Here is a 57671-nt window from a genome sequence, read left to right on the forward strand (position 1 = left end):
TGGCTTTTCATAAAATTCGCGCTTTCTAAACTCTTGTAAAGTTCCTGTTTTAGAAACTGAGCGTTTGAAGCGACGAAGAGCATCTTCAAGCGATTCGTTTTTACGAACAACTGTTTTTGACATCTCTCTTTCCCTCCCTCCGAACACACTACACTTACATGTTCAAGTCAAGAAATGGTTTGTACCATTTTCTTAAGGAACGGATATGATCCGTTACTCCTTTACTTCACCACTTTGGTCATGGCTTTGCCCTTGAAATATTACTACAAGGGGACAGAAAGTGTATGTCTTTCTTGGATGAACCCTTTACAAATAGTAAAGAAATCCATGTACTTTGCCATTATAATATATGATGCGTAATAGGTCAACAATTTATCATAATTCCCTTATATAAATAGGCATGTCTCATGTTTTTCTCCATACATTTGTATTAATCACGGTCCTATACAGGGGGAGTTCAATGATTTTACACGGCCTTGCCTTCATATTTTTTATTTCATGTTTTTTATTCGGAATGACCTGGCTTCGGACAGGGCTTTTTAATATTGCGAACGTCAAAATTAAAAAATGGTTACACTATTTAACAAACACCCCTGTGAAAGGGCTGTTGACCGGTTCGGTCGTCACGGCACTTATCCACAGCAGTTCAGCCGTCATGGTCCTTACCGTTGGGCTCGCTTCTTCAGGCTTGATCCCATTCCGCCAAACGATCGGCATCATGCTCGGATCCAATATCGGAACGACATTCACGCTTGAAATGTTCACACTCGATATGAAAATCATGATCATCCCATCCATGATTCTCGGTTGCGTTCTGTATTTTTTTCCTTCGCATACAGCAAAAAGTACGGGGATGATCTGTTTAGGTTTTGGGTTGATCTTTTCAAGCATCGGGGCCATTCAATGGCTCGCTGCTCCGCTTGCCACCCATCCGTCCGTCGGTTCTTATATAGTGGAAGTGAATGAACATCTATTATTGGCCTTGATCCTCGGGTGTATCTTAACTGCAACCATTCAGTCCAGTACGGTCGTGACAGGTGTGGCGATGGGCTTTCTCGCGGCTGGATCCATTGATCTTCATGCGGGGATCGCAATCATGCTTGGCGCAAACGTCGGGACATGCATCACCGCATTCATTGCAAGCATCGGTGGAGGTGCAGAAGCGAAATTGACGGCATACGCCCATATTTGGCTGAACGTGATCGGAGTGGCCCTCTTCATTCCGGCCATCCCCATGCTTGCGAGCGTCGTTCATCGCCTGGCAGAATCTCCTGAAATTCAATTGGCACACGCAAGCGTCATGTTCAATATCATCTGCTCTCTTATTGTGCTTCCATTTGCCCACAAATTTGCAGAGTTAATCGAACGGATCCACCCCATAAAAAAAGCTGGATGAGGAAACAGATCCCCATCCAGCTTTATTTTATTATTAATAGTCAGAATCGCTTGTTAAACCTTGGACGATTTTTACACCAGAGCTAGCTCCTAAGCGAGTAGCACCTGCTTCTACCATTGCTTGTGCATCTTCAACAGAGCGAACTCCGCCAGAAGCCTTCACGCCGATGTCAGGTCCAACCGTTTTTCTCATAAGCGCGATGTCTTCAACAGTCGCACCGCCAGTAGAGAATCCAGTTGATGTTTTAACAAAGTCAGCACCTGCTTCTACAGATAATTCACATGCTTTTACTTTCTCTTCTTCAGTCAACAGGCATGTTTCGATGATCACTTTAGAAAGTGCTTTTCCTTTAGAAGCTGCAACCACTGCTTCGATATCACGCTTAACAAGTTCAAGGTCGCCGCTTTTTAGTGCACCGATGTTGATGACCATGTCAACTTCAGTTGCTCCTTTTTCAATTGCATCCTTCGTTTCGAATGCTTTCGTTTCAGGAGTTGAAGCACCAAGTGGGAATCCGATTACAGTACAAACTTTTACGTCAGTACCTTTTAATAGTTCACTTGAATATTGTACCCAAGTCGGGTTCACACACACAGAAGCAAATTTGAATTCTTTTGCTTCCTGGCAAAGTACCTCTACTTGATCTTTTGTTGATTCAGGTTTAAGTAAAGTATGATCAATCATACTTGCAATGTTCATAGTCATTCAATATCTCTCCTTTAACAGTTGTACGTACCTCTCCTATCATACCAAAAACAGAAGAAAAAGACGAGTATTTTATAGTATATCCAAAAATTAAGAAAACCTTTTCATTTATTCCCAATTTGTTGTTCGATATAGGTGCATGAACAAGGATAAGATATCCATATACTTTTGATCGCTCTTGCTCCTATTTCTACTCTCTGTATAATACGCAATTCTATAAAATGCCATTCATTTTGGCATACCGCATTTGACCATGCAGGTCCTTTCCTCGTGCAGCGGTACGTGGTCTTCGCTACCTTCCGCGGGATCTCACCTACCCCGCTTTTCCCGAAGGAGACTTATCAACAGCTAAAACCTGCTAAATTTCTGTATGAAATGACTGCACAAAAAAATCCGAACGAAGTAGATTTTCCATAAATCACTCGTTCGGATTTTTTATTGGCGGGCACCCATTTGTCCCAGCCTCTTCTTATTTATTGGCTCTTTTCGCATAGATTGTTGCTATTATAAGACGTTAAGGTGAGCATCTTCAGTAATTTGAGACTGCGTAATAAATCAAAGAATCAGGGCAATGAACTTGTATTAAGTTTATCACTACTATTCAGAAGATGAATAAGCATTATCTTCGATGGTTGATTGGAGCGGAAGATGCTCGACTCCTGCAGGAACTGAGGGACAGGTGAGACCCCGCAGGACGAAGTCCGAGGAGGCTCACCGCCATCCCCGCGGAAAGCGAGCATCTGGAGCGGAAATCAACCGCATCTCGCTTTTTTAAAGCCACAATGTTAACGAAAACAGCCTGTTTATTTTATTCTATACACCCGTGCTTCGTATGGTTTAAGGGTGAGTGTGGCAACACTGCCGTGATCGCTTACCTGGTAGTTATTTAAGAGCAGATCAGAAGAGGACACTTCCAATTCTTTCAGGTCACAAACCGCTTCCTTGGTAGAAAGGTTTGTAATGACCAGCATGGAGGTTTCTTCTCCTGTACGTGTATAGGCATAGATCTGTTTGTCGTCTTCTAATAACAAATCATACGTTCCGTAAGTGAAGACTTCCTCATTTTTCTTCAAAGTAATCATCTTTTTATAAAAGTTCAGGATGGAGTTTTCGTCTTTCTCCTGCGCTTTCACATTGATTGTCTTATAATTTGGATTTACTTTCATCCACGGTGTGCCGCTTGTAAATCCACTGTTTTCTTCATTTGTCCACTGCATCGGCGTTCTGCTGTTGTCACGTGAGGAAGCCCAGATGATGCTCATGATGTCCTCATGGGGAACCCCTTCTTCTCTTTTCAGACGGTAGAGGTTCTTAACCGCTACATCATCATAGTCCTCAATCGAAGGGAACTGAACATTCGTCATTCCGATTTCCTGCCCCTGGTAAATGAAAGGAGTTCCCTGCATCAGGAAGTACATGGCTGCCATCGCGGTGGCACTTTCCTTCCAGTATTCTTGATCATTCCCCCAGGTGGAGACGACCCTTGGTTTATCATGGTTTTCAATGAAGAGGGCATTCCAGCCATTCCCTTCAAGCCCTTTCTGCCAACGTGTCAGCACTTTCTTCAATTCAACGATGTCCAGTTCAGGGTTCGTTTCGGCATCCCATAATCCGAGATGCTCAAATTGAAAGATCATGTCCATTTTCCCATTCTCTTTGCCGACCCACAGTTCCGCTTCGTCTGCTTTGACTCCGTTCGCTTCCCCGACCGACATGACATCATAGTTTGCATACGTACGGTCTTTGAATTCCTGCAGGAAGGTGTGGATACCTTTTTGGTTCATATGCATATCGAAGGAAGAAACGTATTTTTCCTTTTTCGGGTTCGGCATATCAGGAAGATCCGGGCGCTTCTTGATATGGCTGATCGCATCAATCCTGAAGCCGTCGATCCCCTTATCCAGCCACCAATTGACCGTGTCATACAGGGCGTCTCTCACTTCTTCGTTTTCCCAGTTCAAATCAGGCTGTTTTGTAGAGAATACATGAAGGAAATATTGATCGGTATCTTCATCATATTCCCAGGCAGAACCTCCGAAGATACTTTCCCAGTTATTCGGTTCCTTCCCTTTCACTCCATCTCTCCAAATGTACCAATCCCGCTTAGGATTGTCCTTCGAGCTTTTCGACTCGATGAACCATGGATGTTCATCGCTCGTATGGTTCAGCACCAGGTCGATGATCAATTTCATGCCCCTTGCATGAACTTCTTTCAGCAATTGATCGAAATCTTCCATTGTACCGAAGTCTTCCATGATATCCTGATAGTCGGATATATCGTAGCCGTTATCATCATTAGGGGATTTATACATCGGGCAAATCCAGATGACATCGATCCCCAGGTCTTTAATATAGTCCAATCGTTGAATGACACCCTGCAGATCACCGATTCCATCTCCATTGGAGTCCTGGAAGCTTCTCGGGTAGATCTGGTATCCTATTGCCTCTTTACGCCATGACTTCTTCATCGTAACACCTCATCAAAGTATAGTAAGATACAAACGCTTACATTTTAATGCAATCGTTTGCACTATTGATTAAAAAAAAGAGCTCATTTCATTTCAATATTAGTTTACAACCTTCTACCCGACTAATCAATAGATAAATTGATTTCTGCGAAAATGATAAATAAAAGGGACACCTCATGCCAGGTGCCCCTTCGTTCATTATATTGCCGCTTTTTCTTCTGCGTCTTCAAGGACACGGACGAACTGTCCTTCATTGATCGGATAGCCCGCTTTCGTGATTTTCACCTTCACAAGCTTTCCGACCATGTCTTCGCTTGCAGGGAAGACGACTTTCAGGTAGTTATCCGTATATCCTACATAGTGATCGTCTTGATAGATTTCTTCAGGGATCACTTCAAGCACTTCATCTTCGAATTGAGATGCATATTCTTTCGCCAATTGATTGGAAAGTTCAATCAAACGGTGCACACGCTGGTTCTTGATGTCTTCATCAATCTGGTCGTCCATACGTGCAGCAGGGGTCCCCGTCCGTTTAGAATAAGGGAAAACATGAAGCTCTGAAAATTTGTGCTCATTGATAAAGTTATAGGTTTCCATGAACTCTTCTTCAGTCTCACCTGGGAAACCGACGATGACATCAGATGTCACAGCTAATCCAGGCAGTGCTTTTTTAAGCTTTTCAAGACGCTCTGCAAAGAATTCCATCGTATACTTCCGGCGCATTCTCTTAAGCACTGTATTAGAGCCTGATTGCAGTGGAATGTGCAGATGTCTCACGACGATCTCCGATTGGTCGATTACTTCAATGACTTCGTCGGTCAATTGACTGGCTTCAATCGAAGAAATACGAATCCGCTTCAGACCTTGCACTTTTTGTTCCAAATCTTTTAACAGCATGGCAAGGTTGTAGTTCTTCATATCTTCACCGTAACCGCCGGTATGGATTCCTGTCAGGACGATTTCCTTGTATCCCGCATCAACCAGCTGCTGTGCCTGTTGGATCACTTCTTCAGGATCACGTGATCTCATCAATCCCCGGGCCCATGGAATGATACAGAACGTACAGAAGTTATTGCATCCTTCCTGGATTTTAAGGGAGGCACGGGTACGATCCGTAAACGCCGGGACGTCCAGTTCCTCATACACACGGTTCTTCATGATGTTTGTGACACCATTGATCGGTTGGCGCTCTTTTTTATATTCTTCAATATACGTAAGCATCTTTCTCCGGTCCTGTGTACCTACTACGACATCCACCCCTGGGATGGCCATGATTTCAGCCGGGGACGTCTGGGCATAGCAGCCCGTCACACAGATGACACCGTCAGGATTCTTCCTGATGGCACGGCGGATCACCTGTCTGCTTTTCTTATCCCCTGTATTTGTCACGGTACATGTGTTGATGACATAAACATCTGCGATGGAATCATATTCAACACGCTCATATCCTTCTTCTTTGAACAACTGCCAGATGGCTTCTGTTTCGTAGTGGTTCACTTTACACCCTAGAGTGTGAAACGCTACTGATGGCATTGCAATCACCTCATAAGTTCTAATTGATAGCTGATGGCTGAGAGTACATATAATGGTGCCGTTTCGGTCCGCAAAATTCTAGGTCCAAGACCGCATGTAAGAAAGCCCTCGCTCCTCAACAGCTCTATTTCCTTCTCCGATAATCCGCCTTCCGGTCCAAATGCGACCAGGACACTTTGTCCCGGTTCAATGGAAGATAACACTTTATGCAGATTACCTTTCTCACCGTCCCTTGCATCTTCCTCATATGCGACAAGTTTGTAATCATACTGAGTGCCGGCTTGAATCAATTGCTTGACAGAAACGGGTGCAGACACCCCGGGAATTAGCAGGCGGTGGGATTGCTCCGCTGCTTCCTTCACAATCTTTTCCCAACGCTCCACCTTTTTCTTCGCTTTCTTCTCGTCCCATTTCACAATGGAGCGATCCGCATTAAAAGGGATAAATTGAGTGGCTCCGAGTTCAGTTCCCTTTTGGAGTATCAGCTCCAATTTATCCCCTTTCGGCAGTCCGCTCGCAATGGTTACTTTAATTGGCAATTCTTTCGCCGATGTTTCCCATTGTACAACTGAAAGCTCGACTGCGTCACTGGAAATCGTTTCAATACGGGTGATCGCTGATGACTGATCCTTGAAAACAGCGAAGACCTCATCCTCTTCCTTCATTCTCATGACACGGACAATATGATGATAGTCATCCCCTGTAATCTTGATCGGATCATTTTCTCGATATAAATCGTCTATAAAATATCGTTGCATGCAGTTCTCAACTCCGCCGTTTATTCTTATTTCACTGGTTTCTGTGCGATGATCGCAACCCAGTCTTCCATCACCATGACTTCTTCAATCAAGAAGCCTGCTGCTTCCAATGAGTCACGGACCTCTTGCTTCTTAGGCTGGATGATACCGGACGTGATGAAATAACCACCCGGTTTTACAAGCTCATAAGCATCCTCTGTAAAGCGAAGGATGATTTCTGCGAGGATGTTTGCGACAATCACATCTGCCTGGCCTGTTACACCGTTCAATAAATTATTTTCATCGACAGTTACTTTATCCTGAACTTTGTTCAATTTTACATTGAGTCTTGCCGAGCGCACCGCCACTTCATCAAGATCGTAGGCTCTTACCGAGTCCGCAGACAATAATGCAGAAGCGATCGATAGTACTCCAGAACCGGTTCCTACATCAATGACAGTGTCCTCTGGTTTTACGATCCGTTCGAGTGCCTGAATGCACATGACGGTCGTCGGGTGTGTTCCTGTTCCAAATGCCATCCCCGGATCAAGCTCGATGATGAGCTCGTCACTGTGAACCGGTGTGTACTCTTCCCATGTAGGGACGATCGTGAACTTGTCGGAAATTTTCACAGGATGATAATATTTCTTCCATGCTGTAGCCCATTCCTCTTCATTCACTTCAGAGATCTCGACTTTATTTTCACCGATATCGATATCATACGTAACCAGGTTCGTGATGCCCTGCTTGATTTCGTCCACTGTTTCGCCAAGGAAACTGTTGACCGGCAAGTAAGCTTTGACCATAACACCTTCGCTCGGATAATCATCAGGATTGAGTTGGTAGATCTCACCAAACATATCTTCTCTTTCTTTCCTTAATTCTGCCGGGTCTTCAATGACCACACCGCTTGCTCCTGATTCATGAAGAATGTTTGAAATCGGCTCTATCGCTTCATTCGTAGTAAGAATACTGATTTCTGACCATTTCATTGATCTACCAACTCCGTTCTGAGTTATTCGCCTTTAAAGGCTTTTTTTACTTTATCAAAAAAACTTTCATGCTGTTCATCAGGGACCTGACCGCTGATATCTGCAAATTCTCTTAGTAATTGTTTTTGTTTATCCGTTAATTTTGACGGGGTGACAACCTTTACCTGTACATGCTGGTCACCGGTGCCATATCCTCTTACATTTGGAACCCCTTTGCCTTTCAGGCGGAATCTTGTGCCTGTTTGCGTTCCTGCAGGGACTTTCAGTTTCACTTTGCCGTGCAGCGTAGGCACTTCGATTTCATCCCCGAGTGCAGCCTGTGCAAACGTCACCGGCATCTCGCAGTAAATGTCATCACCGTTTCGTTCAAAGAAATCATGGGAACGCACATGGAATACAACATAAAGGTCGCCTGCCGGACCGCCGTTGATTCCCGGTTCACCCTGTCCGGTTACGCGCAGTTGTTGACCATCGTCGATACCAGCCGGGATCTTGACAGCAATTTTGCGGCGCTTTTGCACTTTCCCTGCTCCGCCACATGTCTTACATCTTTCCTTGATTTCTTTCCCTGTACCGTTACAGTAATGACAGACGCGTCTGTTCACGATCCGGCCGAAAGGTGTGTTTTGTTCCACATTCAATTGACCCGATCCATTACAATGTGAACATGTATTGACCTTCGTGCCAGGCTTGGCACCTGAACCGTCGCAAGTATCACATTCTTCTTCTCTCGGAATTTCGATTTCTGTGTCTTTTCCAAAGACCGCTTCTTCAAAGTTCAAGGACATTGTGTACTGAAGATCGGCACCCTGCCTTGGGGCATTTGGATCTCTTCTGCGGCCACCGCCGCCTCCGAAGAACGTATTGAAGATATCTTCAAATCCTCCGAAACCGCCGCCGCCAAAGTCACCGCCTCCGAAGCCCTGATTAGGGTCCGTATGGCCGAAACGATCATATTGCGCACGTTTTTGGTCATCGCTCAGCACTTCATAAGCCTCTGAAATCTCTTTAAACTTTTCATCCGCATCCGCTTCTTTATTAATATCCGGATGATATTTTTTGGAGAGCTTGCGGTATGCTTTTTTCATTTCATCTTTTGAGGCACCTTTACTAACGCCCAGAACCTCATAATAGTCCCGTTTACTCATTAAAACACCACTCCCGAATCCTTTGCATAAAGGTTATTTTAACATTCCGCTTTCACTATTATCAATAAAAAGTGAATATTCATCTTAAATGTCCCGGAATAATCCCGGCAATCATAGAAAAAGTCAAAGCCAAGAACCGCCCTGACTTTGACTTTTTCGTTCGAACTGGATTATTTCTTGTCGTCGTTTACTTCTTCGTATTCAGCATCCACTACATTGTCATCATTTGATGCTTGCCCTTCAGCCCCTTGAGCTGCCTGCGCTTCTGCTTGAGCTTGCTCATATAGCTTCATCGTTAAGCTTTGAACGATTTCCTGTAGTGCATCTTTCTTTTCACGGATCAGCTCAAGATCATCTTTTTCGATGGCTTCTTTTAATTCAGCTTTTGCATCTTCCGCTTTTTTCACTTCTTCTTCTTCCACTTTGCCTTCAAGATCTTTCAACGTTTTTTCCGTTTGGAATACAAGTTGGTCTGCTTCGTTGCGAAGTTCAACTTCCTCTTTACGTTGCTTATCTGCTTCGGCATTTTCTTCTGCTTCTTTCACCATGCGTTCTACTTCGTCATCTGAAAGTCCTGTAGAAGATTTGATGGTGATATTTTGCTCTTTACCTGTTCCAAGGTCTTTCGCGCTAACATTTACGATACCGTTCTTATCAATGTCGAACTTCACTTCGATTTGAGGTACGCCACGTGGTGCAGGCGGGATATCCGCTAATTGGAAACGGCCAAGCGTTTTGTTGTCGGCAGCCATTGGACGCTCACCTTGAAGTACATGGATATCAACAGCTGTTTGATTATCGGCAGCAGTTGAGAATACTTGTGATTTAGATGTCGGGATCGTTGTGTTACGCTCGATCAGTTTCGTTGACACGCCACCCATTGTTTCGATACCAAGTGATAGTGGTGTAACGTCAAGAAGAACTACATCTTTCACGTCTCCAGTCAGTACTCCACCTTGGATCGCTGCACCCATCGCTACAACTTCATCAGGGTTAACGCCTTTAGAAGGCTCTTTGCCTGTTTCTTTTCTGATTGCTTCCTGTACAGCTGGGATACGAGTAGAACCACCAACAAGGATGATTTTATCGATTTCGCTTGCAGAAAGACCTGCATCTTTCATTGCTTGACGAGTTGGTCCCATTGTACGCTCTACAAGATCAGATGAGATTTCCTCGAACTTCGCTCTTGAAAGTGTCACTTCAAGGTGAAGAGGTCCTGCTTCTCCAGCCGTGATGAATGGAAGTGAAATTTGAGTTGACGTTACGCCAGAAAGATCTTTCTTCGCTTTTTCAGCAGCATCCTTCAAACGTTGAAGCGCCATTTTATCTTTAGAAAGGTCAATTCCGTTCTCTTTCTTGAATTCAGCTACAAGGTAGTCGATGATGACTTGGTCAAAGTCGTCTCCGCCCAGACGGTTGTCACCGGCAGTAGAGCGTACTTCGAATACACCGTCACCCAGTTCAAGGATGGAAACGTCGAATGTACCGCCACCAAGGTCATAAACAAGGATCGTTTGATCTTCATCCATTTTATCCAAACCGTATGCAAGTGCTGCAGCCGTTGGTTCGTTGATTATACGTTCAACTTCAAGGCCTGCGATCTTACCTGCATCCTTCGTTGCCTGACGCTCTGCATCGTTGAAGTAAGCCGGTACAGTGATGACCGCTTTTTCAACTTTTTCACCAAGATAATCTTCTGCATATGATTTTAAGTGTTGAAGGATCATCGCTGAAATTTCTTGTGGTGTATATTCTTTACCTTCTGCTTCTACTTTGTGATCTGTACCCATGTGACGTTTCACAGAGATGATTGTGTTAGGGTTAGTGATCGCCTGGCGCTTCGCTACTTCCCCAACTTGCTTTTCACCATTTTTGAACGCGACAACTGAAGGCGTTGTGCGGTTTCCTTCTGCGTTTGCAATTACTTTAGGCTCTCCACCTTCAAGTACTGATACACAAGAGTTTGTTGTACCTAAGTCAATACCGATAATTTTACTCATAGTAAGAAACCTCCCTATTTTGTATATGTAATATCTTTATTATTGATTGACCTTCACCATGGAAGGACGGATTACTCTGTCTTTCAGTTTGTATCCCTTTTGGAATTCTTCTACCACGACATTGCTGTCGAAGTTCTCATCTTCGACTTGCATGACCGCTTGGTGCAAATGGGGATCAAACTCCTGACCCACTGCTTCGATCGGTTCCACTCCCTCTTTCTTAAGGGCGTCAACAAGACTTCTGTGGACCATTTCCATTCCTTGAAGCAGTTGTTTCGTTTGCTCGTTATCAGCTTCTATATTCAAAGCACGCTCGAAATTATCAAGTGCTGGCAATAGTTCTGTAATCAATCCTTGAGCACGATATTTCTCCTTCGCCTCATTTTCAACATTGACGCGACGGCGGAAATTATCGAAATCTGCACGCAGTCTGAGATAGCGGTTTTCAGATTCATTCAGCTTTTCCTCTAATTGTGAAAGCTCATCTGATGGTTGCTGCTCTTCTGCTGCTTCTTCAGCTTGAGGCGCTTCAGCGAATACTTCTTCCACTTCGCCGTTTTCCTCTTTCATTTCCTGCTGCTCTTGTTTTGTTTCTTCAGACATAACATTCACCTCCTTAAAAATCCTGACTGCTTTTCTTGCTATACGTACGCTGTAAGGAGCCGAAAAAAATGTTTCCGGACCTTATTTTCCTTTATTCAATATGTCCACTAATCATCACTTTGATACAGCTTGGTAAGGACCTTGGACATATCGTTTGAGAAGAAATTAAGTAAGCTTACGACACGGGAATACTCCATGCGGGTAGGCCCGATGATCGCAATGGAACCTAATTGCTCTTTGCCGATTGTATAAGTAGCGGTTATGAGACTGCAATTCTCCATAGCGAGATGATCATTTTCTTTGCCTATCTTGATGTTCAACCCTGTCGCTGACGGGCGTATCAGGTTATAGATGCTATCTTCCTGTTCAATCATTTCCAGGAGCATCCGTACTTTTTGCACGTCGTTAAACTCGGGCTGGTTCAAAATATTGGTCTTGCCGCCAAAGAACAGTTTGTCTGTGACTGACGGGTTCAGGGATTCGGTGATGGAATGCAGGATAAAATCGTAATTCTGGATATGCTCTTTCAGTAAAAGGGCGACCTCCTTGAAAATTTTATCATGCAGTTCACTGATCGGGACACCTGAGAGCCGGTCATTCAAAATATGGACGAGTTTTTCAAGTTCTGCAGCATCCATGGTAGGCGGGATATGGAACAATTTGTTCTCAACATGTCCGTTATCCGTCACGATGATGGCGATCGCCGTATCTTTATTCAAAGGAATCAACTGAATCTTCTTCAATTTATTTTCCTTCAGGTCTGGACCCAATACGATCGTCGTGTAATTCGTCAGCTCTGAAAGGATCTTCGCAGACTTCTGGACGACCTTCTCCAATTCATACATGCGCTCTGTAAAGATGGAACGAAGTGCGTGCACATCGTTTCTCTTCAGCTTTTGCGGAGACAGCATATGGTCAACATAGTAACGGTATCCCTTTTCGGACGGAACACGCCCTGAGGATGTATGTGTTTTTTCAAGAAAACCCAATTCCTCCAAATCAGCCATTTCATTTCGGATCGTGGCCGAGCTGAAGGAAATCTCATCCTTCTTGGACAAGCTTCTTGAACCGACGGGCTGAGCCGACAGAATGAAATCATCTATAATCACTTGAAGAATTAGAAGTTGTCGATCTGTTAACAACATCATCACCCCTGTTAGCACTCTCTCTGAACGAGTGCTAAATCTAATTAATAAATTATCAAATCAGAAAAGGGATGTCAATATATTAGATTGTCTCTTTTCTCAGTCTTCTTTCAGGCCTATAAAAAGAGAGTATGGGTTGATTTCTGCTTCAGGTGACCGCTTCCCCCGTGACTTGAGTAGCGCACGTCGGGCAAAAAGCCCTGTGAGTCTCCGCTTTCACGCGGTTCCCGGAGGATTAGGAGCACCCACCCTCAATCAGATAAGGGTAATTAGATCACACCCAGGAATGATTGAAACACTTCATTTCCAAGAAAACGTCCCTGTTTCGTGAGCGCGACCCGGTCATCATCGACAGCAAGCAGTTCCCTCTTCACCATTTCATCTATGGATGCTCCAAAGACCGATTCGATACTGCAGCCGAATTTCTGCTGAAAGATTTCCTTACTGACTCCCTCTACTTTACGAAGGCCGAGGAACATTTCTTCCTCCATCTTCTCTGACTGGGTGACCTGATGCTCCTGAATCGTCGGGAGTGAACCGTTCCCGATCGGATCCATATATTTCTTGAGGGGACCATAGTTCGAATAACGTACTCCGTTTATATAACCATGTGCACCTGCACCTAAACCATAATATTCATTGTTGTCCCAATACACCAGGTTATGTTTGCTTTCATAACCCTGTTTCGCAAAGTTGCTGATTTCATACTGATTGATACCGTACTTCGCCATCGTTTCAATCAATAAGTCGTACATAGCCGCTTCCTGATCCTGAGATGGAAGTGACAGCTTCCCTTTTCTCATTAAATTATAGAAAACCGTTTTCGGCTCCACGATCAATGAGTAAGCAGAATAATGGGGAAGGTCAAGATCCAGCGCCTTCTTTAAAGTATCTTCAAAGTCTTCTTCCGTTTGCTTCGGAAGACTGTAAATCAAATCAATGCTGATATTTGAAAATCCCACTCTTTGAGCGTTCTCAACAGAAGTATACACATCACTGCTTTTATGTGTCCGGCCGATCCCTTTGAGCAGTTCGTCATTGAAAGACTGGACGCCGAAACTCAATCGGTTCACCCCGTGATCTTTCAAAACGCGGAGTTTGTCTTCCGATAAATCGCCGGGATTTGCTTCGAAAGTGAATTCCCCGTTTTCAAACGGCAGGTGGGATGTGATCGATTCGCACAGCTTATCCAACTGGCCTGCATCCAGGGACGTCGGGGTTCCGCCGCCGACAAAGATCGTGTCAAGCTTCTCCCGAGAGACAACCCTTTGCTTCATCTCTTCCCCGAGGCTGTTTAAATACCCATCAACCGGCTGGCCCTCCAGAAAGATTTTATTAAAATCACAATAGTGACAAATATGTTCGCAAAAAGGTATATGAATATACGCTGATTTCACCAAGTTTCTCCCTCCTTTTTGTGCATTCATAGAGAAAAGGGGGTAAGCAGCGCTTGTAGTGACAAGCCACTTCCCCCCTTTATCATCGAACTTTTATTTTTTATCCGTATCATCCATTTTCAGGACGGCCATGAAGGCTTCTTGTGGTACTTCAACATTCCCGACAGATTTCATACGTTTTTTACCTTCTTTTTGCTTATCAAGAAGTTTACGTTTACGTGAAATATCTCCACCGTAACATTTCGCAAGGACGTTCTTACGGATCGCCTTGATGGTCGATCTCGCGACAATCTTCTGTCCGATCGCTGCCTGTACCGGCACCTCGAATTGCTGTCTTGGAATTAATTCCTTCAGCTTTTCTACAATCAATTTACCGCGCTCATAAGCGAAATCACGGTGAACGATGAAGCTTAATGCATCGACGTTTTCGGCATTCAAGAGAATATCCATTTTCACAAGCTTGGATTCTTTGTATCCGATCAGCTCGTAATCGAAAGACGCATATCCTTTCGTGTTGGACTTCAATTGATCGAAGAAATCATAGACGATTTCTGCAAGCGGGATTTCGTACACGATATTCACACGTGCCTCATCCATATACTGCATGTCGATGAAGTTTCCGCGTTTGCCTTGACAAAGCTCCATGACAGCACCCACATAATCATTCGGCACCATGATCGTCGCTTTGACGTATGGCTCTTCCACATGATCTACTTTCTGCGGATCCGGCATCATGGACGGATTGTCGACTCTCACTTCTTCCCCGTCTGTCAATTTCACATGATAGATTACGCTTGGCGCAGTCGTGATCAGGTCGATCTTGAATTCACGCTCGATCCGTTCCTGGATGATCTCCATATGAAGAAGTCCAAGGAATCCGCAGCGGAATCCAAATCCTAATGCCTGGGATGTTTCCGGCTCATATTGCAGGGCCGAATCATTCAACTCAAGCTTTTCAAGCGCTTCTCTTAAATCGTTATAGCGGTTTGAATCAATTGGATATAATCCGCAGTACACCATCGGGTTCATTCGTCGGTAACCTGGAAGGGCCTCTTCTGCAGGATGGTTCGCAAGCGTGATGGTATCCCCTACGCGGGTATCCCCAACATTCTTGATTGCTGCAGTCAAGTATCCAACATCCCCGACCGTCAGTTCTTTTTGTCCGGTCGCTTTCGGGGTGAAGACACCGATCTCGGTTACTTCGAACTCCTTGCCGGTTGCCATCATGCGGACTTTATCCCCTACTTTGACGCTTCCTTCCATCACACGGATGTATGCAACGACCCCTCTGTACGCATCATACAAAGAGTCAAAGATCAATGCCTTCAACGGGGCATCCGGATCTCCTTGTGGGGCTGGAACCTTTTCCACTACCTGCTCAAGGATTTCTTCAATCCCGATGCCGGCTTTCGCTGATGCAAGCACCGCCTCAGACGCATCAAGTCCAATGACATCTTCGACTTCTTGACGGACCCGTTCAGGATCAGCTGCCGGCAGGTCGATCTTGTTGATGACCGGCAGGATTTCAAGATTGTTATCCAAGGCTAGATATACGTTGGCAAGCGTCTGGGCTTCAATCCCCTGAGCGGCATCCACAACCAGGACGGCCCCTTCACACGCAGCTAAACTGCGGGATACTTCGTATGTAAAGTCTACGTGCCCCGGTGTATCAATCAGGTGGAAGATATACTCTTCTCCATCCTTTGCTTGATACTTTAATTGCACAGAATTTAATTTAATCGTGATTCCACGTTCTCTTTCAAGATCCATCGAATCCAATAATTGCTCTTTCATTTCACGGGCAGTCAATGCTTTCGTCTTCTCAAGAATACGATCGGCAAGGGTAGATTTCCCATGGTCGATATGAGCGATGATTGAGAAGTTTCTAATTCTCGATTGTCTTTCTAACTTTTCTTCACGGTTCATTATACGTTCAACTCCTGTTATTTCCACACATGTACACTATTTTGAATTATAGCAGTAGACTATATATTATTCAATGTAAAGTAAAAGGCTATGCAGAATTCCCTCAAGCCTCCCATAAAAAAATCCGAACACAACCGATACGTAACAAAGACATCGATTGAGCATTCGGATTTTCTTATGTCCCGATACACTTAATAAGTTAAATAAGCGATGCAATGAAATCCACGATCTCGCTGGTTATGCCTGCGATCGTGTCGGCGAGCACTTTGCCGATCGAGGAAAATGCATTGAAGGCTTTCATCTCTTCCAACTTCTCTTTCTTTTCACTGAGCGTCTTCGACTCTACCTCATTTCCAAGAATCGACGCCTCCACATTCCCGTCCCCGTCCTGTGTCACGCCGACAGGAGGGGTGAATTGCTGCTCGTCATGCCCCTTCATTTCAACGATCCCCTGATTCGCATATTGCATGCCGATCAACACACCAAGAAATAAGGCGGAGACGAGAAGAGCACATTTAAAAAAGAATTTTGTCATGATCAGTCATCCTTTCCTTTACTGACTCAGAGGGGGGACGTCTTGGTTCACCTTTTCTGCCTGCCAGTAGTAGTCTGCGAATACTTCCGCGAAAGCGCCGGCCGTCCTGTCCAATTCCTCAAATGTATTATCAACTCCGCCAAACTCTACAAGCATGGCATTACTAGAAAGATCTTGGTTGAATTTCCCGTTTGTACCGCTTCCCTTTTTCGCAATCACCCCACGTGAGATACCTTTGTACGTGGATTCGAGCAACCGGTGAAGTTCGGTTGCGACTTTGAGGTTTTCCTCATAATTCGGATGTTCTTCCCCTACAACAAAGGCAAGCTTCGCATATGTCTTTCCGTTGATCGTGCCGGTTGTCACCTTTCTTCTTTGTGAGTCCCGATGGATATCAACCAGATACAGCAAGTCTTTGTTGCTCGTCATGGCCGCCTGCACCAACGGCCTCGACTCTTGATAGGCAGACCAGTAATCCAGCCCTTTGTTATGGAGATTCTGAATGACATCTGTTTTGTCTATACTCGTTCCGATCCCGAGCGTCTCCAGATCCTCCTTCACCATGTCACCGACTTTGGTGACGTTAATCTTCGAATGCATGGCTAAATCAGGATTGCTCACGCCTTCGAGATAAGGAAGGTATGATTCACGGGTGTGGGTAAAGTAAAGATGCACAGTCTTCTTATTACCGGTGGACAATGGCGGTGCAACATCTCCGCCTTTACTCTCCGATCCCTTCACGTCATCAAGATTTTTGAGCGGTGCGTCATTACCAGCATCAAGCGCTTCAGGAGGCGGGACCGATTCAATCGGCATATTGGTAAAGTCTGTCCCGTCCCCCGCCACCAGGATCTCTCCGTCGAAAATGGAGAATCCCGGCAATTCACGCCCAAGGAAACTTCTCGGATCTTCGAAGCGGATATTGGTGGCGACCTGGAACATAGCAGAAGATAGGCTCGGTAATGCCTCCTCTTCCTCAGGCAGTATGTGATGAAAAGACCGGTTTTCGAGAGCAAGGATTTTATACAGCGTTTTTCCTGTCACATGGGAAGCCGCTTGATTCAATGAATTCGATGTGATTCTGTACTCCGGGTTCAAAGAAGTGAGGAGACCGGTGATTGAAAAGACCGAAAGCAATACACTGATGAAGATCAGCACACCTTTTACGATCGAGGTCATATTGATAGCGACAACATAAGTCGGGGGTTTATATGATCCCATCCTCTCACCCTTTCTATTTCTCAACTCTAGTACAATCTATGACAATGCTAGAGCTGATAGAACTCCATTTAGTAGTCATTATGATGTTTTCCGATGAAAATTAAACAGGGGACTCTATTATTTTCGTAGGGGGAGAGGAATCTATGATTGTGGAAATCTTTTCAGTCTGAAAAGAGCTTGTTTATCGTTATATTCAAGTAAATGGATCGCTCATGTCTTTCAAACGGAGGATCAGGTGAGGATCGAGGAGGCGTAAAGGGAGGATAACGGCGAAATGTTTACTTTATCGGCGAAATCTCAGATATAACGGCGATATTTTCATTTTATCGGCGAAATCCCGAATTTAACGGCGATATCCTATTTTTATCGGCGAACCGCCTTATCCTGTTAAACGTTACAAATCAAAACGCCCCAGGCGGGTTCCCCACCTAGAGGCGTCATCACTTCATGCTCATCGCGTCTGATAGCCGGTGTTTTCCTGATCCACCGCATCATGGAGCGCTGCATTGAGACCGCTCGCAATCAGGTTGGCCATATCTTCCATGAACACGTCCACTTCCTTCGGGGTGACCATCAGATTATGGCCGATCGGCGAAAGAACTTCATGGATGAGCTTTCGCTTTTCCTGATCTTCCAGCGTCCCGACTATTCCCATGAACGTTTGACGATGCTCTGCTTCCGGAAGGTCTTCATCGGTTAATTTCCTTCTTTCACCGAAACTTAATCCCGCAGGGGCAAGTGACCGGGACGGTCTGTTCCCTTCCCTCATTTCTTTCCCGAAATGTTTCAGGAGAAAATCGACCGTGTCACTCACGATGGTGACGGCATCCAGGACGGTCGGGACACCGATGGCAATGACAGGTACACCCAGCGTTTCCTGATCCAGTCCTTTTCTCTTGTTTCCGACACCTGATCCAGGATGAATGCCCGTATCCGAAATTTGTATCGTCGAATTGACCCGCTCGATGGAACGGGAGGCAAGCGCATCAATTGCAATGATAAAGTCCGGCTTCGATTTCTCGACAACCCCGAAGATGATATCGCTCGTTTCAATCCCCGTCAGCCCCATCACCCCGGGCACGATGGTACTCACAGGCCGGTATCCTTCTTGTACAGATTCAGGCTGAAGTTCGAATAGATGTCTCGTTACAATGATATCTTCACAGACACGGGGCCCAAGTGAATCCGGCGTCACATTCCAGTTTCCGAGCCCGACGATCAAACAGCTTGCATTTTTATCGATCGCATTCTGCTTCAGGAATTGACTAAATTCATTAGCAAATACTTTTTCCACCCTTTGCTGCAGTTCTGAATCTTCTTCTCGGATGCCGTGGGCTTCGATGGTCAGATAGTTGCCCGGCTTCTTACCAATCTTTTCTTCACCTTCGGGCGTCACGGTGACAAGGGAAACCTTTACCCCGTCCTCATCTTTTTCTTTGATGATGACGCCTTGTATCGATGACGAATTCTCTGCTTGATCACCCACGACCATTTCCCTTGCTTCGACGGCGAGGTCGGTACGGACTGAGTATTTACTTAAATCGATTTCTTCTTTTTTCATAAGTGCTCTACCTCCAGGCTTGGTTCTGCATCAGTATTTTTTTATGTTTACCTTTTTGGTTCTTGTTCATTCACTCGTTTAATTTCGCGTCATAGTATTGCAAAATCACAGTTCGTTTGATAGAATATCATTTGTTCTTATTGTTTAGGAATTTAAATCGAGTCACATAGAATCTCGAACCTTTTATAGGAGGTGACAGAAATGCCAAATATCAAATCAGCTATCAAACGCGTAAAAACTAGCAACGAGCGTAACGCTCAAAACGCTGCAGTGAAATCAACAATGCGTACTGCGATCAAAAAAGCAGAAGCAGCTACAACTAACAGCGCTGATAACGCTAAAGATCTAGTAACTGAAGCGGTACGTCAATTAGACAAAGCAGCTCAAAAAGGTCTTATCCACAAAAACGCTGCAGACCGTCAAAAGTCTCGCCTAATGAAAAAAGCGAACTAATTGAAAAAACCACCCTGCCATCCGGCCGGGTGGTTTTTCTTTTGACATGTCCTTCACGTAAAGCTTTGGTCATGAAGCTTAAAGAGAAACATTTCGATCATGAGTTCTTTTTTGATTTTTCCTGTTTTGATTTCATAATCCCCCTGTGACAGGAGTTCGATGATATAGCCCAGCTGCTTGTCACTGAAATGTTTGGCCTGACCTGCCGCAAGCTTCACACGGAATGGATGCACCTTCAGGGTGGAAGCAATCTTCTGTTGTCCATACCCCCGTCTGGAAAGTTCCTTCACCCCATAAATCAGCCGGAATTGTCCAGCAAGAATCGCCAGCACTTTCAATGGTTCCTCATTCTGCTTCAAGAGATCATAATAGATCCTCAATGCTTCATCAATCCGTCTGTGGACAACTTTATCTACCAGCGTGAAAATATTCTGCTCAAGGGATCTTGCCGTCAGTTTCTCGACAACTTCCACGTCGATGTGATTGGTGTCACTTGCGTATAGGGAGAGCTTATCCAATTCCTGCGTGAGCATCATCAGGTTTGTTCCAGCGAGAGTGAGTAATAGCTCGACAGCATTTTCATCAATTTGCACACTGTTGCCCGCTGCACGCTCCCTTACCCATGCTTTTAATTCTTGTTCATTCAGCTTCTTGGCTTCTACCACTTCAGCGGTTTTCTTTAATAATTTGGTGATTTTCTTACGCTCGTCCAACTTCTCGTAATTTGCAGTGATGACCAGGATGGTATAGGGAGCAGGTGATTGTATGTATTGCTCAAAGCGTTTGATATTATGCTCTACCTTTTCTTTCGTCTTCTCTGCAGTCAAGAAAACAGGGTTTTGAAGGATGACGACCCTTTTCTCCCCCATGAACGGGAAGGTTTCTGCATCTTCCATCGCCACTTCCACAGGCGTTTCTTCCAGATCATAGCTGGAAAAGTTAAAATCCATTTCTTCCTCAGAAATGGCATTCGTGACGATCCTTTGTTTCGTTTCGTTGATAATAAATGACTCATTTCCGTATACTACATATATTGATGCGAATTGAGACTTCTCTATTTTTTTCCAAATATCAATAACCAAGTCAGCACTCTCCATTATTTCTTTTCTCTACTCTATCGTAAGAAAGCTTTTCGGTTTTGACAAGGGGTAAAGGGGGACATCCCTCATATAGGACACCCCCTATATCTATATTAACGTTCACGGGTAAGACCTAGGAACCATACCCGTCAACGGTATTTCCTTTGTTGTCATTAGTGTCACCCGGGGACATTGAACTTATGGGTGACAACTCTTGTCAGTAAAGGAAAAAGTAATGGGAAGTATAGATTTTTCATGAGCGTTGTTCTATACTAGAATAGAAATAGGAGGGGTAGTTGTGAACCAATTTGAAAAGAATGTACAATCAAAAAGAAATGATGCAGTAGATTCAGGCGTTGGCTTCGCTGTTTCTTTTGGTTTCTTTGCTCTAATGTTCATTATTGCAACAGTGATCAAACTGATCGGCTCTTAATGAAAGACAGGTGGCAGACCTCAAAGTGCCCGGCATCTTCAATTTCCACATATGGTACTGTTTTTCAGCATGTATCATACAGTTGGTTTGAAGGCGCCTGACTCTTTGATATAGGTCTGCCCCTTTTTTCATTAGCGCTTCATTTGTTTTGTTCTACATCCTATGGAAGTTGGGCAGAAAACGTTCCTCTTTTCTCCCGAAAACGATAGGTGATCGCCCCGTCCTCCGCCGTGTTATAAAGGGTCAGGCCACGTATTCGCAGCCTCTCCATCACTTCAGGGTGGGGATGCCCAAAGCGATTCGATTCCCCTGCCGATATGATGCCCACCTGCGGATGCGTATCTTCCAGGAAGACTTCCGTCGTGCTCGTCTTGCTTCCATGATGCCCCACTTTCAATACGTCCACTGGTAAATCGAATGTGTCAGCAAACTCCCTTTCGCCCTCCTCCTCAAGATCTCCGGTAAATAACCATCTCAGCGGACCGATCCGCCCATACAACACGATTGAATCATTATTCCCTTCGTATACCGCATCCTGTGGTGACACAATATGAAGACCATTTCGATCCCCCTGCCAACTGGTTAAGTACATCCCTTCTCTCACCTGAATGCTCTTGCTACTTGCCAACTCAATGATGTTTGCTATTTCATCCTTTTCCTGGCTGTTAGGACTGATCAGTATCTCACGCACCTTCAGTTCATCCATGACCGCCTGGGCACCTCCGATATGATCCATATCGCCGTGGGTCAAGATCATTGCGTCGATGACTGTGATGCCTTTGCTTTTTAAAAAAGGGACGATGATATCTTCCCCTACGGAAAAGTGCTTCGTCCTTTCTTCCCACTTCTCCTTCTCGAAGTTCACTTCTCCCCCAGCATCAATCAGATAGGTACCACGGTTATACGGCAGCCTGATCAAGGTGCTGTCCCCCTGCCCCACATCAATGAAAACAATTTCCCCGTAAGGATCATAGTCGGTGATGAGCTGGTGAAACAGCACAAACAGGAGCAAATATGTCAACGCCTTTAACGTTTTTCGTTTTTCCATTCCGACAAATGCACCGTAAATGATGCTGAGATAGCCAAGTAAGAAAAGAAAGGGCGGCCTTCCAAACACCACTGTACTAAATGGAAGTGAAGCGAGGTAGGAGGAGCATTCAAAAATGATTCCGAGAAGATTTTCATACAATCGGAGCACGACTGCGGCATCTGTCAAAGCGGAAAGGAAAAACAGCAGGATGGATAGTGGAAGGATGATAACGGAAAACAAAGGAACATAAATGAGATTCGTGATGAATCCAATCAGGGGGAATTCAAAGAAATGGTATAACACGACGGGAAGGGAAGATAACTGGGCAACGAAGGTCACTTTACACAGCTGACGGAAAGAAGATGGGTCCTGGATGATCCCGGCAGAAGATAAAATCAAAGAAAAACTGACGATGAACGAAAGCTGAAAACCAGGATTGAAAACGGAATACGGACTATATAAGGCGATACAGCAAAACACGAAGGATAAGCTGTCAACCACGGTTAAGCGCCTGTTTGCTTTTTTACCAAGGAGAAGGAATATCAGCATGCCCGATGCACGGATGACAGAAGGAGACGCCCCGGTCAGGATGATGTAGCACAGGAGGAATCCCACCCCCGTCCAGGACACCGCTTCCTTTGCCAGGCCGATTCTTAATAAAACATAATATAAAGCCCCGAACAACAACCCGACATGAAGTCCGGAAATCGCAAGCAAATGGACGACTCCGAGCTCCCTGAAATTCTTCATCGTATCCTCTGCAATGCTTCTGCTTTCTCCAAAGATGAGCGCCTGTGCCACACCGACGGTAGAAGCCGGGAAGGATTCTTCAATCTTATGCATTCCTTGAAAGCGGACATGTGCCAATGTATGTTTCCACGTACTATTATCCGTACAACCCTCAACTTCTGCTGCATCCAATATCCAAAAGACCCCTTGATGGGATAAATAGCTTCGATAATCAAATAAATTGGGATTTCTGCTAGGCTTCGGTTCTTTTAGTGCCCCCTTTATCCGACAAGAAAAACCCGGCTTCAGTTTCTGAAATTCATTCTTTTCTTCCTCTGATTGAAAGGAATAGCGGAGAAGGACCTTTTCATCCTGCAGCTTGGCAAGTGAAACAAACGAATCTCCATCAATAGTTGGTATGTCTGTAAGTTCAACATTGTATAACTGCAGATCCTGCCCCGGGGACAGTCCAGTATGATTGTTTCTTTCATGAAGGAGAGCCGTTGTGAATGATACGGAGAGGAAAATGAGTGAAAGGAGTATGACGTGCCGTGGCATCTTTCTGAGGATCAGGGAAAGGATGAGAAGGGAAAGAACGACCGCACCCCATTGAAATTGGAGTGCGAGTAACGTCCCGGACAGCACTGATATCGCCAGGTAAAGCCATATCCCCTTATTCATCAAACAATTTTATGTATTCTTGTTCATAAAGCTTGAGCTTCTCTTCTGTGGCTCCTTGATTTCTTAACTCCTCGATCAGCTGGAGCATCAACGCCGCTTTTTCACTGTGGTTCACATCGATGCTGCTTTCCTGGAATGGAACTTTTTCTACATGGACGTGAGCCTTTTTAAACAGCTCGATGGCATACGGATGATTCTTATAATCTTTTGCATAATAAACCGTCTTGATCCCGGCCTGAATCAGCGCCTTGCAGCATTGAAGGCAAGGAAAGTGGGTCACATAAATATCAGCATCCCCGGTGCCGACTCCGAATTTGGAACATTGGAGAAGGGCATTCATTTCGGCATGAATGGTCCGCACACAGTGATTGTCAATGACATAACACCCTTCATCGATGCAATGGTCCCCTCCCGCTATCGAGCCGTTATACCCCCCGGCGATGATTCGTTTGTCACGGACGATGGTTGCCCCGACAGCAAGCCTTGTGCATGTACTCCGCAGTGCAAGGAGTTGGCTCTGGGCCATGAAATACTGGTGCCAAGCAATTCTTTCCATCCTCATTCTCCCCTCTGTTGTTTTTTACGTTGCTTGTTTAAGTGTATAAAGATTCCCTATGTTTCGTCAATTCATTGTACAGAGATTTGTTCTTTCAATTTTTCGAAAGTCTTTTCCCCTATCCCTGAAACTTTTTGTATGTCCTCAATCGAGGCGAACGGACCATTCTCATCCCGGTATTGCACAAAGGCGGCCGCTTTGGCGGGTCCTATGCCCGGTAGCGTTTCGAACTCCTGCTGTGTGGCAGTGTTGATATTAAGCTTGTCGGAATCCGAACCTCCCTCCTGGATCGGGAGCAGCAGATCTATCGGTGCATCGACCTCCCCTTTCTTCGGGACATAAATCATCATCTCATCGCTCACTTTTGTCGCCAGATTCATCATTTTTTCATCGGCGTCTTCAGTAAACCCTCCTGCACGGTCAATGACAAATTTCAGCCGGTCCCCAAGTTTCACCTCATAGAGTCCGGGATTCACCACCGCGCCTTTCACATCGACGAACACGCTTTCCGGCACAATCTGTTCCGGTTCTTTCACCTCTTCTTCTGCGGCAGCCTGAATGAAAGGAGGTTCTTCGACAGGGGCACTTGAAGCACTTTTAAACATATAGACAGCCAATCCCACTGCGCATATGACACATAACACCACGATTGATCTGTATTTTTCGATTAACGTCTGCATCGGAAATCACCTCGAATGGAATATTCACGGAAAGGAATTCATAAGTTTTAGGAGAGAGTGCATAGAAGGAGGGCTGCACATGAAAATAGGTATTATCGGAACCGGAAATATGGGGAAGATCATTATTGAAGCTCTCATTGATTCAAAGGCGATAGCTCCTTCACAGCTTCATATTACAAATCGATCATTATATAAAGCCGAAGCCATAAAAGAGAAGTCTCCTGCCATCCATGTGATGGGTTCAAATCAGGAAGTGATCGATGCTTCTGATCTGATTTTCCTTTGCGTCAAGCCGCATGATGTATATGATGTGATCATGGATCATAGGGATCGGTTCTCCAAGGATAAATGCGCTGTATCGATCACGAGTCCGGTCAGTGTGGACCAGTTGCAATCGGTGTTATCAAGTTCCTGCGCAAGGTTTATCCCAAGTATCACCAATCGTGCACTGAGCGGGGTATCACTGTTGACGTTTGGTACAGCGTGTTCAAATAAATGGAGACAGGAATTAACGACGATTGCAGAACATATTTCCACACCTGTTGTCATAGAGGAGGATGTAACGCGTGTGGCATCTGACATCGTCAGCTGCGGGCCTGCATTTTTCAGCTATGTGACCCAGCGATTCATCGATGCCGCAGTCGAAGTAACAGAAATCGATAAGGAAACGGCAACGGTACTGGCTTCAGAGATGCTGGTAGGACTCGGGGATTTATTGCAGAAGAAGATCTATACGCTGCCGACGCTGCAGGAAAAGGTGTGTGTGAAGGGTGGCGTGACGGGTATCGGGATATCTGTGATGGAAAGAGAGTTAGGGGATGTATTCGAGAAATTATTTGAGGCGACCCAGAAGAAATTTGTGGATGATATCGAAGGAACGAAATCACAATTCGGAGTCTAGAGAGACTCCTTTTTTATTTACTTCGACAAAAATATGCTTTTTCCTGCTTTTTTCTTGCGATCCAAAAAAATTTTTTGTCTTGATACGATATACTCAACGGCCTGGACTCTTCTTCCCTCTAATAAATGAGTCTCAATGCTGACGGTCCCACAAGGCTAAATCAACCACAAAAAAATCCGAACCCATTCGATTCTCATAAAAGAATCTCGAATGATCGTTCGGATTTTCGTTTACATGGGCAGGCTTTTACCCCTGCATCAAGTGTTATTTCTTTTTACAACTGAAAAATATCCGTTCACTCTGATCGGCCGGAGATCCTTCGGTGAAGTCTGAAGTGATTCCTACGACTTCAAAGCCGCACTCCTCCAACCATTCCTTCAGGGTAAGCACTGGATACGTCCTCTGCTTGTGAAGTTCTTCGACCCTTTCATACTGCCCCGTCTCATCATCCTTCACGAAAAAAGTCAATTCGTGTTCGACGCTGTTCGGAACCTCTCCCGGGAAACAGTCCCAAATATATGATACCTGTTCATCAGTATGTGTAAAGGTCTGATTGATAAAAATCTGTGTCATCTTGAAAATCGAATGCACATCAAAAAGGAATAGTCCATCTTGCTTCAAGTGATCATAAACACCCTTGAATGTTTCCAATACATCCGACTCAACCTCAAGGTAATTCAATGAATCACAAAAGATTGTGATGACATCATATTCACCAAGGGAGTCAAGCTTTGACATATCCTGTTGAAACAATTGGATACGGGCATTCCTGGCAGAAGCCTTCTCCTTTGCAATCATGAGCATATCTTCCGACAGATCTACACCGGTGACATCATAACCGTCCCCTGCCAGTCTCAACGACAGTTCTCCGGTTCCACAAGCAATGTCCAGTACTTTCTTTCCCTTGATGCCATGAGCCGCTGCCTGTTTATTGACAAAAGCCAACCAGGCGTCATATGGGACGTCCTGCATCAGGTAGTCATAAACATAAGCAAAACGTTCATAACTCATTTACAGGTTCTCACCTTGTCCAACTTCTACATGTGATGCGTCTCCCCACAAACGTTCAAGGTTGTAGTAGCCTCTTTCTTCTTTATGGAAGACATGGGCCACAACATCCCCAAGGTCAACAAGCACCCAGCGGGCTTGGTCGAAGCCTTCCAGGCGTTTGACCGTGTAACCTTTTTCTTCAGCTGCATCTTTCAGTTCACGGGCAATGGCCTGAACCTGTTTATCCGAGTTCCCGTGACAGATCAAAAAATAATCCGCAATTAAAGAAACACCTTTCATATCCAATACGACGATATCTTCAGCACGTTTATCATCAGCGGCTTTATACGCTAATTCCACTAAGTTGTTTTCCATTCCTTCATCTCCTCTGATTGAATACTAATCCATTATAAAACCGGAAAGTATCCGGGTAAATCGCTTGATTTTTTTTCATTAAAAAGGTCATCGTGTTCTGCAGGGCTTTGATGAGTGCAAGATCCAATGATTCCTCGGCAAGTTCCCTTACCTCTTCCACACCAGGGAATTGACGGTTCGGCTCGATGTAATCGGCCAGATACACCACCTTGTCAAGGATGGTCATCCCTTCTTTCCCTGATGTATGATAACGGATCGCATCAAGGATTTCCTCATCCTTGATGCCGACTTCCCGTTCTACGAGCAGCGCACCAACAGGGGCATGCCAAAGTTCACTGTTGTACAATAAAAGGTCCTGTGGGAGGTTCTCTTCAATGATGATCCCCTTCATTTCCTCTTTATCACGGAACTTGGCATAATCATGGAAAATCGCAGCCAACTCAGCTTTCCCCTCATCTGCTCCATACCGTTTTGCCAATTCTATGCTTGTTTCCATCACGCCGCAAGTATGGACAAACCGGTGATGGGTTAAATGCTCTTTCACGATTTCCAATGCTTTTTCTCTATTCATACAATCCCTCCTCCTTTATATATCGATACACATCATCGGGAACTAAATAGCGGACCGTTTGTCCCTTCTTTACTGTGTCGCGAATGTAAGAAGAAGAAAGATCGATGGCAGGGACCTCTATCAAATGAACATCATAGGGGGTCTCATGGGTATATGCCGGCCGGTTCACCCCGATGAACTTCACCATTTCCTGAAGCTCATCAATTCGATGCCATTTGGGAAGGTACTCAATCATATCCCCGCCAATGATAAACGAAAATTCGGTGTTTCCTTCTCTTTCCGTCAATAACTTGATCGTGTCGAATGTATAAGAAGCACCCTCTCTTTCAAGCTCGATTTTTTCAATCGAAAAGCGGGGGTGACCCTGTATGGCTTTTTCCAGCATGTTTACCCGCTGTTGCGGCGACACACGCTCGTCGGCCTGTTTATGGGGCGGCACGTGATTCGGCAGAAAGCGGATTTCATCGAGACCGGCCTTTTCCAGCGCCTGTTCGGCAATGACCAAATGACCTATATGGGGAGGGTTGAACGTACCTCCCAGAAGTCCTACCTTTTTCTTCATCGTATCAATCCTTATCGTGAACGTGGAAGAATGATTTGCTTATTTTCTTTTGATTCTTTGTAAAGGACGATCGTATTCCCGATTACCTGAACGACTTCTGCCCCTACGCCTTTAGACAGCTGATCAGCCACTTCGGATTTGTCCATATCACAATTTTGAAGGATGCTGATTTTCATCAATTCTCTTGACTCAATCGCTTCCCCGATTGTTTTGATCATATTATCATTCACTCCGCCTTTCCCTACTTGAAAGACCGGATTTAAATGATGAGCTTCTGCACGTAAAAATCTTTTTTGTTTACCTGTTAACATGTTAACCTCCTAGTTGTTGTAAAACGGTGTTTTTCATTATTGAATAAGAAGGGAAAATCCCTGTCCATTTTTCAAATGAGAGTGCACCTTGATAGACAAACATATCAAGTCCATTTTGCGTCTGTGCACCTTTTTCCCTCGCCTGTTTCAGGAGGGATGTTTCCAATGGGTTATAGATGATGTCACTGACGATGCTTCCCTGTTTCACTTCATGCATCACGAGCGGACTCTCGTCGATATGCGGGAACATCCCGATCGAGGTCGTCTGGATGATGACATCGTAATCCTGCAGACGCTTCTCAGCTTCTTCAAGTGTAAGAGAGGTGGAGTCCAATTGAAAGGGGCAGGCCCCAATCATCTTCTCCGCTCTCTCTTTCGTCCTGTTGGTCACATCGATCACCCTCACCCCGAGGGATGCAAGTGTGTAATAAATGGCCTTTGCAGCCCCGCCTGCGCCGATGATGAGCATAGACTTCCCTTCAAGAGGCTCCTTGGACATGTTTCTAAGTCCCTCTACATACCCGAGTCCATCTGTATTGTAGCCGGTGAGCTTACCATTTTCATTGACGATCGTATTGACTGCACCAATCGCCTCTGCCAAAGGATCGATTTCATCCAATAGCTCCATGACCTGCTCCTTATGGGGAACCGTCACATTCACTCCCCGGATCCCAAGGGCCTTTATTCCCTCAATGGCTTGAGGAAGGTCCTCTTTCTTCACGTGAAATTTAACATAAGTTGCATCAACACCACTCTCCCTGAAAGCGCTCGTATGCATCAGGGGTGACATGGAGTGTGCGATCGGATCTCCTATCACACCATATAAAGCCACATGACCCCTCCTAGATTAATGATTTTCTCAGGAACACGCTGACGCCCTTCGGAACATGGGCCGCAATCGTCGCCCCTGCCTCATTTACGGTGATCCACCCTAAACCGGAGAAAACGATGTCGGTCTTCGCTTCTTTAATCTTGAATTCATGCCTCACGAGCGCCGGGAAGTTACCCATGTCATCCTTCCTTGGCGGCTGCAGTAACTCACCTGCATGATTCTCATAAAGCTCATCCGCCTTCTCGATCTTCGTACGGTGGATGTTCAGCTCATTCGAGAAATAGCAGGTGAACGGCTGACGATTACCTGCCATGAAATCAAATCTGGCCAATCCGCCAAAGAACAATGTTTGTTCCGGATTCAGCTGGAACGTCCGGGGCTTGATTTCTTTCTTCGGAGTGATGATTTTCAAGTCCTGCTTATCAACAAAATGGGCCATCTGATGATGATTGATGATTCCCGGTGTGTCTATGAGCGACTCCTCATCATCCAGAGGAATTTGGATCATATCAAGCGTCGTGCCAGGGAAGTGGGAAGTTGTGATCACATCCTGTTCCCCTGATACATGCTTGATGATCCGGTTAATGAAGGTTGATTTCCCTACATTGGTACATCCAACCACATAGACGTCTTTGCCGTTCCGATATTCTTCGATCGCTTCGATCGCTTCTGTAATTCCCTGTCCTTTAGCCGCGCTCACAAGCTGAACGTCGATCGGTTTCAGACCGAGCTGGCTAGCCTCATGCTTCATCCAGTGGATCAGTTTGGCAGGCTTGACTGATTTCGGAAGCAGGTCAACTTTATTCCCGATCAAGAGGATCGGATTCTTGCCGACAAACCGGTGCAACCCTGGAAGCCAGCTGCCGTTAAAGTCAAATATATCTACAACTTTGACGATCAATCCTTCTGAATCTCCAAGTTCATTCAATATTTTCAGGAAGTCGTCATCTGTCAACGGAACATCCTGGACTTCATTATAATGTTTCAACCGAAAACAACGTTGACAGATGATTTCTTCTTTTTGAAGGGCCGATGGCGGTGCATAGCCCATTCCCTCTTTGTTTTCCGTCTGAATTTCAACGCCGCAACCTATACATACAACTTGACTCACTTTTTATCCTCCCACTCAAGCATGCCTTTCCGCTTGAAAAACTTCATGATTCTTCTTTCCACCCGGCGGTTGAACTTTGTCACAAATCCGTCCGATTGGGCAACCGGAACGACCAGGATCGTGTGGAATCCGCTGCGGTTTCCACCTAAAACGTCTGTTAAAAGCTGATCGCCGATGACGACAGTCTCTTCTTTTTTTACACCCATTTTACACCCATTTGCTCAATCGCTCTTTTAAAAGCCCGTCCCATCGGCTTGCGGGCCTGAAAGATGAACGGCACGCCAAGCGGGTCTGCAAATGCACCGACACGGCTTTTATTATTGTTGGATACGATTGTGACAAGGATGCCTTGCTCCTGCATCTCTTTAAACCACTGTATCAGCTTCGGCGTGGCATTTGGCCTGTCCCATTCCACCAGTGTGTTATCCAAATCTGTTATGATTGCCTTAATTCCTTTTTCCTTTAAATGCCCCGGACTGATACTAAAGATATCCTGAACCTGTTCATTGGGTAAAAACTGCTTGATCACTTGCTACACCTCAAATTTCTTTATCAATGATATGGATGACTCCCCTCAAAAGAAAATCCCTCCATTTTAACGCACTCTTCCTATAGTATACCTTTAACCTATAACAGATTAATGATAACCAATTTTACATACGGATTCAAAAAAAAATCATATATATTCCTTGAAATCCATGATTATTCTTCCCAACCATAAATATTTTTCGACAAATTCTTCGTTTTCCTCTATGTTGTGGATAACCTTATACACATTATACAGAACAAAAATAGCGAGTATTTACCAGTTATATACAAGTTAATCACATCTTATCCACTTTAAATTGTGGATAAAGGAACGCTTGTTCTAAAAAAATATATTTGGTAAAGTTTAATTACTACTTAAAAACGTAAACACGTAAATGTTTCGAAATAATAAAGAATGATTATTGGAGGTGGCCTTAATGAGGAAGTTATCGGACGAGTTGTTGATTGATTCGTATTTTAAAGCATTGGAGTTAAAACTCAATACTGAATTCATTCGCCTCATCGAAATGGAAATTCACCGTCGATCTCTTACTAATAAAATTAAAGCTACTTCGTAGAATACTAACATGAAATGGGACGGATTCATATGGAATCCGTCCTCTTTTTATAGGAGAAACCCGCTTCATTCAGGATGTGTTCTAATCTTACCGGATGAAATCTCCAATCGTCTCACCAACCGTCACGTTACGGGGCACGGTTCTCTCTTCCTGGAAAGCAAATGAATTCTTCTCGAACAGGAGGATGACGGTCGAACCAAAGCTGAAATATGCGACTTCCTCGCCTTGTTTCCATTCTTTATTCTCGTGCACATAATCCACGCAGTTAACAAACATCGCGCCTACCTTCACGACTGCCACTTTTCCGCCTTTTGTCTGAAGCTCGGTAATCGACCGAAAGTTCTTAGACAGCGCTTCTTTACCATATTTCAATCCAAGCTCGTTGACCGGATAGGAATGATCCCCTAGTGACCACCTGGATAGGACGGTCCCTGACACAGGGCTGTGGATGCGGTGATAATTTGCAGGACTCAGGTAAAATACCGCGAACTCTCCCCCGCTGTAAGATGATGCTTTTCCTTCACTTCCAAGCATATCGAGGATCGAATAAGTCTTTCCCTTCACCTCGATGAGCAAATCATCCGTAATGATGCCAGAACTTGCCATCAGTCCGTCCACAGGACTCACAGCCTGTTCATCACTGTGTTGGATGACCCTTGCATCCTCCTTCAGATTTCGGATAAAGAAGTCGTGCAGCGTTTTATAATCACTGACATCCCCGGCTATTTCATCAACATTGATTTTGTATGTCTTGATGAATGATGAAATAACCGGACGGCTCAATGGCGATTGAACGAACTTCCTGATAAGAAAGGAAGACCATTTTTTATTCGTCAGTTCAATAAATAGTCGATAAATGGATTGCTTCATATCAGTACTCCTTACAAAATTCTAAAAAACGATTATCTTTAACAGTTTAATAAGTATATAATAAAATATTGTTATATACTATATGAATAACCATCTTTTTTCATCAAAGGGCAACCTTTGCCCGTGTTAACAGGCTTATGCCCCTCCCTGATGAGAAGCATAAGCCATCAATCATGTTCAAAAGTGAACAAATATATCTTATAAGGAGTGAGTCTTGATTGTTTCTCTCCGGCGTCATCGATCAAACGTTCAAGAAAATCAAAACACAAACAGCGAATCTTATTACTTTATCCAACCTGTCCCTAGGTGGATTTGCCATCATTTCTATCCTTCATGATCAATTAAATTTAAGTTTATTGCTCATTTTCATCGCTGCCCTGACAGACAGATTCGATGGGATGGTTGCGAGAAAATTAAACATTGAATCAGATTTAGGCAAGCAGCTTGATTCCATGAGTGATATCGTGTCCTTTGGGGTCGCTCCGGCTTTGCTCATGTATACAGCAGTCCTTCAACAATTCGACGTACCCGGGATGTTTTTCACCATCCTTTATATCGCCTGCGGAGCATACAGGCTCGCCAGGTTCAATATCACGGAAAATGACGGCTATTTCACAGGATTGCCGATCACGGTAGCCGGCTGTCTGTTGACGCTGTGCTACTTTATGATCCCCCATGTTTCAAGCGTGGTGCTCATATGTATGACCATTCTTCTGGCACTCTTGATGGTCAGCACGTTCACACTGAAGAAAATGTAGATGTCCTATGGGAAGAGCCCGTTTCGATGAGGAAACGGGCTTTTTTTGTTTGTGCTTGTCGGGCCTGAACAAGCCCCCTCCGCTTTTCTTTGTCCAGCTGCGGGGCTTAGAGGCTCGAGGTCATAAGTCAAACCTGCCAAAAAGGCAAAGAACGCCTTTCCGGCAGGTTCGCCTTATGCTTGTCGCCTCTGGGCAAAGCCCCTCCGCTTTTCTTTTAACAATTGGTGTAGTACCACCAGCCACCGAATAGGAAAAGCAGGATTAGTAGGACGACGACGAGGGCGAAGTAAAACCCGCCGCCACCATAGCAACCTGGATAAACTGGTCCACAACACGGGTATCCATATGGCATGACCATACCTCCTCACTCACTTTTACTAATAGTATATGTACATAGGTTAAGAGCGTATAGGCAGTTTCCATCTTTATTATAGAATTCAGCAGACAGGAAAATGTTCCATTTCTTTCATTACTTTCTCCGGACATGCAAGCACTCCCCTTTCTTAACATAGTAATGAGTATAGGCTTAAGTCCTCATGGAGGTGTAAACATGTCTGGAGTCCTAACGGCACTGGGGTATTTCTTTAAGGAGTTAATCTTTCTCGTTTCTTACGTTAAGAATAATGCGTTTCCCCAACCACTGTCTTCAGGAGACGAACGAAAATATTTGCGTTTGATGGCAGAAGGGGATGAGCACGCCCGGAATATGCTGATTGAACATAATCTCCGATTGGTGGCGCACATCGTCAAGAAATTTGAAAACACCGGCGAAGATCCAGAAGATTTGATTTCCATCGGGACGATCGGATTGATCAAAGCGATCGAAAGCTATTCGGAAGGCAAGGGGACAAAGCTTGCCACGTATGCGGCCAGATGTATCGAAAATGAAATCCTGATGCATCTTCGTGCCCTCAAAAAAACGAAAAAAGACGTTTCCCTGCACGACCCGATCGGACAGGATAAGGAAGGGAACGAAATCAGTTTGATCGATATCTTAAAATCGGAGAGCGATGATGTCATCGACACGATCCAATTAAGCATGGAGCTTGAGAAGGTCCGTAAATACATCTGTGTCCTTGATGAGCGGGAAAAGGAAGTCATTGTCGGTCGATTCGGCCTTGATCTAAAAGAGGAGAAAACCCAGCGGGAAATCGCCAAAGAGCTCGGGATCTCTAGAAGCTATGTTTCCCGTATTGAAAAACGGGCGCTCATGAAAATGTTCCATGAGTTTTATCGGGAAGAAAAAGAGAAGCGGAATATGTCGTAAAGAAAATGATAATTCCTCAAAAAAATCCGAATGAATTCGATTCTTGGATAAGAATTGAATTCACCCGGATTTTTTCTATTATGCAAGTATGATCAAAGCGAGAAGCACGCTCCCCTGTTGATGGGTGTGAATGGCAGCGACTCCTCAGGTAAAGCTTGGCCGGACCGATAAAAAAAGCTCGCGGTCGCACGTGAAAAGTAAAGCCATACACGGAAATCAACATCCAGGGGTACCAAAGATCCAGACTTTTTTGCTTTACTTCCTATTCCACACTGACTTCAGCAGAAATGATCAACCCAATCACAGATGTAAGGACAAGACCCATAATCATTGAGAACATCGTCATCGCTCTCCTTTTCATTTATGATAGTTCCTACTATTAATGTATCACGAAAAAACGGATATTCTCCTGTCATTCGTGAACATCTTATTACTAAACATTGACGAAAATGTGACCGGGAACCGGGTAAAAAAAGAAGGGGACACCTCATTTCTGAGTGCCCCCTTCTCCGATCATCTGGCCCTATCCCGTTTCTTTCCCCGATGGAAAATGACAGTCCAAATCGCGATATTCAAAAACATGTACTCCACCCGCCTTCTGAAGCGTTAGGCAGTATCCTTCTCTACCCAAAGCGCATTTAGTTTTTTCTCTTGTATAAAAATCATGATTCCTGCTCCTCTCTTTTTGTGTACTTTCCATTCATATTAAAATAATTGTGACATGTATTGCTGCTTTGCTTTTGTTTCTTCATAACATTTAGAAACCGTTTCGTTGTGTAAAGCTTCTTCAAACGTTTCCTGCTTTTTATTGAATGTCACGGTAATGAATAAAAGATTCAGTGTCATATATATCCCCCCTTTCACAGTCCCAGGCCTTCCGGGCAAACGAAAAAGCCACAAAGAGTTCGCTCCTTGCGGCACAAAAAAGCCACAGGGAACTGCATTCTCCCTGTGGCTATCATTAATTGAAATTAAAATGAAGCGTATAACATCCCACAAGCGGTCGAATGATGAAAACAATATGAAGTTGTGTTATTTTTTCCAATAAGCACGAACATTTTTCTCGACCTCCCCTGTGTTATTTTTCTTACATTGGTTATTATATCCAATCACCACCCCGATGTAAACTCTTTTCATGATTATTTTTTCTACAAATTTCCACAAGAACCAAATGACTGGGTAAATAAAAAAGCGGGCCCTCCAAGAGAACCCGCCTACCTCAAACTATTCATCTGCAGATTGCAGTGCTTTTTTATATTTGATCGCCTTTGTGAAAAATAGCAGTGACATTCCGAGCATCACGGTCGTTCCTGTCATGAGCGTGGCCACTTTTCCAGGTGTGACCGTTTCTGACGGTATAATGACCCCTAAATACATAAAGACGCTTAATGCAAGCAATGTAAAACCATATCGCTTGAAATCATCCACTTTGTGTTGAATGGTCCTTTTGTTCTTCACATGCATTCACCTACTTTAGAACTAGTAAACTCTCATTCTATCGTAACATACGACACGAGGCCGGTGATCATGTAATAGATGGCAGCTCTGCCACGGTTTCCTTTACTTGGAAAGGGCGTTCCCGATATCTTCGATCAGGTCTTCCGCATCTTCAAGACCGACTGAAATGCGGACCAGTCCGTCTGTGATGCCGAGTTCATTCCTGCGGTCTGCAGGGATTGATGCATGTGTCATGCGGGCAGGTACCGAAATCAAACTTTCTACAGCCCCTAAACTTTCTGCGAGCGTGAAGTATTTCGTGTTCGTCAGAAGACGGTCTGCATTTTCTTCGCTTCCGACATCAAAGGATACCATCCCGCCGAATCCGGCTGCCTGCTTTTTGGCAATCTCATGATTCGGGTGGGATGCCAATCCAGGGTAGTACACCTTCGATACTTTCGGGTGATTTGTAAGGAACTCGACGATTTTCTTCGTGTTTTCCTCGTGCTCTTCCATCCGCAAGCCGAGTGTTTTAATCCCGCGGATCAACAGCCATGAATCTTGCGGCCCTAAGACGCCGCCCGTTGAATTTTGAACGAAGAACAGCTCTTCGGCAAGCTCCGGGGAATTTACTACAACAAGCCCTGCCACTACGTCACTGTGACCGCCGATATACTTCGTTGCGCTGTGAAGGACGATGTCTGCTCCAAGGCTGATCGGGTTTTGCCAATACGGTGTGCTGAATGTATTGTCAACGATTGTCAACAGATTCCGGCTCTTCGCCAGTGCAGCCGCTGCTTCGATATCGGTGATCTTCAACAGTGGATTGGTCGGTGTTTCAATGTACACAGCCTTTGTATTCGGCTGGATCGCCTCTTCGATCTTACTGATGTCACTTGAATCAACGAATGTGGATTCGATGCCGATACGGTTCAGCACCTTTGTCATGACACGGTATGTCCCGCCATATACATCATCTGTCATGACGATATGATCTCCGCTGCTGAACATCATCATAACCGCCGTAATGGCTGCCATGCCTGAACCGAAGGCAAAGCCTTTCTCCCCGCCTTCAAGGTCTTTGATAAGCTCTTCAAGTGCATGCCTTGTCGGATTTCCGGAGCGTGAATATTCAAAGCCTTTATGTTTTCCGACTTCATCCTGCTTGTATGTGCTTACCTGATAGATCGGTGTGGAAACAGCACCCGTCTGGGGATCAGTCGGAATACCGCCGTGGATTAATTGTGTTTTCTTTTTCATGATTAAATTCCTCCTTGGTATATTTTCTTACTTAAGTATCGTTCACTTGAATCAGGGAAAATCGTGACGATATGACTTCCCGGTTCAGCACTTTCCGCTTCCAATAATGCCGCGTGGAGGGCAGCCCCTGATGAACTCCCTACCAGCAGGCCTTCACCTGTCGCAAGCTCTTTTACCCTTGCAAAGGCGTCCTCGTCCGTGACGGTGTGGATGCTGTTGAAGTAGTCACGATCCATGTAGGCAGGCAGGAATTCCATGCCGATTCCTTCTGTTTTATGGGGACCTGATTCGCCCCCGTTTAAAATAGATCCTTCCGGCTCGACGATCACGGTCTTTACTTGACTGCTCATTTCTTTCAAATACCTGGCCGTTCCCATGAACGTCCCGCCTGTACCTGCGCCGGCCACGAACACATCGACCTTGCCGTCCATCTGTCTCCAGAGTTCCGGCCCAAGTGTTTTGTAGTACGTAAGTGGATTGGCTTCATTCCCAAATTGCTGCGGTGAATAGGCGTTAGGAATTTCCTCCACCAGTTCCTCCGCCTTTCTGATGGCACCTTTCATCCCTTCTCCCGTCGGAGTATGGACGATTTTCGCTCCCAGTGCTTTCATGAGCTCCTGCTTTTCGATGCTGAATTTCTCAGGTATACAGAAGATCACGCTGTAGCCCGATTTGATACACGCGAGCGCCAGACCAATACCTGTATTCCCTGCTGTCGGCTCGATGAATGTCCCACCGGGCTTTATTTTTCCGCTTTCCTCAGCGTCCCTTACTAATTCCAAGCCGAGCCGGTCCTTTACGCTCCCGCCTGGATTAAAGAACTCCAGCTTTGCAAAAAGACGGACATCGTTTTTAAGCGGGAAATGCGTCAATTCAACGATCGGCGTATTCCCTATAAGATCATGCACACTTTTGTATATGTCCATGAACCGTTCCCCCTTTATATAAAAAACGACCCATCAGCCAAGTCCCCTCAATGACGGAGTGTTCCTAAAAACACATCCAATATCAGTTGAAGAGAGGAAAAGGCGCATGGGTCAGCTTTATTTCCTTCAATTAGACAGACTTGACGATACTCATGACCATCTTAGCCGAGTGCAGTGCTGCCTTTTCTAAATATTGTTCGAATGAAAGATCTGATTCCTTACCGGCAATATCCGAAAGTGAGCGGATGATAACAAATGGTACATTGAACTGATGTGCCACTTGGGCGATCGCCGCTGCTTCCATTTCAACTGCCTGTAAATCGATGAATTTATCCCTGATCGCGTCGACACGAACCGGGTCATTCATGAATGAATCCCCTGTTGCAATCAATCCTGAAACAACCTGGGCATCACCGAGTTCCTTCACGCTGTTAATCGCCGTCTGCTTTAATTTCTCGTCTGCAATGAATGCAGCGGGCAGCTGTGGAACCTGACCATATTCGTAACCGAATGCCGTGACGTCCACATCATGATGTCTCACTTCTGTGGAGATGACAACATCACCAACATTTAGAGAAGGATCGAATCCTCCTGCTGACCCTGTATTGATGATGCAATCCGGCTTATATTGCTGCAGCAGGACTGCCGTCGACATAGCTGCATTCACTTTACCGATTCCTGAACGAAGTAAGATGACTTCTTTGTCACCCATCATACCACTTGTATATTCACACCCTGCGATTGTCTCGACTGAAGGGTTTGAGATGTTCTCACGCAATAACGCTACTTCTTCTTCCATTGCTCCGATGATGGCGATTTTCATTATTAAAACCTCTTTCTACTGTTTAGTCGCCTCCATGATCCACACAAAGTGATTCAGCTGCTGAAAATGAACCGTGAACCCATTCTCCTGCAATAATTTCTCCAATACATCCAGGGTGGTATAATATTCACGTTTTAAATCTTCGGCAAGATTGTCATACTTTTTCATCATTGCTTGGGATATGGTGGCTTGATAGTGCTGCTCCGTCTCGAACATCGTATCAGCAAATACTATTTTACCACCTTGGGCAAGGAGCTTTCCATAGATGCCGAAAGCTTTTCCCTTTTCTTCATCCGTTAAATGATGAAAGGCATAAGAACTGACGATCGTATCGGCCACTTCCTCTAAAGAGAAGTCCAGGAAATCACCGTCTTTGAACGTCACTTGTTCTCCGAGCTTCTGCATCCCGATCGCCCTCATCTCTGGAGAAGGCTCAAACGGAACGACTTCCAATCCTGCTTCGAGTAACTTTTTCGTAAGGTTTCCTGTACCCGGCCCGAATTCTACCACTCTTCCTTTTGACCTTGATACAACCTCTTCAAGTATGTTGTCATAATGTTCAAATACCGCCTGATATTCAACATCTTTCCCCGTCACCGTATCATCATATGAATCTGCCCAATCCTGGAACAGTTCTAAAAATTCTCTTCCCATCGGCTAACACCTCAGTTGCATTAAGTTTATAATTCCTATAAACATAGTATGAATTAAAATTAAAACTGTTATTAAATTATCATATCCACTCAATTAATTCAACAAATAATAATTGTAAAAAGCGATACTTTACACTAAAATAGAGGATGCGACGCTGCATTAAACGTAATAAAGGAGGGATATCATGAATATTTCATTTGACCTGATTGAAGATAAAGTGGAATTTTTTGAAGCAGACAGTTTACGGACCCTTGAGAAGAAAGTAGATGAGCAGATTCAGCATAATAAAGCGATCATGCTCAGTGTCCATCATGTAAATCATGCGGTTTCCATCGATGAAAATGGAAGAAGATTATATAGTGCGGTTGTTCATTTTAAAGTGAAGAAATGATAGGGAAGGCTGTTTTCTTAAACATTGTGGCTTTTAAACAAGCGAGATGCGGTTGATTTCCGCTACAGATGTTCACTTTAACGTCTAATAATAGCAACAATCTTTACGAAAACATGCCAATAAAAAAGGCTGGACACTACGATACCCGCCTACTCAATCAAATGCTGGAACCTGGTAAATACAAGCAAAAAAAATCCGAGCGAATTAGATTTTCATGAAATCATTCGTTCGGATTTTTCTTTGGCTGGGCAACCTTTTGTTCCAGCCTTATTCTGCTATTTAATAGGCATATGTCTCGCCTCTTGGCGTTTTAGTCTTTATCGTTTTCTGTCAGCTCCTGGACTTTGGTCGGTTGCCAGCCTTGGCCATCGACCCATTGGAGGTAGACACGGTATGGTGTGCCGGTGTCTTTCGCGGTGACAGTCGCCATCGATCTTTGCGGACCGCCGTTTCCTGCGATGAACCAAACGGTCATATTTTCTTCAGGAATCCCTGTTGCATAGGATGCGGCTTTCACCTTTTCGTTCCAGTCGACCGAACCGATCTCGTAGGAAGAAGCATGTTCGCCTGACTGCTCTGTTCCGACTGGCTTCCAGTCTGGATGAATCAGTGTCTTTTCAACATTTGGTTCGTCACTGTCTTCGACCTTCAACTTACTGTCATCTTCTCCGTCCAGCGCGACTTCATCCTTCTTCTCGTCGGATTCATTTTGCTCTTGTTCATCTTCTTGCTTCTGTTCATCTTTCTTATCTTCGTCTGCCGGAACTTCTGAATCCCCGTTCTCCTCATCAGATCCAGACTGGTCATCGTTCGCTGTATCTTTCTTATTGGCATCCTTTGATTCTGTATGCTTCACATCAGTCGTTGCTTTTTCATTGTCACTGCCGAACAAGATTGTCCCGCCGACTGCCACAATCAACAGAAGTACGACTGCTATCATTATGTTCAGGATTTTATTTGTATTTTTTTTAGATCGTTTATCCAATCGAGATTGGTATTTCGCCATAGTGTTCCCTCCCTATTATGCTAAACATTTTAACATGATTGGAGGAAGAGAATAAAGCGAAACATTATGAATCCACTTCTGAATTGCAAGATAGGGAAAAAGGTCACGGCAGGCTGTCATCTGGTTTCGAACCGATAAACGGCATCCACACTGTCTTTATAAATCGGATAGATACCCCCTTCATCGATTGTCACATCCATGTTGACGGCCACCAGGGCATATTTCGGATTGTCGAAGGGAAAATAGCCTGCAAACCATTTATTATATAATTCCTTCTTTCCCCGAAAGCTTCCAGTCTGCGCCGTGCCCGTCTTTCCTGCAACCGGATAGGCGGCTTGCTGGAGGTAGCCGGCCGTTCCCTCGGGTGATGCCACCACACCCCGCAAATATTGCTGAAGCTTCATGGCCGTGTAGGGAGTGATTGTTTCTCCTTCCAGCTTCTGTTTCGGAAATGAGAACATGTTTGTCCCGTTTTGATACTGAACGGAAGAAACGGCACTGACCTGGAACTTCTCTCCTCCCCTTGCAATCGTCGCCATCATGTTGGCGACGCCGAGGGGAGTGACCCTCACTTCCCTCTGGCCGATGCCTGTTTGAGAAACGTAATTGGGTTCTTCCCTTTCTTCATCCGTAGCAAAAACCCTTCCAGCATCGGATTGAAGCTGTGTGAAACCCTCATAATGGAACACATCCCCACTCCAGCCGATCTCACCTGTCAAGCCGAGCTTTTCTGCATACTCATCAAGCAGATGGTCATCCTTTTCAGTCAATTCCCTCGCCAGGTCTGCAAATGTGCGGTTACAGCTGACTGCGATGCTCTCTTTGATATTAATGTTCCCGTGGGGCTTTTCTGCCTGTTCCCCTCGGATATCTTCGTCGCAAGGAAACAGCCTGCTTTCATCGACCAGTCCTTCATCCATCGCGGCAGCGGCCACCATGGTCTTGAACACCGAGCCTGGGATCAACGCCTTTAACATGTAATTTGTCGCCCCTCCGCTGAAAGGGTCCCTGCTTTTCATGACTGGCCTCGATACACTTGCGACGACCTCACTTTTTTCAATGTCCAAAAGAAGAAGGCCGCCTTTTTTCATCTGATAAGTGTCTGCCACTTCTTCCAATGACTGCTGAAGTCCGGCATCGATCGTTGTTTTCACATTAAGGGGATAAAAAGGGTTGGCCGGTGCCAGATACTTTACATCCACCCCGAACAGCGGTCCTCCGAGGGCGTCCACGTGATAGATCAGCTTGGCCTCCTCTTCTGCCACAAGCCATTCATCAAAGTTCTCCTGCAGCCCCGATACCCCGATCTTCTGATTGGCACCCTTGACTCTTTCAGGGTACCGTTGGTGGAATACCTCTGCATTTTCTCCCGTCACGCCGATCAACTGCGATGCCAATACATCACCGCTTTTATACTTTTTGGTCAGCGCGAACACCCCCTGGATTTCGAGGGAGGTGATGTCGTTCATCTGATGTTCAGACAGCTGCAGCGGTTCACGTCCGCCGAACACGATCGGCCCCTTTGCTTCTTCAAGCTTGGCAAGAATCGTAGCAGGCGGTATATGAAGAATATCCGCAACCTTTTCCACCGGCCAAGCTGTATGTTGAAGAAATGGAAACAGGACCAGTATATTTTTTTCGGTGAACGTGAGGGGCTTTCCGTTCCTGTCCAGGAATTCCCCCCTCCCTTCATCGATCACCAGTTGTTGGGTCCGTTGGGAAACACTTTCTTCCAGGAGATTGATTTGATGTTTCGAGTAAGATTCGGTTTGGAATAATTGCAGCTGCATCAATCTTGCACAAAGGACACCGAGAGAGAGCAATAGGACGATGCTGAGCATCCTGATTCGTTTCCGTTTCATTTTGTCACCTCGTCCCCATTGTTGACGAGTTTCAGGCAAAATAACCGGTTCCTGCATAAAAAAGAAGGGGCTCGATGATTCGAGCCCCTTCTTAAGAGATCAGCTTACTTCTACAATTTTAACGCTCATTTCCCCGCCTGGAGTCTGAACATTCACCTCTGCACCGACTTTGTGGCCAAGAAGGCTTTTGGCGATCGGTGAGTCATTTGAAATCTTCCCTTCAAATGGATCTGCCTCTGCAGAGCCCACAATCGTGTACGTTTCTTTATCACCGTCAGGAAGTTCGATGAACGTCACTTTTTTACCTAATTGCACTGTATCTGAATTCATATCATCTTCTTGAATGATCTTCGCATTGCGGATCATATTCTCAAGGGTTGAAATGCGTCCCTCAACGAATGCCTGCTCATCTTTCGCCGCATCGTACTCTGAGTTCTCGGAAAGATCGCCGAAGCTTCGAGCAATTTTAATGCGCTCAACCACTTCTTTACGTTTAACCGTTTTCAGGTTTTCCAGTTCTTTTTCTAATTTCTCTTTTCCTTCTGCTGTCATAGGAAATACTTTTTCTGTACTCATGACCCTCTTCACTCCTTTTCTATCTAAGAGCTTCCCCGCGCTCCTTATGTAACAATTGTATGGCTATTTATGTAAAGGCAGGGAATGAAGGGAGAATTTCTTCTCACTCCATTCCCTTCTTCTTTACAATGTGGGAAATATCATCTCGCCTATATGTCTTTATCTATGCTATCGTATTACAAAAATGACTTTTGTTCAAGAATTGTTTGAATTTTTGTTACCATTAAATCGATTGCAACATGATTGTGTCCACCTTCAGGGATGATCACATCTGCATATCGTTTCGTCGGTTCGATGAACTGATTGTGCATCGGACGGACGACCGTGATGTATTGATCGATGACCGAGTCAATGGAGCGGCCCCGTTCTTTAATATCGCGAAGCATCCTTCTGATGATGCGAAGATCGGCATCGGTATCTACATATAGCTTGATATCCATTAAGTTACGCAATCTTTCATCTTCTAATACTAAAATTCCTTCTAAAATGATCACATCTTTCGGTTCCACGAGAATCGTGTCCTCAGATCGTGTATGCATTTTATAATCATAAACCGGCTTATTGACGGATTGATGACCTAACAGCTCATGTAAATGTTCGATCAGAAGATCATTGTCAAAAGCTAATGGATGATCATAATTTGTTTTCAAGCGTTCCTCAAATGGTAGATTCGATTGATCTTTATAATAATAGTCTTGTTGCAGCATAAGAATGGAATGACCTTGGAATTGCTCATAAATCGCTTTGGTCACACTCGTTTTTCCTGAGCCGGATCCTCCTGCTACACCAATTACAACGGGTTTCTGCTTCATAAGTATTACGTGTTCTCCTTTCGCATCATGTTATCAGGATAGACTCGCTGATGAACTTTGAATTTCACAATTTGTAATGGGTGGCGGGCAACGTCTAGCTCATTCCCTTTTTCATCCCACATCTTCTCGATCACCTGGGTGAAGTTTGTAATTTCCGGACCGAAGAATTCCACTTCCTGTCCAGTCTTGAAATGGTTCCTTTGTTGCAATGTGACGATTTGTGTGTCTTCGTCATAATCCAGGACAAGCCCGACAAATTCAAAATTTGTATTTTTCTTGTTGTGGACACCGAACATCTGCTCTTTGAAGCCAGGTACTCCTTCAAAAAATGCAGGGGCAGTGTCACGGTTGGCACATTTTTCGAGCTCATCCAGCCATTCCTGCTGAATTTTGAATGAGTCGGGGTCTTTGCAGTATTCATCAATCACTTTACGGTATACGCTCACAACAGTGGCTACATAGTGTATGGACTTCATCCGACCCTCAATTTTCAAGCTGTCGATGCCAAGCTCAATCATCCTCGGGATCGATTCCACAAGCTTCAGATCTTTCGGGCTCATGGCGAAAGGTGCATCCCCATTATCATAAAGTGGATTTTCCTTTCCTCCGTCCACTTCATACAAATCATAATCCCAGCGGCAGGATTGACAGCAGCCGCCGCGATTAGAGTCACGGGCCGTCATATGGTTGCTTAACGTACATCTGCCTGAATAAGCGATGCACATGGCACCATGGATGAACGTTTCGATCTCAATATCGACCTTTTCTTTCATTTCACGGATGTCATCAGCGCTTGCTTCACGGGCAAGCACCACACGGTCCAGCCCTTCTTCTTTCCAGAATTGAACGGCCTTCCAGTTAGACAGGGATTGCTGTGTGCTTAAGTGGACCTCCACATTCGGCGCAACCCGTCTGCACGTTTCAATGATGAGCGGGTCTGCGACAATGATGCCTGCAACTCCCGCTTCCTGCAGTCCACGGAGATAGTCTTCCAGGCCATCCATGTTTTCATTATGGGCATAGATGTTTGTCGTCACATAAATTTTTGCACCGTATCCCTTCGCAAACTCCACTCCCTCTTTCATTTGTTCAAGGGTGAAGTTTCCTGCATTGGATCTGAGGCCGTATTCCTGCCCTCCAATATAGACGGCATCCGCCCCGTAATGGACAGCGATTTTCAGTTTTTCCAGATTACCGGCCGGGGCCAGTAACTCAGGTTTCTTCACAATGACACGCTTTCCGTCTACGATATCAGATATCGGTTTTTTCATAACCGTGGTCATCGTAACTCCTCCGTTCCAATCGATCTTCTTTCAGCGTTTAATATACAGTCTCTTTAAAGAAAAACCCGGTATCGAGGGGACGATTTTCCGGCTGCAAGCTTTTCGCTTCCTCGAGGAATTCGTCTTTTCTTTCTTCATATTGATCTTCGTCTTCCACATAAAGATCGATGGCTTTGCGATATAACTTCGTTGTTTCAAGGATGTAGTCTGATGACTTCATCACCCCGTCGATTTTGAATGAATCGACTCCCGCATCGATCATATCGCCAAGCTCGTCCACGATGCACATATCGTTAGGGCTCATGATATGGGTACCGTTCCCATCTTCATAAATAGGATATTTATTATGACGTTCTTCGTCATGAAGGAACATATTCTTCTGTTCTTTGCGGTTTTCGATTTCCATTGCCTTGCCTCTGTATTCGAAGTAATTACCGAGCAGAGATCGCTTGGATTGGAACATGCAGGTCATGCCGTGGACTTGCACTTCAATTTCCACCTCGGCATTTTCTTTCATTTCCACAATCGTATCCATACTTAATTCCCTGGCCAACACGGCACGTTTCGCACCTTTTCTTCCCCAGTAATTACACGTATACCAATTGGTTGCCGTCGTTTCTGTATTCCAATGAAGCTTCATGGAAGGCGCAGCTTCTCTCGCAGCCATCAGTACGGCAGGATCTCCGAATACGATCGCATCGGCCCCGGCTTGTTGAAGGAATGAAATATACCCGTCAAGCTCAGCAATTTTATCATTATGAAAAAGGGCATTCATGGCCACATACACTTTTTTGTCATGTTTATGGGCAAGCGCAATCGCCTCTTTGACTTCTTCTCTGGAGAATTCTCCGGCGAGTCTCAGCCCGTAGCGTTCTTCACCGATCATGAATGCATCTGCCCCTGCTGCAGCCAATGGCTCAATATCTGAGACAGCAAGTGGGGTTACAAGCAATTCCGGCTTTTTCATGATTGTTCACCTCTTTTTTTGCTAATGGCAATCCCGTCGCCAACAGGGAGGATACTTGTGTCGAAATCCTCATGATTCATCAGCCACACATTATAATTCTGCAGCTTTTTCACCATGTTCCGGATCCGCTTCTGTTCAACCTCTTCTTCGGCCACGAGACCTTTGAACAAGACATTATCCGAATACACCACACCATCATCTGACAGCATTTCAGCGTACAGTTCAAAGAATTTTAAGTACTGACCCTTGGCTGCATCGATGAAGATGGCATCAAAAGGGCCGAATTCAGCCACTTTTTGAGAAAGCTCCAGTGCATCCCCAAATAAAGGGGTGACCCGTTCGCCGTCATCAGAACGGGTAAGAAACGCTTGTGCCGCCTCATATCTTTCTTCATCCCGTTCCAGCGTGACAATTCTGGTGTCAGGAAGTGCATCAGCCATCCGCAATGCCGAATATCCGATCGCAGTCCCGATCTCCAGGATTTTCTTCGGCTGTTGGATCCTCAGCATCCCAAGGAGGGCTTCCATCCCGACCAGTTCCATGATCGGTACGTTATGGACTTCAGCATACTGCTCCATCTCTGCAAGGAGCGGCGGCCGTTCTTTTACTATTTTTTCTATATATTGTATCACTTGTTCGTTCATATATAATCCTCACGATCATCGGACGATTCTTCTTAGACAACATGAAAAGAAGAAAGCCACAATGAGCTTTCTACTCTACCTATCTCTCCCAGGAGATACCGTCGGGATATAAAAATAACTTGTACTATTTTATCACATAAAAAAGAGGAAAGCGAATGTTTCTTTCCTCTTCTTATCCGACTATTCTTCTTTATTGGTGATGTACTTTTCTTTCTTCTCATTATGCTCATCAAGGGTCTCGGAGTAATAGACCGAACCGTTCGATGCGGCAAGGAAATAATAGTACTCTGTATCGTCAGGCTGCAGGGCAGCTTCGATTGACGAAACGCCGGCATTTGCGATCGGTCCTGGAGGGAGTCCTTTCACCTGATACGTATTATAAGGTGAATCTACTTCAAGATCTTCATAGACCGTTCTGGATTTATGTTTGCCGAGTGCATAAAGGACAGTGGGATCTGTCTGCAGCGGCATGTCTTTTTCTATGCGATTGTAGAATACGCTGGAAATCTTGCCTCTGTCCGCTTTTTCCGTTGCTTCCTCTTCAATCAGGGAAGAAAGGGTAAGAAGTTCATGGGTTGTATACCCGTTTGCCGCAATCGATTCCTGATATTGAGCCAGTACTTCATTCGTCTGACCGATCATCTTCTTCAGGATGGCCTCAAGCGAAGGCTTTTTCTCATAAAAAGAATAGGTGGCAGGATACAAATACCCTTCCAGCGGACGCTTTATGTCTTCGTTCAATATTTCATCAGTAATCAGTTCCGGATATTCACCTTTTAGTTGCTCGATCCATTTCTTATCGTTTAATTGTTTCTCTATTTCTTCTTGTTTGTATGGTGTTTTCTTTGCTATGATTTCAGCGATTTGATCGAGTTGAAGCCCCTCTGGGACCGTGATCTTGAATTCCGCTTTCCTCATCACCTTGCCTGTCTTTAAGCTGTTGACGATCTCATTCAATGTCATGGATGGCGTCAGGTCATATGCACCTGCCTGGAATCCGGCTTCATTGTTGAATTTGACGTAATATTTAAAGACAGTGGCATTTTTCACAATCCCATTTTCTTCGAGGATCTTTCCAATGCTGCTTACACCGGAACCAATCGGGATTTCCACTTTAACAGGCTTTGTATTGTCAGGATCAACGGGCTTCAGGGCTGAATTCACATACAGGTATCCCCCCACCGCGGTCCCTCCGATCACAATGACAAGACAAAGGATGACGAGTCCCACTACTTTTCTAATGACTTTTGCCTCCTCTTGCCTCTCCAGCAGTTTTTTCATCAGTGTATCTTTTATATTTTTCTTCACTTTATTTCCCCCTTTCGAGCAAAAAAGCGGGTTATCCGTCGTGCATTATTCGACATCATCTCCACTATTATACAATAATTTGCACAAAGTGAAACAGGGACCTGCAAAATGGGGGAATTTTTGTCCCATTTCGCGGTCCCTGTTCGATCATGTATGATCTATGTCGTTGAGATGATTACTCAGCGTCTTCTTCTTCGTCTAAGAAAGTGTTCAACATTTCTTCAATCATGTCCCACTCTTCTTCTGTTTCAATCGGCTTTAATTCGCCTTCTTGACCTTCGTCACCAGCCATGAATGCAGATGCATGAATTTCGATTTCTTCTTCGTCGTTCTCATCTGCCCCTAGTGGATAGTAAAGGACATAAGACTTTCCGAATTTATCTGATTCAAATGTGAAAAGGACCTCGCATAACTGCTCATTTCCTTGTTCGTCTACTACTGTAATTTGCTTTTCTCCGTGTTCCATGAACATTCACCTCATTATTTTTGGCTGTCAAGGAATCCTTGAAGGATCATCATTGCAGCCATTTTATCAATTACTTTCTTACGTTTCTTTCTACTTACGTCGGCTTCTAATAGGACTCTTTCTGCAGCCATCGTGGTCAATCTTTCATCCCAGTACATGACTGGAAGGGACAGCTCGGTTTGAACGAGATCTCCGTAAGCCTTCGCCGCTTCACCCCGGGGACCGATCGTGTTGTTCATGTTTTTTGGCATGCCCACCACAACCTTTCCGACCTGGTACTCATCGGCAAGTTCCTTGAGTCGATCGATACGGAACACACCTTGTTCTTCATCGATCTTGATCGTTTCAATTCCTTGAGCCGTCCAGCCAAGTTCGTCGCTGATTGCGACTCCCACTGTCTTAGAACCGACATCTAAACCCATTACACGCATGTATTATCCCTCTTTGTGCTGTTTCAAATACGATTTGACTAATTCTTCGATGATCTCATCACGTTCTAAACGGCGGATGATATTTCTGGCATCTTGATGTCTGGGAATGTAAGCAGGATCTCCAGATAATAAGTATCCTACGATTTGATTGATCGGATTGTATCCTTTTTCCTGGAGCGCATCATGAACTTGCAAAAGGACTTCCTTTACATCATGTTCGAATGGCTCTTCAGAAAAATCAAACCGCATCGTTTTGTCAAAAGAACTCATTTTTTGGCACCTCTCTTCAGGCTTGTCTTTTTGACAACCGAATTGTTAATCGTTACCTACATTGTACACCACTTTCACAAGGAGTTAAATGGATTTGACCCATTCTTCTACAAATTGAAGGGCTTCTTCGACTTTTTCCGGTTGTTTACCGCCGGCTTGAGCCATATCCGGACGGCCTCCACCGCCTCCGCCACAGCGTGAAGCAACTTCTTTGACCAATTTACCGGCATGATATCCTTTTTCGACTAAGTCAGCAGTAACTCCTGCAATGATTGTGACTTTGTCATCACCTGTCGTCGCGAGGACGATCACCCCTGAACCAAGCTTCTGCTTCAGGTCATCCATCATCGTGCGAAGCCCGTTGCTGTCCCCTGCCGCCACTTTGGCAGAAAGCACATTCACACCGTCAATGACTTTCACTTGATCCGTTAAGCTGCCTGCTTCTATGTTAGACAACTTTGCAGATAATGATTCATTTTCTCTTTGAAGCTCTTTCATCTCTGCAAGCAGGGAATCGACACGGCCCACTACTTCTTTCGGATTTGACTTAAGCTTCGCAGCCACTTCCTTCAGCTGTGACACTTGATCATTCAATACTTTATAAGCGTTCTCAGCCGTCACTGCTTCAATCCTTCTCGTACCGGCTCCGATCCCGCTTTCTGAAAGGATTTTGAATAACCCGATTTCAGACGTGTTCGATACGTGACAGCCGCCGCAAAGTTCAAGGCTGTAATCCCCGATTGAAACAACCCGGACCTCTTCGCCGTACTTTTCACCGAATAATGCCATCGCGCCCATCTCTTTCGCCTCTGCCAATGATTTGAGAGCCGTATTGACAGAAATCGCCTTCCATACTTTCTCGTTGACGATCGTTTCGATGCGGTCGATTTCTTCCGCTGACACCGATCCGAAATGAGAGAAGTCAAAACGCAGACGATCAGGTTCTACAAGTGACCCGGCCTGATTCACGTGATCTCCCAGCACATCTTTCAATGCTTGATGAAGAATGTGGGTCGCCGTATGGTTTTTCTCGACTTTGGTACGTGATTCACGGGAAACCTTCGCCATCACTTGTGCCTGCTGCGTCAGGGTACCTTCTTCCACAACCGCTGAGTGGAGGTTTTGACCGTTCGGCGCTTTCTTGACGCTTGTCACTCGGACTTTTACACCGTCTGCTTCAATATATCCTTTATCCCCGATCTGACCACCGCTCTCAGCATAGAATGGCGTCTGATCCAGGATGAACTGACATTCCTGCCCTGCATCCACTTTCGGCTGACGCTCATTGTCAACGAGGAGCTCAAGGACCGTTGCCGTGCTTTCCAATGTCTCGTAACCGACGAAGCGGCTCTCTACCGTGATATCACTCAGGATACCACCCTGTACCTGCATGCTTCCCACGTCTTGACGGGCTGCTCTTGCTCTTTCACGCTGCCCTTGCATTTCTGATTCAAAACCGGCATGGTCCACTGTCAGGCCTTCTTCTTCTGCATACTCTTCCGTCAACTCTACCGGGAAGCCGTACGTATCATACAGACGGAATACGTCTTCACCAGGAATCACTGTGCTTCCAGCAGATTTTTGCGCGTTGATGATGGAAGATAGTATCGACAATCCTTCATTCAATGTCTCGTGGAAACGATCTTCTTCGTTTTTCACTACTTTTTGAATGAATTCAGCTTTCTGCTTCACTTCCGGATAGAAATCCACCATCACTTCAGAGACAACCGGTACCAATTCGTACATGAACGGACGATTGATGCCGATTTGCTTTGCGAAACGAACGGCACGACGAAGCAATCTTCTCAATACATATCCACGTCCTTCGTTGGATGGCAGGGCACCGTCACCGATGGCAAAGGAAACCGTACGGATATGGTCGGCAATCACCTTGAACGCGACATCGGACTCCATTCCTTTCCCATATTCTTTACCGGAAATCTCTTCTGTTGCTGAAATGATCGGCATGAATAAGTCTGTGTCGAAGTTGGTTGGCACTTCCTGAACGACACAGGCCATACGCTCTAGGCCCATCCCTGTATCGATGTTCTTCTTAGGAAGCGGCGTGTATGTCCCATCAGGATTATGGTTGAATTGCGAGAACACAAGATTCCATACTTCCAGGTAGCGGTCATTTTCCCCCCCTGGGTATAGTTCCGGATCTTCCGGATTGTCACCGTACTCAGGTCCGCGATCGTAGAAGATTTCCGTATTCGGTCCGCTTGGTCCTTCACCGATATCCCAGAAGTTCCCTTCGATGCGGATGATGCGTTCAGCAGGTACACCCACTTTTTTGTTCCAAATATCAAATGCTTCATGATCTTCAGGGTGAATCGTGACAGACAGCTTTTCAGGATCGAAACCAACCCATTTTTCATCAGTCAAAAATTCCCACGCCCATTCAATCGCTTCTACTTTGAAATAGTCCCCGATTGAGAAATTCCCAAGCATTTCGAAGAACGTATGATGACGGGCTGTTTTCCCGACATTCTCAATATCATTTGTACGAATCGATTTCTGTGCATTGACGATTCTTGGATTTTGCGGAATGACACGGCCATCAAAATATTTCTTTAATGTGGCAACACCACTGTTGATCCATAGAAGGGACGGATCTTCATGGGGAACCAATGAAGCACTCGGCTCGACACCATGCCCTTTTTCCTGAAAGAAATCTAAAAACTTCTGACGAATTTCTGCGCCTGTTAATTTGTTCATGTGAAGCTTCCTCCTTAGGTATGTAATGTTAAAAATGAATACAAAAAAGCCCTCATCCCAATACAGGGACGAGAGCTGCTCTCGCGGTACCACCCTGGTTATGAATAAACCGCGTACGGTCCATTCATCCCTCAAAACACCTTAACGCGGTTCAACGGCAGGCTTTACCTGCACTCAGGATTAGCATTCGGATACCCTTCATTTAAAATCCCTTTCAGCCCGGGGGGACTTCTCTCTAAAAAATGGACTATACCCTACTCGATCCTTCATAGCTTTCATGCTATACGATTACTTGTATAAGTTGGATTATAGAAATATTCATTGTATTTGTCAATGTTGATTGGCATTTTCTCATGAATCTTCTTGTCTGGCTGTGAGAAAATGGGTTCGCCCGTGCAATATGGCCACCTTCACGACCGCTAGAATGGGCACAGCCACAATCATCCCGATCACCCCTCCGACTTCCCCGCCCAGGATAAGGGCAGCCATGATGAACAGGGGGTGCATATGAAGACTTTTCCCCACTATGAGGGGAGACAGGATATTCCCTTCCAAAAATTGAAGAACAACCACCATGATGACAACATACATCACCATATCCAATGAAATCGTACTTGCCACAAGCACCGCCGGGACTGCCCCGATGATCGGCCCAAAATACGGGATCACATTCGTCACACCGATGATCAATCCAAGGATCAAAGGGTATTTCATGCCGATCAGCCACAGGGTCCCTGCAGAAAGCCCACCGATGATCAAACACACCAACAGCTGCCCCCGGATGTAGCCTCCGAGGGATTCATCCACATCCCTGGAAAACGAAATCGCACTCTTCCGCCACTTCTTCGGGGTGAGCCGCCACAGAAAAGCTTTCACCTTGGTGATGTCTTTCAATAAATAAAACGAGACGAAAGGAATGATCGCGACCAGGAGAAGGCTGTTCATGAATTTCATGACCGTTGCAAGAACAACGGTGACTAGACCCGTCACCCATGCCTCCAGTCCGTCTATCCTTTCCTCCAGCTGATCCTGTATCCCGTCCGGCCAAGTCGACGTCTCACTCTGCACCACCTTCAGCCAGCCCTGGTATTGCTTCGTGAAGAGCGGAGCGTTCTCTGATAAATCCTTCAGCTGATGGATGATCGCAGGCGTTCCTTTGTAAATCCCATAGCCGATTCCCCCGAAGAACAGGAGGTAAATGAGCATGATCGCTATCCCACGGTGAATACCCGCTTCATGCAGCTTCTCCACAACAGGGTGAAGCAGATAGGCAATGAAAGCCCCGATCAGAAAAGGAAGCAGTGAAAAGAAAATTACCACCAAAACCGGATGCCAGACAGGCCTCAATAAATACAGGATATAAAGAAATAATGCAGTGATAAGTGCAAAGGACAGCCTGTAGATCCATTTGGTATACGACCTCTTCTCCATGTTGAACACCTCCTTTCCTTCTATTGTTCGAAGGTGGATGGTGGTTTTATTCATGGGGGAGTGATTTGGATGGTTGAGGAAGGTGTGTTGGAAGTTTGTTTGGGGTGAATGATTGAAACAGCCAAATGCTTTTTTGGGGATGGTTGCATCGAAAATGGGCATGGTTATGATATTTTTTGGTTTTTTTCGTAGTATTTATCCCTCTTTCAAATTTCAGGTGATGATTCGATCATGAGGGAGATCTCCCTCCCTTCATTTATGCGTCGGAATCCGCTGTGATTGCGTCTCTTTTTGATTTTATGCGTCGAAACCACCCACATTTGCGTCACTTTTTCTTTTTATGCGTCAAAACCATTCGGTTATGCGTCTTTCACTAATTTTATCCAACCTGCAATTTAAACCCAACCATAAAAAAGACTGACCCAAAAGAGTCAGCCTTCTCAACGCTAAAAAAGTTTCTTTACTTGTTTACGGATACGTTTCATTTGTTTTTGGCTCATCATATTCGAGCGCTGTGAATAGATGGAAGCAGCGATGCCTGCCCCAAAGCCAAAAAGGGACGCAAATGTTTTATTCAAGAAAGACACCTCTTTCAGCTTAGTCGGCGTTCTTCTTCATCGAATAAGTCGTCTAGGGAGCTTAAAGATCCATCTTCCTCCACCTGGTGGGTATGGATGACCCCTTTTGCCAAGGAGAGCTCGATGTAGCACCCCCAGCAGTAATACTGGTTGATGCCGATCTTCCCTATATCTTTACTCTGACAGTTTGGACACTTCATTGGTCGGTTCACCTCTGATACACCATAAATGGTGATGATTCCCTACCATCATGTCCAAACAGAGTGAAATTTATACGTATCTTTGAAGAAGCCCCGCCAGAACGATGAAGGGTTTCACCGTTCTTCTATAGTGTGGGATAATGTGATGATTTCATGAGGAGAAACCTTTTCCATGATACCCAATGTTTATGTTTCAACCAACCGTTTGCCCGGTGCCTTCTTTTCTCGTCCCAAATAAAAAAGGCCAACAGATAAATGGTCCATCTAACCATCCATCTGTTAACCTTATGCATTCATGAAATCATATGGGCTGATGCCTTCCATCCCGATCATCGGATCCTCTTTCATCAACATTTCTTCGACTGGAATGTTTTCGATCGGAGCTTCTGAATCTCCAGCCCCCTCCAGAAGATGCCTCAATTTTTCAGTCAGGCTCGTTTTCCTGAGAAAATCATCTTCCCTCTCAACGCCAAGCCTGAAAGCGTCCATCTCCCCGCAAAGGATGAGGAACTGCTTGCTTCTGGTGATGGCGGTGTAAAGAAGATTCCTTCTCAGCATCCGGTAATAGCTCTTCACGACTGGCAGGATCACGATCGGAAACTCGCTCCCCTGAGACTTATGGATCGAGCAGCAGTACGCATGGGTGATTTGCATGAGGTCCTGCCGTGTGTAGGTGACCTCATTTCCTTCATATGACACGATAACCATATCCTGCTTCTCCGTATTTTCCTTCGCATAAAAAATCGATACGATCTCGCCGATGTCCCCGTTGAACACATTATTCTCCGGCTGATTGACCAATTGAAGCACCTTGTCCCCGATCCGGTATTTCACATCCCCAAAAGCGATTTCTTTCCGGGTGCCATCATTTGAATTGAAGATTTCCTGGAGCAGTACATTCAATCGATCGATTCCTGCAGGTCCACGGTACATGGGCGCAAGCACCTGGATATCCTTCGGCGTGTATCCTTTTTTCTTTGCATTCTCAACGATTTTTTGGACAACTTCCGAAATCTGATTGGTTCTGCAGGGGAAGAAGGAACGGTCTTTTTGCTGTTTCGTCAAATCCGACGGTACCTGACCCCTTTTCATGGAATGGGCAAGTTCTATGATCGAAGAACCTTCCTCCTGTCTGTATATATCCGTCAGCCTGACCGTCGGCACGACTTCCGCATTCAACAGGTCCTTTAGCACCTGACCCGGTCCGACAGACGGCAATTGATCTTCATCACCGACAAAAATGACCTGGATATCGTCAGGCAGTGCTTTCAGCAATTGATGGGCAAGCCAGGTATCAACCATTGATACTTCATCAACGATCAGTAACTTCCCTTCGATCGACCGTTCCTCATCACTCTGGAACTCCCCACCGTTCCAGCCAAGGAGCCGGTGGATCGTCATCGCCGGGAGGCCCGTTGATTCCGTCATCCGTTTTGCCGCCCGTCCTGTAGGGGCCGTTAACAAAACAGGGAACGGTTCATCTTTGTAATCTTTCGGATCGAGTGAACAGCCATGCAGATCTGCAAAAAGCTCGACGATTCCTTTGATGACCGTCGTCTTACCGGTTCCCGGTCCTCCGGTCAACAGGAGCATCGGGGACATCAAGGCGGTTTCGATCGCTTCCTTTTGGGACGGTGCATATTGAACACCCAGTCTGTCTTCTAACGCTCCGAGCGATAAAAGGAATTCAGATTGTGGGAACTGATCTTTATATTGGGTTTGGGATAAAATCTTCTCAATATTTGTCACAATCCCTTTTTCAGAGAAGTAGAGAGAAGGCACATACACCTTCGTCCCCTCCCCGACCACTTTGCTTTCCTCTTCCAAGGAGACAAGCTGTGTTGAGATGTCTGTGTACTCGATTTTCTCCGGCTGGCTTTTCTCAAGAAGCTCCTTCACGGTTACGATGAGTTCTTCTGCTTCAAGGTACACATGTCCCTGTTTGACACAGGTTTGTTCCAGAGTGTATAGGCACCCTGCCTTTATCCTGTCAGGATGGCTTCCTGTCAGGCCGATTTTCGATCCGAGTTCATCAGCACGGGTGAATCCGATCCCTTCAATATCTTCGACGAGCTTATAAGGATTCTTTTGAATGATTTCCAATGCCTGATCCTTATAAGCCTGATACACTTTCATGGCAATCTGAGGGCCAAACCCCAGTTCGTTCAGCATAATCATGACCCGCTCCAAGCCCTGATGCTCAGCAAGCGTGTCATATATGCTCTTTGCCTTTTCTTTCGGAAGTTTGGGCACTTCATCAAGAAGGCCAGGATTTTCGAGGATCTTGCTTATGGCGTTCTCACCGATATGTTCAACGATTTTCTCGGCCGTTTTCGCTCCGATCCCTTTAAATAAATCACTGGACAAGTAATGTACGACACCCTGAGTCGTCTGGGGGATTTCTTTCTTGAAATGCTTCGCATGAAACTGCATGCCGAATCTCGGATGCTCTTTGAACCTTCCGTAAAAGGTGTAGGTTTCATCTTCATGGATTTTCGGGAAATTCCCGGTGACGACAGCTTCCTTATCTTCATAAGAATCATTCGTTTCGTCCACTCGTATCCGAACGACCGTATACAGGTTTTCCTCATTATGAAAAATCGTGACAAGATGCCGTCCTTTAATATAAATTTCTTCATCCCCAAACAGCTTTAAAGAATCCTGCTGGCTCAAGTCAGTGAACCCCCTAACTATTCACTTTGTTCGTTTTTAAGCTTCTCGATCATCTTGATCCCGTAACCTGCAAGCATATGGTCAGGCTGGGCCTCGATGGCTTTATTGAAATAATCGAGCGCCGTATCGGCATCATCTTTATGACCAGCATACGCCACGCCCAGATTATAATAAGCATCCGCATGTCCAGGATCCGCTTCTACCACCTGTGAAAGTTGCACAATCGCTTCTTCATAGGCTTCAACCTTTGCAAGGCAAAGACCAAGCTGGAAGCGCGCCTCGATATCTTCTTC

Annotated in this window: 58 protein-coding genes, 1 pseudogene and 1 other annotated feature (2 of these 60 running past the window's edge); of the genes and pseudogenes, 8 read left to right on the forward strand and 51 right to left on the reverse strand. The window is 45.1% G+C overall.

From position 1 onward, the window contains the following. A protein-coding gene (gene rpsU / locus KH172YL63_RS15140) for a 30S ribosomal protein S21 (RefSeq protein WP_032087602.1) crosses the window boundary here: on the reverse strand, positions 1–123 show its 5' portion. It extends 51 nt beyond the left edge of the window; only the first 123 of its 174 coding nucleotides appear in the window; the start codon lies at positions 121–123; the stop codon falls past the left edge of the window. Positions 124–460: 337 nt separating this feature from the next. Between rpsU and KH172YL63_RS15145 the strand changes: the two genes are divergently transcribed. Further along, positions 461–1396 carry a Na/Pi symporter gene (locus KH172YL63_RS15145; RefSeq protein WP_173106888.1) on the forward strand — a complete coding sequence of 312 codons (936 nt, stop codon included), beginning with the start codon at positions 461–463 and terminating at the stop codon, positions 1394–1396. A gap of 33 nt (positions 1397–1429) precedes the next feature. On the opposite strand, the gene deoC is transcribed toward KH172YL63_RS15145, so the two are convergent. The 14 genes from deoC to gpr form a co-directional block, all read right to left on the reverse strand. After that, the gene (gene deoC / locus KH172YL63_RS15150; protein WP_173106889.1) at positions 1430–2101 is read right to left on the reverse strand and encodes a deoxyribose-phosphate aldolase; all 672 of its coding nucleotides are present in this window, start codon (positions 2099–2101) and stop codon (positions 1430–1432) included. An 803-nt stretch (positions 2102–2904) separates the two neighbouring features. Beyond that, positions 2905–4569 (reverse strand): glycoside hydrolase family 13 protein, encoded by a 1665-nt coding sequence (locus KH172YL63_RS15155; protein WP_173106890.1) that lies wholly within the window; start codon positions 4567–4569, stop codon positions 2905–2907. Between the two features lie 198 nt (positions 4570–4767). After that, the gene (gene mtaB / locus KH172YL63_RS15160) at positions 4768–6102 is read right to left on the reverse strand and encodes a tRNA (N(6)-L-threonylcarbamoyladenosine(37)-C(2))-methylthiotransferase MtaB (RefSeq protein ID WP_173106891.1); all 1335 of its coding nucleotides are present in this window, start codon (positions 6100–6102) and stop codon (positions 4768–4770) included. Positions 6103–6107: 5 nt separating this feature from the next. Beyond that, entirely contained in the window at positions 6108–6860 is a 753-nt protein-coding gene (locus tag KH172YL63_RS15165; RefSeq protein ID WP_173106892.1) for a 16S rRNA (uracil(1498)-N(3))-methyltransferase, read from the reverse strand. A 26-nt stretch (positions 6861–6886) separates the two neighbouring features. Then, complete coding sequence (prmA, locus tag KH172YL63_RS15170) at positions 6887–7831, reverse strand: 50S ribosomal protein L11 methyltransferase (RefSeq protein WP_173106893.1); 945 nt, start codon at positions 7829–7831, stop codon at positions 6887–6889. Between the two features lie 23 nt (positions 7832–7854). Continuing rightward, a complete protein-coding gene (gene dnaJ / locus KH172YL63_RS15175) occupies positions 7855–8979 on the reverse strand; it encodes a molecular chaperone DnaJ (RefSeq protein WP_173106894.1) in 1125 nt (374 codons plus the stop codon). 170 nt (positions 8980–9149) lie between these two features. Beyond that, the gene (gene dnaK, locus KH172YL63_RS15180; protein WP_173106895.1) at positions 9150–10979 is read right to left on the reverse strand and encodes a molecular chaperone DnaK; all 1830 of its coding nucleotides are present in this window, start codon (positions 10977–10979) and stop codon (positions 9150–9152) included. A gap of 39 nt (positions 10980–11018) precedes the next feature. Then, complete coding sequence (grpE, locus tag KH172YL63_RS15185) at positions 11019–11582, reverse strand: nucleotide exchange factor GrpE (protein ID WP_173106896.1); 564 nt, start codon at positions 11580–11582, stop codon at positions 11019–11021. A 107-nt stretch (positions 11583–11689) separates the two neighbouring features. Continuing rightward, positions 11690–12724 carry a heat-inducible transcriptional repressor HrcA gene (gene hrcA / locus KH172YL63_RS15190; RefSeq protein ID WP_173106897.1) on the reverse strand — a complete coding sequence of 345 codons (1035 nt, stop codon included), beginning with the start codon at positions 12722–12724 and terminating at the stop codon, positions 11690–11692. 272 nt (positions 12725–12996) lie between these two features. Continuing rightward, complete coding sequence (gene hemW / locus KH172YL63_RS15195) at positions 12997–14154, reverse strand: radical SAM family heme chaperone HemW (RefSeq protein ID WP_173106898.1); 1158 nt, start codon at positions 14152–14154, stop codon at positions 12997–12999. 63 nt (positions 14155–14217) lie between these two features. Further along, on the reverse strand, positions 14218–16050 hold the full coding sequence (lepA, locus tag KH172YL63_RS15200) for a translation elongation factor 4 (protein ID WP_442858737.1): 1833 nt from the start codon (positions 16048–16050) through the stop codon (positions 14218–14220). Positions 16051–16249: 199 nt separating this feature from the next. Then, complete coding sequence (locus KH172YL63_RS15205) at positions 16250–16585, reverse strand: DUF3679 domain-containing protein (RefSeq protein WP_173106899.1); 336 nt, start codon at positions 16583–16585, stop codon at positions 16250–16252. 18 nt (positions 16586–16603) lie between these two features. Further along, positions 16604–17806 (reverse strand): stage II sporulation protein P, encoded by a 1203-nt coding sequence (spoIIP, locus tag KH172YL63_RS15210; RefSeq protein ID WP_173106900.1) that lies wholly within the window; start codon positions 17804–17806, stop codon positions 16604–16606. A 451-nt stretch (positions 17807–18257) separates the two neighbouring features. Beyond that, positions 18258–19367, reverse strand: coding sequence for a GPR endopeptidase (gene gpr, locus KH172YL63_RS15215; protein ID WP_173106901.1), 1110 nt, complete (start codon positions 19365–19367; stop codon positions 18258–18260). A 201-nt stretch (positions 19368–19568) separates the two neighbouring features. Here gpr and rpsT point away from each other — a divergent pair, with 201 nt between their 5' ends. After that, positions 19569–19820 (forward strand): 30S ribosomal protein S20, encoded by a 252-nt coding sequence (gene rpsT, locus KH172YL63_RS15220; protein ID WP_098353137.1) that lies wholly within the window; start codon positions 19569–19571, stop codon positions 19818–19820. Positions 19821–19873: 53 nt separating this feature from the next. Here the strand turns inward: rpsT and holA are convergent, their stop codons facing one another. Then, a complete protein-coding gene (gene holA / locus KH172YL63_RS15225) occupies positions 19874–20902 on the reverse strand; it encodes a DNA polymerase III subunit delta (protein WP_173106902.1) in 1029 nt (342 codons plus the stop codon). Positions 20903–21197: 295 nt separating this feature from the next. On the opposite strand from holA, the gene KH172YL63_RS15230 reads away from it, so the two are divergent. Continuing rightward, complete coding sequence (locus KH172YL63_RS15230; protein WP_173106903.1) at positions 21198–21332, forward strand: YqzM family protein; 135 nt, start codon at positions 21198–21200, stop codon at positions 21330–21332. A gap of 160 nt (positions 21333–21492) precedes the next feature. Here the strand turns inward: KH172YL63_RS15230 and KH172YL63_RS15235 are convergent, their stop codons facing one another. From KH172YL63_RS15235 to KH172YL63_RS15245, 3 genes are all read right to left on the reverse strand, one after another. After that, positions 21493–23772, reverse strand: coding sequence for a DNA internalization-related competence protein ComEC/Rec2 (locus KH172YL63_RS15235; protein WP_173106904.1), 2280 nt, complete (start codon positions 23770–23772; stop codon positions 21493–21495). After that, the gene (locus KH172YL63_RS15240) at positions 23765–24328 is read right to left on the reverse strand and encodes a ComE operon protein 2 (RefSeq protein WP_173106905.1); all 564 of its coding nucleotides are present in this window, start codon (positions 24326–24328) and stop codon (positions 23765–23767) included. The genes KH172YL63_RS15235 and KH172YL63_RS15240 overlap by 8 nt, the downstream gene beginning before the upstream one ends. Before the next feature lie 71 nt (positions 24329–24399). Further along, positions 24400–25008, reverse strand: a complete 609-nt coding sequence (locus KH172YL63_RS15245) for a helix-hairpin-helix domain-containing protein (protein WP_173106906.1) — start codon at positions 25006–25008, stop codon at positions 24400–24402. Between the two features lie 79 nt (positions 25009–25087). Here KH172YL63_RS15245 and comER point away from each other — a divergent pair, with 79 nt between their 5' ends. Then, the gene (gene comER, locus KH172YL63_RS15250) at positions 25088–25909 is read left to right on the forward strand and encodes a late competence protein ComER (protein WP_173106907.1); all 822 of its coding nucleotides are present in this window, start codon (positions 25088–25090) and stop codon (positions 25907–25909) included. Positions 25910–26173: 264 nt separating this feature from the next. On the opposite strand, the gene KH172YL63_RS15255 is transcribed toward comER, so the two are convergent. From KH172YL63_RS15255 to KH172YL63_RS15290, 8 genes and pseudogenes are all read right to left on the reverse strand, one after another. Beyond that, positions 26174–26920, reverse strand: a complete 747-nt coding sequence (locus KH172YL63_RS15255; RefSeq protein WP_173106908.1) for a class I SAM-dependent DNA methyltransferase — start codon at positions 26918–26920, stop codon at positions 26174–26176. After that, positions 26921–27274 carry a ribosome silencing factor gene (gene rsfS, locus KH172YL63_RS15260; protein WP_173106909.1) on the reverse strand — a complete coding sequence of 118 codons (354 nt, stop codon included), beginning with the start codon at positions 27272–27274 and terminating at the stop codon, positions 26921–26923. It lies immediately after the preceding gene. 4 nt (positions 27275–27278) lie between these two features. Further along, a complete protein-coding gene (yqeK, locus tag KH172YL63_RS15265) occupies positions 27279–27845 on the reverse strand; it encodes a bis(5'-nucleosyl)-tetraphosphatase (symmetrical) YqeK (RefSeq protein WP_173106910.1) in 567 nt (188 codons plus the stop codon). Further along, positions 27838–28407 (reverse strand): nicotinate-nucleotide adenylyltransferase, encoded by a 570-nt coding sequence (locus KH172YL63_RS15270; protein WP_173106911.1) that lies wholly within the window; start codon positions 28405–28407, stop codon positions 27838–27840. The genes yqeK and KH172YL63_RS15270 overlap by 8 nt, the downstream gene beginning before the upstream one ends. Positions 28408–28418: 11 nt before the next feature. Then, positions 28419–28718, reverse strand: coding sequence for a ribosome assembly RNA-binding protein YhbY (yhbY, locus tag KH172YL63_RS15275; RefSeq protein WP_173106912.1), 300 nt, complete (start codon positions 28716–28718; stop codon positions 28419–28421). A 1-nt stretch (position 28719) separates the two neighbouring features. Then, a complete protein-coding gene (gene aroE, locus KH172YL63_RS15280) occupies positions 28720–29550 on the reverse strand; it encodes a shikimate dehydrogenase (protein ID WP_269475157.1) in 831 nt (276 codons plus the stop codon). A gap of 10 nt (positions 29551–29560) precedes the next feature. Next, the gene (gene yqeH / locus KH172YL63_RS15285) at positions 29561–30661 is read right to left on the reverse strand and encodes a ribosome biogenesis GTPase YqeH (RefSeq protein ID WP_173106913.1); all 1101 of its coding nucleotides are present in this window, start codon (positions 30659–30661) and stop codon (positions 29561–29563) included. After that, positions 30658–31190, reverse strand: a pseudogene (locus KH172YL63_RS15290) (YqeG family HAD IIIA-type phosphatase). Before KH172YL63_RS15290 ends, yqeH begins: the two are co-directional and overlap by 4 nt. A gap of 436 nt (positions 31191–31626) precedes the next feature. On the opposite strand from KH172YL63_RS15290, the gene KH172YL63_RS15295 reads away from it, so the two are divergent. Beyond that, positions 31627–31767, forward strand: a complete 141-nt coding sequence (locus KH172YL63_RS15295; RefSeq protein WP_044339579.1) for a sporulation histidine kinase inhibitor Sda — start codon at positions 31627–31629, stop codon at positions 31765–31767. A gap of 87 nt (positions 31768–31854) precedes the next feature. On the opposite strand, the gene KH172YL63_RS15300 is transcribed toward KH172YL63_RS15295, so the two are convergent. Beyond that, on the reverse strand, positions 31855–32637 hold the full coding sequence (locus tag KH172YL63_RS15300) for a phosphatidylserine decarboxylase (protein WP_173106914.1): 783 nt from the start codon (positions 32635–32637) through the stop codon (positions 31855–31857). Between the two features lie 218 nt (positions 32638–32855). On the opposite strand from KH172YL63_RS15300, the gene pssA reads away from it, so the two are divergent. Together pssA and sigK are read left to right on the forward strand one after the other, a co-directional pair. Then, entirely contained in the window at positions 32856–33395 is a 540-nt protein-coding gene (gene pssA / locus KH172YL63_RS15305; RefSeq protein WP_173106915.1) for a CDP-diacylglycerol--serine O-phosphatidyltransferase, read from the forward strand. Positions 33396–33945: 550 nt separating this feature from the next. After that, the gene (gene sigK, locus KH172YL63_RS15310; RefSeq protein WP_173106916.1) at positions 33946–34662 is read left to right on the forward strand and encodes an RNA polymerase sporulation sigma factor SigK; all 717 of its coding nucleotides are present in this window, start codon (positions 33946–33948) and stop codon (positions 34660–34662) included. 705 nt (positions 34663–35367) lie between these two features. Here the strand turns inward: sigK and KH172YL63_RS15315 are convergent. From KH172YL63_RS15315 to KH172YL63_RS15340, 6 genes are all read right to left on the reverse strand, one after another. Then, positions 35368–35508, reverse strand: a complete 141-nt coding sequence (locus KH172YL63_RS15315; RefSeq protein WP_173106917.1) for a YrzI family small protein — start codon at positions 35506–35508, stop codon at positions 35368–35370. A gap of 378 nt (positions 35509–35886) precedes the next feature. Next, positions 35887–36120 (reverse strand): YrhC family protein, encoded by a 234-nt coding sequence (locus KH172YL63_RS15320; RefSeq protein WP_173106918.1) that lies wholly within the window; start codon positions 36118–36120, stop codon positions 35887–35889. Positions 36121–36222: 102 nt separating this feature from the next. Further along, on the reverse strand, positions 36223–37359 hold the full coding sequence (locus KH172YL63_RS15325) for a bifunctional cystathionine gamma-lyase/homocysteine desulfhydrase (RefSeq protein WP_173106919.1): 1137 nt from the start codon (positions 37357–37359) through the stop codon (positions 36223–36225). Between the two features lie 2 nt (positions 37360–37361). Beyond that, positions 37362–38285: a cysteine synthase A gene (gene cysK / locus KH172YL63_RS15330; protein WP_173106920.1), complete on the reverse strand. Its 924-nt coding sequence runs from the start codon at positions 38283–38285 to the stop codon at positions 37362–37364. A 130-nt stretch (positions 38286–38415) separates the two neighbouring features. Then, positions 38416–39108 carry a 5'-methylthioadenosine/S-adenosylhomocysteine nucleosidase gene (gene mtnN / locus KH172YL63_RS15335; RefSeq protein ID WP_173106921.1) on the reverse strand — a complete coding sequence of 231 codons (693 nt, stop codon included), beginning with the start codon at positions 39106–39108 and terminating at the stop codon, positions 38416–38418. Positions 39109–39123: 15 nt separating this feature from the next. Then, entirely contained in the window at positions 39124–39762 is a 639-nt protein-coding gene (locus KH172YL63_RS15340) for a class I SAM-dependent DNA methyltransferase (protein WP_173106922.1), read from the reverse strand. A 184-nt stretch (positions 39763–39946) separates the two neighbouring features. On the opposite strand from KH172YL63_RS15340, the gene KH172YL63_RS15345 reads away from it, so the two are divergent. Then, positions 39947–40153, forward strand: a complete 207-nt coding sequence (locus KH172YL63_RS15345; RefSeq protein WP_173106923.1) for a DUF2536 family protein — start codon at positions 39947–39949, stop codon at positions 40151–40153. A 310-nt stretch (positions 40154–40463) separates the two neighbouring features. Here the strand turns inward: KH172YL63_RS15345 and KH172YL63_RS15350 are convergent, their stop codons facing one another. From KH172YL63_RS15350 to KH172YL63_RS15430, 17 genes are all read right to left on the reverse strand, one after another. Continuing rightward, on the reverse strand, positions 40464–41159 hold the full coding sequence (locus KH172YL63_RS15350; RefSeq protein WP_173106924.1) for a DUF1510 family protein: 696 nt from the start codon (positions 41157–41159) through the stop codon (positions 40464–40466). Between the two features lie 116 nt (positions 41160–41275). After that, positions 41276–43021, reverse strand: coding sequence for a peptidoglycan D,D-transpeptidase FtsI family protein (locus tag KH172YL63_RS15355; protein WP_173106925.1), 1746 nt, complete (start codon positions 43019–43021; stop codon positions 41276–41278). Positions 43022–43120: 99 nt separating this feature from the next. After that, positions 43121–43597, reverse strand: a complete 477-nt coding sequence (greA, locus tag KH172YL63_RS15360) for a transcription elongation factor GreA (RefSeq protein WP_173106926.1) — start codon at positions 43595–43597, stop codon at positions 43121–43123. A 176-nt stretch (positions 43598–43773) separates the two neighbouring features. After that, the gene (gene udk / locus KH172YL63_RS15365; RefSeq protein WP_173106927.1) at positions 43774–44409 is read right to left on the reverse strand and encodes a uridine kinase; all 636 of its coding nucleotides are present in this window, start codon (positions 44407–44409) and stop codon (positions 43774–43776) included. 5 nt (positions 44410–44414) lie between these two features. Beyond that, positions 44415–45680, reverse strand: a complete 1266-nt coding sequence (locus KH172YL63_RS15370; RefSeq protein WP_442858787.1) for a peptidase U32 family protein — start codon at positions 45678–45680, stop codon at positions 44415–44417. Between the two features lie 49 nt (positions 45681–45729). Next, positions 45730–46659: a peptidase U32 family protein gene (locus KH172YL63_RS15375; RefSeq protein ID WP_173106929.1), complete on the reverse strand. Its 930-nt coding sequence runs from the start codon at positions 46657–46659 to the stop codon at positions 45730–45732. Beyond that, positions 46656–47303 carry an O-methyltransferase gene (locus tag KH172YL63_RS15380; RefSeq protein WP_173106930.1) on the reverse strand — a complete coding sequence of 216 codons (648 nt, stop codon included), beginning with the start codon at positions 47301–47303 and terminating at the stop codon, positions 46656–46658. Before KH172YL63_RS15380 ends, KH172YL63_RS15375 begins: the two co-directional genes overlap by 4 nt. 180 nt (positions 47304–47483) lie before the next feature. Next, positions 47484–48584, reverse strand: a complete 1101-nt coding sequence (gene mltG / locus KH172YL63_RS15385) for an endolytic transglycosylase MltG (RefSeq protein WP_173108215.1) — start codon at positions 48582–48584, stop codon at positions 47484–47486. A gap of 202 nt (positions 48585–48786) precedes the next feature. After that, on the reverse strand, positions 48787–49077 hold the full coding sequence (locus tag KH172YL63_RS15390) for a DUF1292 domain-containing protein (protein WP_173106931.1): 291 nt from the start codon (positions 49075–49077) through the stop codon (positions 48787–48789). A gap of 14 nt (positions 49078–49091) precedes the next feature. Further along, positions 49092–49508 (reverse strand): Holliday junction resolvase RuvX, encoded by a 417-nt coding sequence (gene ruvX, locus KH172YL63_RS15395; protein WP_173106932.1) that lies wholly within the window; start codon positions 49506–49508, stop codon positions 49092–49094. 3 nt (positions 49509–49511) lie between these two features. Then, the gene (locus KH172YL63_RS15400; RefSeq protein WP_034757362.1) at positions 49512–49778 is read right to left on the reverse strand and encodes an IreB family regulatory phosphoprotein; all 267 of its coding nucleotides are present in this window, start codon (positions 49776–49778) and stop codon (positions 49512–49514) included. Between the two features lie 84 nt (positions 49779–49862). Next, on the reverse strand, positions 49863–52496 hold the full coding sequence (gene alaS / locus KH172YL63_RS15405) for an alanine--tRNA ligase (protein WP_173106933.1): 2634 nt from the start codon (positions 52494–52496) through the stop codon (positions 49863–49865). A gap of 61 nt (positions 52497–52557) precedes the next feature. Further along, positions 52558–52775, reverse strand: a binding site (T-box leader). 72 nt (positions 52776–52847) lie between these two features. After that, positions 52848–53927, reverse strand: a complete 1080-nt coding sequence (locus KH172YL63_RS15410; RefSeq protein WP_173106934.1) for an AI-2E family transporter — start codon at positions 53925–53927, stop codon at positions 52848–52850. 446 nt (positions 53928–54373) lie between these two features. Further along, positions 54374–54505: a YrzQ family protein gene (locus tag KH172YL63_RS15415; RefSeq protein WP_173106935.1), complete on the reverse strand. Its 132-nt coding sequence runs from the start codon at positions 54503–54505 to the stop codon at positions 54374–54376. A gap of 14 nt (positions 54506–54519) precedes the next feature. Next, complete coding sequence (locus tag KH172YL63_RS15420; RefSeq protein ID WP_173106936.1) at positions 54520–54705, reverse strand: hypothetical protein; 186 nt, start codon at positions 54703–54705, stop codon at positions 54520–54522. Positions 54706–54990: 285 nt separating this feature from the next. Further along, a complete protein-coding gene (gene recD2, locus KH172YL63_RS15425) occupies positions 54991–57378 on the reverse strand; it encodes an SF1B family DNA helicase RecD2 (protein WP_173106937.1) in 2388 nt (795 codons plus the stop codon). 17 nt (positions 57379–57395) lie between these two features. Further along, on the reverse strand, positions 57396–57671 hold the final stretch of the coding sequence (locus KH172YL63_RS15430) for a tetratricopeptide repeat protein (RefSeq protein WP_173106938.1). It continues 396 nt past the right edge of the window; 276 of the gene's 672 nt are visible here — the last part of the coding sequence; its start codon lies off the right edge, out of view; its stop codon occupies positions 57396–57398.

The organism is Bacillus sp. KH172YL63, from assembly GCF_011398925.1.
Taxonomy (GTDB): Bacteria; Bacillota; Bacilli; order Bacillales; family Bacillaceae_B; genus Rossellomorea.

Bases quoted from the DNA above. Each gene is read 5' to 3' on its own strand.
- KH172YL63_RS15340 (WP_173106922.1), bottom strand. From the start codon at position 39,762: ATGGGAAGAGAATTTTTAGAACTGTTCCAGGATTGGGCAGATTCATAT.
- yqeK (WP_173106910.1), bottom strand. From the start codon at position 27,845: ATGAATAGAGAAAAAGCATTGGAAATCGTGAAAGAGCATTTAACCCAT.
- KH172YL63_RS15255 (WP_173106908.1), bottom strand. From the start codon at position 26,920: ATGAGTTATGAACGTTTTGCTTATGTTTATGACTACCTGATGCAGGAC.
- KH172YL63_RS15240 (WP_173106905.1), bottom strand. From the start codon at position 24,328: ATGGAAAGAATTGCTTGGCACCAGTATTTCATGGCCCAGAGCCAACTC.
- spoIIP (WP_173106900.1), bottom strand. From the start codon at position 17,806: ATGGGATCATATAAACCCCCGACTTATGTTGTCGCTATCAATATGACC.
- KH172YL63_RS15145 (WP_173106888.1), top strand. From the start codon at position 461: ATGATTTTACACGGCCTTGCCTTCATATTTTTTATTTCATGTTTTTTA.
- mltG (WP_173108215.1), bottom strand. From the start codon at position 48,584: ATGAAAAAACTGCTGGAGAGGCAAGAGGAGGCAAAAGTCATTAGAAAA.
- udk (WP_173106927.1), bottom strand. From the start codon at position 44,409: ATGAAGCAGAAACCCGTTGTAATTGGTGTAGCAGGAGGATCCGGCTCA.
- yhbY (WP_173106912.1), bottom strand. From the start codon at position 28,718: ATGTTAACAGGTAAACAAAAAAGATTTTTACGTGCAGAAGCTCATCAT.
- KH172YL63_RS15325 (WP_173106919.1), bottom strand. From the start codon at position 37,359: ATGAAAAAGAAAACACAATTAATCCACGGCGGTATTCCGACTGATCCC.
- KH172YL63_RS15390 (WP_173106931.1), bottom strand. From the start codon at position 49,077: ATGGAACACGGAGAAAAGCAAATTACAGTAGTAGACGAACAAGGAAAT.
- prmA (WP_173106893.1), bottom strand. From the start codon at position 7,831: ATGAAATGGTCAGAAATCAGTATTCTTACTACGAATGAAGCGATAGAG.
- KH172YL63_RS15270 (WP_173106911.1), bottom strand. From the start codon at position 28,407: ATGAAGAAAAAGGTAGGACTTCTGGGAGGTACGTTCAACCCTCCCCAT.
- KH172YL63_RS15370 (WP_442858787.1), bottom strand. From the start codon at position 45,680: ATGAAAAAACCGATATCTGATATCGTAGACGGAAAGCGTGTCATTGTG.
- KH172YL63_RS15345 (WP_173106923.1), top strand. From the start codon at position 39,947: ATGAATATTTCATTTGACCTGATTGAAGATAAAGTGGAATTTTTTGAA.
- mtaB (WP_173106891.1), bottom strand. From the start codon at position 6,102: ATGCCATCAGTAGCGTTTCACACTCTAGGGTGTAAAGTGAACCACTAC.
- dnaK (WP_173106895.1), bottom strand. From the start codon at position 10,979: ATGAGTAAAATTATCGGTATTGACTTAGGTACAACAAACTCTTGTGTA.
- KH172YL63_RS15205 (WP_173106899.1), bottom strand. From the start codon at position 16,585: ATGACAAAATTCTTTTTTAAATGTGCTCTTCTCGTCTCCGCCTTATTT.
- KH172YL63_RS15350 (WP_173106924.1), bottom strand. From the start codon at position 41,159: ATGGCGAAATACCAATCTCGATTGGATAAACGATCTAAAAAAAATACA.
- KH172YL63_RS15410 (WP_173106934.1), bottom strand. From the start codon at position 53,927: ATGGAGAAGAGGTCGTATACCAAATGGATCTACAGGCTGTCCTTTGCA.
- grpE (WP_173106896.1), bottom strand. From the start codon at position 11,582: ATGTCTGAAGAAACAAAACAAGAGCAGCAGGAAATGAAAGAGGAAAAC.
- KH172YL63_RS15300 (WP_173106914.1), bottom strand. From the start codon at position 32,637: ATGAAGCAATCCATTTATCGACTATTTATTGAACTGACGAATAAAAAA.
- KH172YL63_RS15400 (WP_034757362.1), bottom strand. From the start codon at position 49,778: ATGAGTTCTTTTGACAAAACGATGCGGTTTGATTTTTCTGAAGAGCCA.
- KH172YL63_RS15375 (WP_173106929.1), bottom strand. From the start codon at position 46,659: ATGAAAAAGCCGGAATTGCTTGTAACCCCACTTGCTGTCTCAGATATT.
- comER (WP_173106907.1), top strand. From the start codon at position 25,088: ATGAAAATAGGTATTATCGGAACCGGAAATATGGGGAAGATCATTATT.
- dnaJ (WP_173106894.1), bottom strand. From the start codon at position 8,979: ATGAGTAAACGGGACTATTATGAGGTTCTGGGCGTTAGTAAAGGTGCC.
- KH172YL63_RS15420 (WP_173106936.1), bottom strand. From the start codon at position 54,705: ATGAAGTGTCCAAACTGTCAGAGTAAAGATATAGGGAAGATCGGCATC.
- KH172YL63_RS15165 (WP_173106892.1), bottom strand. From the start codon at position 6,860: ATGCAACGATATTTTATAGACGATTTATATCGAGAAAATGATCCGATC.
- sigK (WP_173106916.1), top strand. From the start codon at position 33,946: ATGTCTGGAGTCCTAACGGCACTGGGGTATTTCTTTAAGGAGTTAATC.
- KH172YL63_RS15380 (WP_173106930.1), bottom strand. From the start codon at position 47,303: ATGAACGAACAAGTGATACAATATATAGAAAAAATAGTAAAAGAACGG.
- rpsT (WP_098353137.1), top strand. From the start codon at position 19,569: ATGCCAAATATCAAATCAGCTATCAAACGCGTAAAAACTAGCAACGAG.
- KH172YL63_RS15245 (WP_173106906.1), bottom strand. From the start codon at position 25,008: ATGCAGACGTTAATCGAAAAATACAGATCAATCGTGGTGTTATGTGTC.
- cysK (WP_173106920.1), bottom strand. From the start codon at position 38,285: ATGGACATATACAAAAGTGTGCATGATCTTATAGGGAATACGCCGATC.
- gpr (WP_173106901.1), bottom strand. From the start codon at position 19,367: ATGAAAAAAGAAGAAATCGATTTAAGTAAATACTCAGTCCGTACCGAC.
- ruvX (WP_173106932.1), bottom strand. From the start codon at position 49,508: ATGCGTGTAATGGGTTTAGATGTCGGTTCTAAGACAGTGGGAGTCGCA.
- rsfS (WP_173106909.1), bottom strand. From the start codon at position 27,274: ATGGAAAACAACTTAGTGGAATTAGCGTATAAAGCCGCTGATGATAAA.
- KH172YL63_RS15235 (WP_173106904.1), bottom strand. From the start codon at position 23,772: ATGAATAAGGGGATATGGCTTTACCTGGCGATATCAGTGCTGTCCGGG.
- greA (WP_173106926.1), bottom strand. From the start codon at position 43,597: ATGAGTACAGAAAAAGTATTTCCTATGACAGCAGAAGGAAAAGAGAAA.
- alaS (WP_173106933.1), bottom strand. From the start codon at position 52,496: ATGAACAAATTAACAGGCGCAGAAATTCGTCAGAAGTTTTTAGATTTC.
- lepA (WP_442858737.1), bottom strand. From the start codon at position 16,050: ATGAACCGTGAAGAAAAGTTAGAAAGACAATCGAGAATTAGAAACTTC.
- mtnN (WP_173106921.1), bottom strand. From the start codon at position 39,108: ATGAAAATCGCCATCATCGGAGCAATGGAAGAAGAAGTAGCGTTATTG.
- hemW (WP_173106898.1), bottom strand. From the start codon at position 14,154: ATGAATGCACAAAAAGGAGGGAGAAACTTGGTGAAATCAGCGTATATT.
- KH172YL63_RS15315 (WP_173106917.1), bottom strand. From the start codon at position 35,508: ATGACACTGAATCTTTTATTCATTACCGTGACATTCAATAAAAAGCAG.
- KH172YL63_RS15295 (WP_044339579.1), top strand. From the start codon at position 31,627: ATGAGGAAGTTATCGGACGAGTTGTTGATTGATTCGTATTTTAAAGCA.
- KH172YL63_RS15155 (WP_173106890.1), bottom strand. From the start codon at position 4,569: ATGAAGAAGTCATGGCGTAAAGAGGCAATAGGATACCAGATCTACCCG.
- KH172YL63_RS15355 (WP_173106925.1), bottom strand. From the start codon at position 43,021: ATGAAACGGAAACGAATCAGGATGCTCAGCATCGTCCTATTGCTCTCT.
- deoC (WP_173106889.1), bottom strand. From the start codon at position 2,101: ATGACTATGAACATTGCAAGTATGATTGATCATACTTTACTTAAACCT.